Origin of the sequence: Yersinia sp. FDAARGOS_228 (genome assembly GCF_002073315.2) — a bacterium.
GTDB classification, from domain to species: domain Bacteria; phylum Pseudomonadota; class Gammaproteobacteria; order Enterobacterales; family Enterobacteriaceae; genus Yersinia; species Yersinia intermedia.
The window spans coordinates 3,921,661-3,979,331 of the sequence record NZ_CP020409.2 but is presented as its reverse complement, the minus strand read 5'-3'; the positions used below and the strand labels follow the sequence as shown (position 1 = coordinate 3,979,331).

Sequence of the window (57,671 nt, the reverse complement as noted above, 5' to 3'; positions counted from 1 at the left end):
TTGCAAAATCTCTTCTGGTGTATTGCCTAAGTTAATCCCTAAATGATTTATTAACTGTAACTTACCTTGATCATCAATCTGTGCGTATAGTGCCATCTCGGTGTAGGCTGGCCCTCTTTGAACCAATGACCCCCCTGAGTTATTACAAATACCACCCACCACCGATGCACCGATACACGAGGACCCAATGACGGAATGAGGTTCACGGCCATAGGGTTTCAGACGTTTCTCCAACTGATTCAGGGTACTACCGGGAAAACCAATAACCTGCTGCCCATCATTTAATAGTTGGATTTGATTGAGGCGCAAAGTATTTAATATAACAATTGGCCGATCATAATCATTACCACTGGGGGTTGAGCCTTCTGTCAGTCCAGTGTTCGCAGCCTGCATGATAACAATGGTATCGGCGGCTACACAGGCTTGTAGCAACTGCCATTGCTGTAATAACGTGGAGGGGAATACCACCGCAAGAGCAGACCCCGCACCAGAGCGAAACCCTGTGCGATAGCGCTCCGTTTGCCGCTCGCCGGTTAACAAGTAGCGCACACCCACGATCAACCGTAACTGGTTCAGCAAGGCTTGCATTTTTTCATCATTGGATTGATTCATTGGTGCCGCTCCCTGTAATGGCATTGATTTTTATTAGTGCTCACCCGCATTAGGTTAATATGAACGTGTTCTGCGGATGCCATGAAGTAAACATGAGGGAGGGAAGGGTTTCCTGATAAATCGCACACTTTGTGAGCTGCATCTCGTTATTAGCGCTTAAATTGTCTTCAACCTTCACCATTTTAGTCGTTTAAACATTACTAACATTAATGATTAATCAGGCGGTTATTCAGCGTATTGAGGTTAGGTTGGCCCATCGGGATACTGATAAATATTTTGATCGTTACATGATGAGGTATAGGATCGGGTTTAATAATTACACTGATTAGTAAGGTATTTATGAGTGAGCATTTTGTTGGTAAATATGAAGTTGAGTTAAAGTTCCATGTATCGAACATCAGTCATTTACATGAAAAACTAGCATTACATCAAGCATTGCCATTTACCCTCAATAATCATGAAAAAGATATCTATCTGGAAGCCAACGGTGGTGATTTAGCGGCTAAACAGATCAGTATGGTGCTACGTGAGATGAACCCGTCAGGTATCCGTTTATGGATAGTAAAAGGGCCGGGAACTGAACGCTGTGAGGCCAGCAATATTGAGGATATAGCGAAGGTGCAAAGCATGCTGGTGACGTTAGGCTATCAGCCCGCATTTGTTCTTGAGAAAATCCGCAGTATCTATTTTATCGGGAAGTTTCATGTCACGGTTGATAGCTTGGCGGGTCTTGGCGACTTTGCTGAAATAGCCATCATGACCGATGATGCTACGGCTCTGGATAGCCTTAAAGTAGAATGCCAGCAGTTAGCCGATAAATTAGGGTTACTGCCACAACAACAAGAAACTCAATCTTACCGGCAGCTATTAGGTTTTTAGTCCGGTTGCGATGTCATGTCGGCCGTGTCGCATACGCATACCACGGCCACACAGCGTTATTTCTTCATCAAAGACTTAAGGTTGGCGAATGGATTATGGGTAGCAACCCCCTGATCATTCTGGGCGTCATCCCCGGCAATTACTGTAGAGCCATATTGGTCTGCTTCGGTGTATTTAGAATGCTCATGATCATGGCAAAAAAGGCATAACATCTCCCAATTACTGCCATCTTCTGGATTATTGCTGTGATCATGATCAATATGGTGAACTGTCAGTTCTCGCAAATTGGAATAAACAAACTCCCGTGAACATTTACCGCAAACCCACGGGAAAATTTTCAGTGCTTTTTCCCGATAACCACTTTCCAAACGGGTGTAATTCTTCGGTATATATGCCATGTGAACCTTCAATTCAACAAGAGATAATGGCTTTATTTTAGCGTGAATTCAGGCAGTAGACTATCAACAATTTGGTTATAGTTATTCAGTTGGCCGTCTATAATCACGTTGGCGCACAATGGAAACATATTGAATCGATTATAAAAAATAGGATTCAAATAATAATCGTTTTCGGCGTATTTTTGAGACTTTTGCTGATGATTTAAAGGAATAAGACGCTTTACACTATGTCATGTTCTACACCGTGGCATGTTTTACATTATCAGCATTAAAGTTATTAGCATGAGATTATCCGTATCCCGCTAATAGGCTTATTTTACGGCAGGCAATACAGTGTGTTTCGCCTGACCCCCTTTGCCGACACAGTTGAGGCGATATGAAAGAATCTGAGGTGCTGGCCGAAGTCAGTAATGAAAACCAGACATTGGTTGCCGTGGTGCAACAGGATAATCGGGTAGTCTACTTCTATATTTATCCGCAGGAAGCATTTGAGGAGCGTTTCCCCGTGCGTGCCTGCTGGGTGAGAAATCTGGTTGCTGCGCCACAATCGGCGGATAATTCCGCTCTTGAGCAAGGATTGGCCCCACGATTAGCCGCAGAATTTTGCCGTAATGTGGCGGGTGAGGCGGAATTGGATGCGCAGTTTATTACCATAGTCTGGTCTGAAAGTGACGACGGTGCAGCATTGTGGTATCAGGGGCAATTGCTGGCGATTATTCCTGGCTGGAGCCTCTATATTGATCACTCCATTAGCTATTCCGCCAGTTGTATTAAAGATAATCCACTGACATTACCCCTCGGATCAGCGTCGACTAATACGCAATATGCCAGTGCGCAAAATACCCGTCAATTTTGGCGGATCTGGCAACAGGAAGAAGGGAATCCGTGGCCTGCCTTGCAAGCTGACTATATGCAGCGTTATGAACAGCACTTTGGCCCATCGGTGAAATATTATGCTATCGATCAGGGAACATGGCCGCCAATGGCTATCTCCCAGCATGAGAAAGAAGGAATATATTATTTTCTGACATTAGGTGTCAGTATTCGTCCTCAACCGTGGGTTGAAATATTATTCAATGATGATGCGACCCAATACCGGCGTCTGGAAATGGCGATTGCAATTGATAGCCAATATATTAATGAGGACAACGCTATCAACATGGCCAGCGCACTGGCGGGATTCGCTCATGTTCCCTGGAGTAAAATAACTTGGCTTGGCGAAGGGCATACACTTGAATCGGCTGTCGCCCCTCAGGGTTACGAAGGTTATATTTTATCATCAGCATTATATGCAGATGCAGATAATCTGACGCTCCCTTACCAACAAGGTGATCCGGTTAATATGTATTGGGTCAGCCCTGTCTTTACGAGTGAACGAGAGTTTGCCCACAGTGGGCCGAATGGTGGATATGATTTGTTGAAAAAACTGAAACAACAAGGGGTTAATCATATATTTTCGCCGCGACAGCCAGTTATTTGATCTGCGTTGAACTTAGCTGGTCTGATTTGCAGATTTTGTTAATCGGGTCTTAACTTAATGATGTTAGCTGCTTTAAGACTGTCAGGTTAAGCTCGTTATGTTTACCTGAGACCTGTGTTTAAGATTGAACGCAAAGCTGAAAGGCGGAGCAAAACAGTGGGTAGTCAAACCAGTTAGCAGCAAATATTAATTTCATGGAGGTGTTTATGGGCATACTATCTTGGATTATTTTTGGTCTTATCGCCGGTATTTTGGCTAAATGGATTATGCCCGGAGAGGATGGCGGTGGCTTTATTATGACCGTTATTCTCGGTGTAGTCGGTGCCCTGGTGGGGGGGTATATTAGCACCTTCTTTGGTATGGGGAGAGTTGATGGGTTTAATTTTGGTAGCTTTGTCGTGGCGGTTGTCGGTTCACTGGTCGTGCTATTTGTCTACCGTAAATTAAGAAGTTAGATACTCATCAATATCCTGTAATTGAGTAAAATATAAGAAAGGTGGCTATTTTTTGTCACCTTTCTCTCATAAAACTTTCATCAAGATGCAATAGAACTATCCGTTAATAGCTCATGACGACAGGCAATCTGAGAGACATGTTATGGGCCAGGCATTACGTAAATTCACTGTGGCTGACTATCCGGCTGCGGTGCAAGAACCGCGTAAGAAGGTACTTGCCGTTAAAGGATTAGTTAAAGCTTACAAATCGCAACACCGCGTTTTGGATGATATAAATTTTGAGCTTCATGCTGGTGAATTTGTCGCAATTATTGGCCGCTCAGGTGCCGGTAAATCAACATTATTACATGTTTTAAATGGCACAATTCCCAGCAGTGCCGGTGAAATCATAAATTATCATGATAATGGTGATACGCAAAATATTACGGCATTAACAACCAAGCAGATGCGTAAATGGCGCGCAAAATGCGGCATGATTTTTCAAGATTTCTGTTTGGTACCCCGTCTTGATGTGATAACTAATGTTTTATTAGGCCGCCTAAGTTATACCTCCACGTTTAAATCATTTTTCAAAATATTTGCTGATGAAGACCGGGCCAGGGCAATTGAGCTATTACAATGGCTTAATATGTTACCTCATGCGTTGCAGCGTGCCGAGAATCTCTCTGGTGGTCAAATGCAACGGGTGGCCATCTGCCGCGCCATGATGCAAAACCCCAAAATACTATTAGCTGATGAACCCGTCGCATCTTTGGATCCGAAAAATACCACTCGCATTATGAATACATTACAGAAAATAAGTGAAAACGATATTGCGGTAGTCGTGAACTTACATTCTGTCGATTTAGTGAAAGACTATTGTACCCGAGTGATTGGCATTGCCCATGGGCGGATTATCTTTGATGGTCATCCCTCAATGCTGAATGATTCTATTATTCAAAATATTTACAGTGACGAGTCCACCGAGCTTTTGCATTAATCCCCACTTATCCCTTTATCCGAATAGGTTATTTTAATGAAAAAAGTATTTTGTCTTACCTCATTAGTGGCAAGTTTGATAGTTTTTAATGCTACAGCAGCGGATGCACCAAAAGAAATTAATCTGGGTATTCTTGGCGGGCAGAATGCGACACAACAAATTGGCGATAATATGTGTGTCAAAGAATTTTTAGATAAAGAGTTAAATGTAAAAACAAACCTACATAATGCCTCCGATTATTCTGGCGTAATACAAGGTTTATTGGGTGGGAAGATTGATTTGGTATTAAGTATGTCGCCTTCTTCTTTTGCCTCTGTTTATATCAAAGATCCTAAAGCCGTTGATATTGTAGGTATTGCTATCGATGATACTGACAAATCACGCGGTTATCACTCTGTTGTTGTTGTAAAAGCTGATAGCCCTTATCAGAAAATTGAAGATTTGAAAGGTAAAGCATTTGGTTTTGCTGACCCAGATTCCACCTCCGGTTTCCTGATCCCTAATCAAAGCTTTAAACAGAAACTTGGTGGGACACCAGATAACAAATATAACAACTTCTTCTCTAGCGTGACATTCTCTGGTGGTCATGAGCAAGATATTCTGGGCGTTATTAATGGGCAATTTGCCGGTGCAGTCACCTGGGCTTCAATGATAGGTGACTATAACACCGGTTACACCAGTGGTGCATTTACGCGCATGATTCGCATGGATCACCCGGATTTAATGAAACAGATCCGTATCATCTGGCAGTCGCCATTGATCCCCAATGGCCCGATTCTCGTCCGCAGCGCATTACCGCCTGAGTTTAAAGCGCAATTAGTGGCTGCGGTTAAAAAGCTGGATAAAGAAGATCACGGTTGCTTTATTAAAGCAATGGGTGGCAAACAGCATATTGGCGAAACATCCCTCAGTGAGTATCAAACGATCATTGATATGAAGCGTGAATTAACTAAAGGTGATCGTTAATTCGGTCCGGCGGATAAAACAAAATAGCTCTGGCTTGCCGGAGCTATTGCTTTTAGGTGGTAGCTTATTTTGAATACTGATTTTAACCACTACTATCAGCAAATTCGTAGTAAACAGAAACGTGAGACGTTGATTTGGTCATTAACGCTGGCAATTATTTATCTTGGTGCTGGAAGTATTGCTGAGTTTAATTTGCATACTGTTTTTATTTCTATTCCGCATTTCTTTGATTATCTAGCTGAAACGATACCCGTACTCCATTGGCACAATTTATTCGCAGATGGTCACACGGAGGGCTCTCTGGCTTATTGGGGTTATCGGTTACCTATTCAGTTGCCGCTGATTTGGGAAACGCTGCAATTAGCAGTGGCATCTACTATTTTATCCGTGGTGGTTGCGGTTATCTTGGCCTTTCTGGCTGCAAATAATACTCAAAGCCCGCCTTGGTTACGGTTATCTATTCGAACTTTCGTGGCATTTTTACGCACCATGCCGGAATTGGCATGGGCAGTGATGTTTGTTATGGCCTTTGGTATCGGGGCAATCCCCGGTTTTCTGGCGCTGGCATTACATACTATTGGCAGCCTGACTAAGTTGTTCTATGAATCACTTGAAACAGCATCTGATAAACCGGTCCGTGGGCTGGCCGCTTGTGGTGCGGGTAAATTACAACGAATGCGTTTTGCGCTGTGGCCGCAGGTAAAACCGATATTTCTCTCCTATAGCTTTATGCGCCTGGAGATAAATTTCCGCCAATCGACCATTTTAGGGCTGGTTGGCGCTGGCGGGATTGGGCAGGAGTTGATGACGTCAATAAAGTTGGACCGCTATGATCAGGTGAGCATGACATTGCTGCTGATTATTATTGTGGTATCGCTGTTGGATTACGCCTCGGGTAAATTACGTCAGCGTGTTGTGGAAGGAGCTTCATAATGTTAACTCATCATTTAACACCGACACAGATATTGGCTCTAAAACAGCAACATCCGCAGTTTTTCTTACAGCAAAAACGATATATCAGGTTAGTTACCGCTATTACTATCGGTATTTTTTTATACTATCTGTTTTTCTTCAAAGTTTTTGGTATCCCTTGGCTGACATTTGCTAATGGCAGCCAGCAAATAAGTCGCTATTTTTTGCGTATGTTTGTTTGGCATGATTTTATCAATTGGCCCTTTAAATACTATTTCAGTCAGATATTTATTACCTTGGCAATTGTATTTGCAGGAACCTTAACCGCGACGGTACTGGCGTTACCGTTATCGTTCCTGGCCGCACGCAACGTCATGTCGACACCGGGATTACGTATTGTTTCCTTTATGATTCGGCGCTTTTTAGATATTTTTCGTGGTATCGATATGGCCATTTGGGGGTTGATTTTTGTTCGTGCCGTTGGGATGGGGCCACTTGCGGGGGTGTTAGCTATTATCATGCAAGATATGGGGTTGCTGGGTAAACTCTATGCCGAAGGACATGAGGCTGTTGATAAATCACCTAATCAAGGTCTGGCTGCCATGGGCGCAAATGCACTACAAAAACACCGCTTTGGCATTTTCACGCAGTCTTTTCCAACACTGTTGGCGTTAAGTCTTTATCAAATCGAGTCCAATACGCGTTCCGCTGCAGTATTAGGTTTTGTCGGGGCCGGAGGGATTGGTTTGGTTTATGCCGAGAATATGCGCTTATGGAACTGGGATGTCGTGATGTTTATTACCTTAATTATGGTTGTGATTGTTATGATTATGGATAATATATCAGCCATATTACGCAGAAAATACATTATTGGTGAGGATATTGCTCTTTATCAATCCCCCAATAATAGTAAGATGAATAGCTGATATTTAGTTGCATGGAAAGATGAAGAAAATATTTAATTTATCGTGGTCTTCCAAGTTGCCTTATTATTGGTTTTTGTTTATTTTATCGGAATTCATACTTTTCGCATTAATCAGATTTGCATTGAGAAAATCAACGTAAATCTATACAATACTGCCCGCTAGACGTGAAAGAAGCCTTTTGTTTTTCTTGCGATATTCGCGCACGTCTACTCTAAATAATAGGAATAGGGCAGTAATATGATGAACAACGATGTGCTCCGTAGTGTTCGCTACATGCTTAACGTAAACGATACCAAGATAGCAGAAATCATTAAGCTGGCTGATTTTGAAGTGAACAATGCGGATGTCGTTAATTTTCTTAAAAAAGAAGATGAGGCCGGTTATCAGGATTGCCCTGATCTGGTAATGGCACATTTCCTTAATGGTTTGATCTTCTTTAGACGTGGTAAAGATGACAAGTTCCCGGCCCCAGCGGTAGAGCCAGTCATTACCAACAATATTGTATTGAAAAAACTACGTGTGGCATTTGAGTTGAAAGATACCGATATGCACGATGTCTTTAATGCGGTTGAATTCCCAGTATCCAAACCTGAGCTAAATGCACTGTTCCGCAAAGAGGGCAGCAAAAACTTCCGCCCATGTGGTGATCAGGTTTTGCGTTATTTCCTGAAAGGTTTGACGCTACGTATCCGTGGTCCTAAAAAGTAAAATTGATCATATCGATATAAGTATCTGATATAGATTATTAATAACAAAACAGGAGTGGCAATTTGGCACTCCTGTTCCTCGTTAAAATTAAGCTCTACTCTTCTCGCCAATCTCTGAATTAACACATTCTGTTTTTTAATTACCTAATCACATACGTCCTCTTATTGTTGCACTATCTGTGCCCGTGCATTGCGCATTATTGGTGCAGACAATTAGGCCGTTTATCTGCTTATTTGGCCACGTTATCTATAATCTTCAATTAAATTATTAAGATATAAAACTGGCATGGCGATTGCGCAGAGTAATCCGATCTTGTGTGTTTTACTCAACGACCAGAGGTTAACGCTATGCAACATCGTAACTTGATTAAGGTTTTTGCTCTTTCAGCTTCGGTTATCAGTATGGGTGTGGCTTTTGGCACGCTGGCTGCCGACACCATCAAAGTAGGTATTTTGCACTCGTTGTCCGGTACGATGGCCATCTCTGAAACGCCATTGAAAGATATGGCTTTGATGAGTATTGATGATATCAATGCTCATGGTGGTGTATTGGGTAAACAACTGGAACCCGTTATTGTCGACCCGGCATCTAACTGGCCACTCTTTGCCGAGAAAGCGCGGCAATTATTAACACAAGATAAAGTCGCTGTTGTATTTGGTGCCTGGACGTCGGTTTCGCGTAAATCTGTATTACCGGTATTTGAAGAGTTAAATGGCCTACTGTTCTACCCAGTACAGTATGAGGGGGAGGAAATGTCGCCCAACGTGTTCTATACCGGCGCGGCACCAAACCAGCAGGCTATCCCCGCAGTGGAATACTTATTAAGTGAAGATGGGGGCGGCGCCAAACGTTTTATTCTGTTAGGGACTGATTATGTTTACCCGCGCACTACCAATAAAATCCTACGTGCTTTCCTGCATACCAAAGGTATTCAGGATAAAGATATCGAAGAGATTTATACCCCGTTTGGTTATAGCGATTACCAAACTATTGTGGGCAATATTAAGAAATTCTCTGCCGATGGTAAAACAGCCGTTATTTCCACCATCAACGGCGATTCAAATGTTCCCTTCTACAAAGAGTTAGCTAACCAAGGTATCAAAGCGACTGATGTACCTGTCATTGCATTCTCTGTGGGGGAAGAGGAACTGCGTGGCATTGATACCAAACCACTGGTGGGGAATCTGGCCACCTGGAACTACTTCCAATCGGTGGATAATCCAACTAACAAGACATTTGTTGAACAATGGAAAGCCTATGCCAAAGCGCATAAGTTGCCGAATGCAGATACTGCTGTCACCAATGACCCGATGGAAGCTACCTGGGTAGGTATGCACATGTGGGCCCAGGCAGTAGAAAAAGCCAAATCAACCGATGTGGATAAGGTTCGTGCTGCGATGGCTGGACAAACCTATCCAGCACCATCAGGATTTACGCTGACAATGGATAAGACGAATCACCATCTACACAAACCGGTGATGATTGGCGAAATTGAGGCTAACGGGCAGTTCAACGTGGTATGGCAAACTGATACGCCAATTCGTGCTCAGCCATGGAGCCCGTTCATCGCCGGAAATGACAAGAAACCGGATCATCCAGTGAAAAGCACTCAGTAACGATGACTCTCCAGGGCCAGGTTTTGTTGGTTCTGGATCTTTTTTGCCACATATCAGTGATGAGTGGGCCTATGAAATCGTTAATTCCTGTTTGGAGTAGAGCAGTCAATTTTTTGCTCAGGCCGCTGATAGGCCTGTTACTGAGTTTTTCAACCTTGGCAACAGCGGGGCCAGCCCATGATTTTGCTGTGGCTAATCGTTCACAGCAAGCCACTATGTTGCAGCAATGGGCGACCGAACCGGATGCTAGCCGATTACCCTTACTGCAAGCACTGAAACAGGAAACCTTGGTGGTTGATAGCACAGGGCAGGCCTTCGTCCAGCATAATCAGAGTTTCACCCCGCTGGAAGGGCAGTTACAACCTGTCGGTACACCAAAGAAAATCTGGCTCAATAACCGCTTACGTATTCTTATTGCTAATGCACTGACGGCTCAACGGCTGGCAAGTGAAGATGAATCAGTGCGCTTGCAAGCGGCACTGGAGTTACAGCAGCAAGCGCAAAGTGATCAATTACCGTTACTTAATCAGCGCCTTAAATTGGAAACGGACAGCAAAGTCAAAGAGGCGCTAAGTATTGCCTTAGCTAATTTACAACTGACCGATAGCAACCCTTTAGTACGCCTGAAGGCCGTGCAATTGCTCGGACAATCAGGTTCGCCACAGACCCAATCTCGTTTGCAAAGTTTAACCGATGCTAAAACCGAGCCTGATGTACAAGTACGTGCGGCGGCAGTCAGTAGCCTGAAACAGGTACAAAATCGATTGATGGTTGGGGATATCATTGGGCAGGTCTTCAGCGGGTTATCACTAGGTTCTATCTTGTTGTTAGCGGCTCTTGGGTTAGCCATCACTTATGGTCTATTGGGTGTTATCAATATGGCCCATGGTGAAATGCTGATGTTAGGGGCCTATTCAGCTTACTTGGTGCAATCTTTGTTTCAGCAGTTAGCTCCCCATTGGTTGGCTCTCTATCCATTGGTCGCCTTGCCAGTCGCGTTCTTTATTACGGCTGGAATCGGCATGGCTTTAGAGCGAACGGTAATTCGGCACCTTTATGGCCGCCCGCTGGAAACCCTGTTGGCAACCTGGGGAATCAGCCTAATGCTGATTCAGAGTGTGCGTATGATTTTTGGCGCGCAAAACTTGGAAGTTGCAAACCCTGCGTGGCTATCTGGCGGGGTACAGATTTTGCCGAATCTGGTTTTGCCATGGAATCGCATCGCCGTTATCGCATTTGTGATCATTGTTCTGTTACTCACCTGGTTGTTGCTAAATAAAACCCGCCTCGGCCTACAGGTACGGGCAGTGACGCAGAATCGAGCCATGGCTGCTTGCTGTGGGGTGGCAACCGGCAGGGTTGATATGCTGGCTTTTGGTCTTGGTTCGGGTATTGCCGGGTTAGGCGGTGTTGCCCTGTCACAACTGGGAAATGTTGGCCCGGAATTAGGGCAGGGCTACATCATCGATTCCTTCTTGGTTGTTGTGCTCGGTGGTGTCGGGCAACTGGCGGGGAGTGTTGTTGCGGCACTCGGGTTAGGCATGCTGAATAAAATTTTGGAACCGCAGATTGGCGCAGTGTTAGGTAAAATTTTGATTTTAGTGCTGATCATCTTGTTTATTCAAAAGCGGCCGCAGGGTCTGTTTGCCCTCAAGGGCAGGGTGAGTGATTAATGAATCAACCTTTAGCGATAACCTTGACGCAAAAAGCACCTGTCATCAGTTTGTCACTAGGTGCTGTGGCTGTTACTGTGCTGATTATTCTGCCTTTTTTAGCACTGCTGCCAGCGGATAATCCACTCGCAATATCAACCTATACCTTAACGCTTATCGGTAAGATCCTATGCTATGCAGTAGTGGCTATCGCACTTGATCTGGTATGGGGATATGCCGGATTACTGTCCCTTGGTCATGGCCTATTTTTCGCACTGGGTGGTTATGCCATGGGCATGTATCTGATGCGTCAGGCGGCAGGTGATGGTTTGCCTGCATTCATGTCTTTTCTATCCTGGTCTGAGTTGCCGTGGTTTTGGAGTGGCAGCCAATATTTTATTTGGGCATTGTGCCTGATCGTCTTGGTTCCCGGTTTACTGGCTTTTATTTTTGGATATTTCGCCTTTCGTTCCAAAATAAAGGGTGTCTATTTTTCTATCATGACGCAGGCGCTGACTTACGCGGGGATGTTACTGTTTTTCCGTAATGAAACGGGCTTTGGCGGTAACAATGGTTTCACTGGGTTTACCACCATGCTGGGCTTCCCGGTATCGGCAACCTCTACCCGTATTGCCCTGTTTCTGGCCACACTCACTTTGTTAATCGCCAGTTTGGTTATGGGTTTTGCGTTGGCCCGCACCAAATTTGGGCGAGTGCTGACCGCCGTGCGTGATGCTGAAAATCGTCTGACATTTTGTGGCTATGATCCGAAAGGTTTTAAACTGTTTGTCTGGACATTATCAGCGGTACTCTGTGCTCTGGCGGGGGCATTGTATGTGCCTCAGGTTGGTATCATCAATCCAAGTGAAATGTCGCCAACCAACTCTATTGAAGCCGCAATCTGGGTTGCTCTTGGTGGGCGCGGGACATTAATAGGCCCGGTATTAGGGGCTGGAGTTGTCAATGGCGCAAAAAGCTGGTTCACCATGGCAATGCCAGAATATTGGCAATTCTTCCTCGGATTGATATTTATCTTGGTTACGTTGTTCTTACCCAAGGGGGTTATCGGGTTACTGCGGCGGGGGAAAGACAAATGAGCCGGTTTCAAATTACGGAACAACTGATTTATCCCGAGATAATTGCTCAAGAACCCGGTGCGTTAGAGCATGCGGCAGACAAATATCGCCAGCAAAGAGACCCGGTATTAACCCTCGAAAATATCAATGTCAGTTTTGATGGTTTTCATGCCTTGCGTGATCTCTCATTGCAAATAGGTGTTGGCGAGCTGCGTTGCATTATTGGCCCGAATGGTGCAGGTAAAACCACGCTGATGGATGTGATAACCGGTAAAACGCGTCCCCAGACCGGTAAGATGACCTATGACCAACATCATGATCTCTCAATGATGAATACGATAGAGATTGCTCAAGCAGGGATCGGCCGAAAATTCCAGAAACCGACTGTATTTGAAGCGCTTAGTGTCTTTGAAAACCTTGAATTGGCGCAAAAAAGCACCAAGACAGTTTGGGCCAGCCTGCGCGCCAAGTTGAACAGTGAGCAACGGGATCAAATTGATGAAACGCTTACTATGTTACGCCTTAGTGAGATGCGACAGCGGCAGGCTGGCATGTTATCTCATGGTCAAAAGCAGTTTCTTGAAATTGGGATGTTATTGGTACAAGACCCCCATTTACTACTGTTAGACGAGCCAGCCGCCGGGATGACCGATGCTGAGACCGCCTATACCGCCGAGTTGTTTAATCAATTAGCCGGGAAGCATTCACTGATGGTCGTGGAGCACGATATGGGGTTCGTCGAGACTATTGCTGATCATGTCACGGTGTTGCATCAGGGCCAGGTGTTGGCCGAGGGGTCATTGGCAGAGGTGCAGGCCAACGAGCAAGTGATCGAGGTATATTTGGGGCGCTGAGCCGCTCTGACTCGGTGTTGCTTCCCCCCTCATTTGGGTTGACCAAACTTCGGGGGATTGCGCCTTGATTCATAGCGGCTGCGCCACTGTGACTCGGTGTTGCTTCCCCCCTTATTTGGGTTGACCAAACTTCGGGGGATTGTGCCTTGATTCATAGCGGCTGCGCCACTGTGACTCGGTGTTGTTTCTCTCCTCATTTGGGTTGACCAAACTTCGGGGGATTGTGCCTTGATTCATAGCGGCTGCGCCACTGTGACTCGGTGTTGTTTCTCTCCTCATTTGGGTTGACCAAGCTTCGGAGGATTGCGCCTTGATTCATAGCGGCTGCCCCACTGTGACTCGGTGTTGCTTCTCCTTCTATATCACGTGATTGGGTTTTGGTGACTAACAGTTAACTGGCTATTTGGGGGCAATATATGCTGCAAGTGAATGAACTTGATCAATATTATGGTGGCAGCCATATCTTGCGTGGCTTGTCATTCGAGGCTGCAATAGGTGAGGTTACATGCTTATTGGGCCGTAATGGCGTGGGTAAAACGACGTTACTCAAATGCTTGATGGGACTTGTGCCGGTCAAAAACGGTAGCATTACATGGGAAGGTAAAAACATTAGCCATCAGTCACCACACCAACGGGTGAAAGGAGGCATTGCTTATGTACCACAAGGCAGGGAAATCTTCCCCAGATTAACGGTTGAAGAGAACATTCTATTGGGGCTTTCGCGTTTTCCTGGCGCTCAGAGCAAGGTGGTACCCGAGAGTATTTATCAGCTATTCCCAGTGTTACACGACATGAGACATCGCCGTGGCGGGGATCTATCTGGCGGGCAGCAGCAGCAGTTGGCGATTGGGCGTGCTTTGGCTTGCCAGCCTCGTTTACTCATTTTGGATGAGCCAACTGAGGGAATTCAACCCTCTGTTATCAAAGAGATAGGTGTAGTTATCAAAAAACTGGCTGCTCAAGGGGATATGGCTATCTTATTGGTTGAGCAGTTTTATGATTTTGCCGCAGAGTTGGCAGATAACTATTTAGTGATGTCCCGCGGCAAAATTATCCAGCGTGGCCACGGTACTGATATGGAGCTAGACGGTGTCCGTGGCTTGGTTGCTATCTGATGGACTCTTATGGGAGGCGTGTCTCTTCGATGGGCAGTGAATCGGATGCTCCCCATTGTGCCCAAGAACCATCATAGAGTGATATCGATGGTGCATTTACTGCCGCCAGCCCCAGAGCCACCACTGCGGCTGTTACGCCAGAACCACAACTGGTAATAATGGGCTTGGTTAAATCCACGCCTTGAGCGGCAAAAATACTTGCCAGTGCTTGTGGCGATTTCAGATTACCATTTTCTACCATGCTCCCCCACGGGACATTAATACTGCCGGGGATACGGCCAAGGCGCAGACCAGGCCGAGGCTCTGGTTCTTGGGCTTTAAATCTGCTGGCTGGCCGGGCATCTATAATTTGTACTTCACTATTTCCCAGTACGGCGACAACCTCATCAACGCTTTTGACCGCAGCACTATTAAAGGCCACCTTGAACACTTGCGGGGTTGGTTTTGCCTGGCCGCTTTCTAATGCATAGCCCGCTTGCCGCCATCCGTTGATACCACCGGCCAATATACGCACGTTTTTGGCGCCAAAAGTACGGAACGTCCACCAAACGCGTGGTGCGGAAAACAGGTTACCATCGTCATAAATCACGAGAACATGCTGTTCACTGATCCCTAATTGACCAACCCTCTCACTGAATTCCTGTGGCGATGGCAGCATATGCGGCAATTCAGTGCTGTTGTCTGCAATTTCATCAATATCAAAGTAAACGGCTCCTGGGATATGCCCTTGCTCGAACTCAGCCTGAATGTCTCTTTTAGGTATCAATCCCGGCGGTGACATTCTGGCATCCAGAATAACGATATCGGTATCATTAGTGTGTTCTGCCAGCCATTGTGGTGTAACCAGAAAAGATGAGTTCATAGCAAGTTACCTGTCAACATTATAAAGGAGCGATGGGATTTATCGCTTCATCTTGGTACCCACTATATAACGAAATTACGCTATTGAAACCCCAACTTGCTAATCATGCGTAACGCCTCGCATTTATTGAAATTTATTATTCAAAAAATTACATAGTAAAAATTTATAATCAATTATTGAGTTTGGAGTGCTATCTGTGAGCTGGGTGCTGATATAAGTATCCTGCTTATGTACGCTTTCATTAACTTTACTGTTTTCTTCGTGGCGCCTCGCAAAAAATAACTTTTAATTTCATTTTATCTTGATGGTGAAATTTTAATTTCGTATAACCATTGCCAAATAAGGCTGCTTTCTCGGGGCTTTAATTTATAAACAGGTAAGGGGAATAAAATGAGAAAAGTTCGAATTGGCCTTATTGGTACTGGTTATATCGGCCGTTGTCATGCCATTGCTTACGCGCAGGTCGCGACTGTTTTTCCACTCAAGGGGCAGCCAGTATTAGAGATGTTGGCCGAAGTCACCCCTGAATTGGCTCAACAACGCGCCGCAGAATTTGGTTTTTCCCGATCTACCGCTGATTGGCGCAAACTGGTTGCCGATCCTGATATTGATGTGGTGGATATTTGTGCACCAAATTTCTTGCATAAGGAGATGGCTCTGGCGGCAATTAGCCATGGCAAACATGTTTATTCAGAAAAGCCGCTGGCGCTTAGTGCTGCCGATGCTAAAGAAATGGTCGATGCAGCACGGGCAAAAGGAGTGAAAACGTTGGTGGGTTTCAATTATATGAAAAACCCAACGAGTCAGTTAGCACGAGAGATTATTGCAAACGGCGAGATTGGTGAGGTTGTGCATTTTTACGGTACTCATAATGAAGATTATCTGGCTGACCCACTTACACCTTTGGACTGGCATTGTACCAAGGCACAGGCGGGTCTGGGGGCTTTGGGGGATTTAGCCGCACACATTGTTAATATGGCTCATTATCTGGTTGGCGATATCGCGAGTGTTAGTGGTGATATGCAAACGGTCATCAGACGACGACCCGACCCGAAAGATCCGTCATCGCTTTTGGCAGTGGAGAATGAGGATCAGGCCAGTGCACTGGTGCGTTTTACCAATGGTGCAATGGGGACCATAGAAACGTCGCGGATTGCTTGTGGCCGCAAAATGGGGCTGACATATGTGGTCACCGGCACTAAAGGTGCGATCAGTTATTCTCAAGAACGGATGGCGGAATTACAACTCTACCGCCATGATGAGCCACAGGCCAGACAAGGGTTTAAAACATTACTTACAGGGCCACAGCATCCAGACTATGCGGCTTTTTGTGTCAGTGCAGGACATGGCATTGGCTTCAACGATCAAAAGACGGTCGAGATCCGCGATTTGATTAACGGTATTGCTGCCGGGGATCGTATGTGGCCAGATTTTGAAGAAGGATGGAAAGTATCGAAAGTATTGGATGCTATTGCCGTCTCTGCCGAGGAACGATGCTGGGTAAATGTCTTAACAGATTGACCATTCTACTATGGCTAACATTTTTAATTCCTAGCATGTCAATGTGAAGAGAGATTATCTAATTCTCAGATTTGCATAGCATCTTAAGTTAGTTAGTAGTGGGCATCATTTAGCTGATACTGGCCCGAATTAGGCTATGTGTGAGTTTTAAATATGCCCACTGCTGGCACTAAACGTAATAATCACGCGACAAGTACTGCTCACTACCTTAGTGACCAGCAACGGGCAAGGATAAAGCAGTTGTCCCGCTCTTGGTTATGGCGGCTGGAACTCCCCACTTGGGTACTGATCGGTGTAATTTACACCGGGTGGTTTGCTGGTGTTATTTATTGGCAGCAATTGGGGCCAGTGTTGGGGAGCGTTCTGCTGATCTTGCTGAGTGCGTGGTATATGTCTCTGCAGCATGAGTTGATTCATGGCCATCCAACCCGTTGGCGGTGGATAAATCAGCTATTTGGAACGTTACCATTTGCGGTGTGGTACCCCTATGGACTCTATCGTGATTCTCATATTCAACATCACCGCGATGAGGATCTGACGCACCCGGAAAAAGATCCAGAGTGTTATTACTACACGGCAACGCAATGGCAATATTTCCATATATTACTCAAAGGTGTTATTCGTTTAAGTAATACCTTTGTGGGGCGGCTAACTATCGGGCCATTACTGGACATCATTAATACCCTCCGCAGCGCAGGCCGGGCTTTTATGTCCGGTGATCGCCCAGCCATATTCATGTGGTTGATTCATTTGGGGCTACTTTACGGGTTACTTCACTGGATGGCAGGCTATGGTATTTCTGCTGTTTTCTACCTACTGGTGATTAGCTATCCGGCACTTAGTCTCACCAAAGTAAGATCTTTTTTTGAACATCGCGCAGCACAAGAGAGTTCCGCGCGCTCAGTCTTGAATGAAGCTGCATGGCCATGGCGCCTGCTATTTCTAAACCTCAATTACCACCTGGTGCATCATGATTTGCCAGCCTTACCTTGGTATGGATTACGCCAAATTTATCTGGAAAACCGTGTTCAATATCAGCAGCGCAGCGGGCAATTTGTCGTGAACGGCTATACTCAATGGTTTGATGCATTCGCTTTTACGGCGTTGGAAATAGAAGTTCACCCATTTTACGATTGCGAGAATAAAACTGTCGCGGCAGAAGAGCGGTCTGGTGTGACTAAAAGCAGTCACCACCGTTCGGCATCAACCTAAATAAATCCGCAGAGGTTAATGCGGATGTGAATTCAGGCGGAAAAATTCTTTGCGGTCTCTCCTATTATTTGAAATTTGCTGTTGTTATATACAGTATTTTATGTAATCTTAACCGAAAGTCTTACTGTTACAACTCGGCTTAAACACTTAACTATCAAATGGTTATGTATCATAGATACCAGTCTGCAAGCCTAATGTAACGCTAATAATATATTTAATATCAATTGGTTATTTGGCTTGTTTGGGACTAAATCTAATATGGTTACTGATTGGTTAAAGGGGTTCTGACCGCGCACCCTGTAAACATTCAGCGACTACATGTATGTAAGAATGAACGTTAACTCACCTTTGAGCACATGAGAGGCAAGTATGGCAATGACCCTAACCCGTGGACGGATTTTTGCATTGGCCGCAATGGTGCTAACGGCATCAACCGGTATATCACAGGCCGCAGATACTGTCCGAGTTGGCTCAAAAATTGATACTGAAGGCTCATTACTGGGCAATATTATTGTGCAGGTACTGGATGCTAACGGGATAAAAACCACCAATAAATCACAGTTGGGCACCACCAAAGTAGTGCGCGGTGCTATCACTGCGGGTGAAATTGATATCTACCCTGAATATACCGGTAACGGGGCTTTTTTCTTCTCGGATGAAAAAGATCCTGCCTGGAAAAATGCGAAAGCAGGCTATGAAAAAGTCAAAGCGTTAGATTACGAGAAGAACAAACTGGTGTGGCTCTCACCGGCTCCTGCAAACAATACATGGACCATTGCGGTACGTCAGGATTTAGCCCAAGCGAATAACTTGAAAACGCTGGAGGATTTGGGCAAATGGATTAATGCCGGTGGGAAATTCAAATTAGCGGCCTCCGCCGAATTTATTGAACGGCCAGATGCGTTGCCCGCTTTCCAGCAAGCCTATGGCTTTAAATTGAATCAAGACCAATTGTTATCATTAGCCGGTGGCGACACTGCGGTGACAATTAAAGCTGCGGCAGAACAGACATCTGGTGTTAATGCTGCGATGGCGTATGGCACTGATGGCCCGGTTGCCGCATTAGGCTTACAAACACTGGAAGACACTAAGGGTGTGCAACCTATTTATGCGCCGACACCGATTATTCGTGAAGCTACACTGAAAGCACATCCAACGATACCTGCTTTGCTTAATCCTGTATTTGCCACCCTTGATGGGCCGACGTTACAACAACTGAATGCCCGTATTGCGGTTGAAGGCCAGGATGCGAAGAAAGTAGCTGCTAATTATCTGAAAGAGAAAGGGTTTATCAAAGGATAACTTCGAGTGTCAGGGATGGCGCTGTAGTTACCTGATTTATAACGTGATTAAATAAACAGGTCAGCCGCTATTACGGTAAAAGTTACCTGTCATGGAGATGGATTTTTATGGCTGTAAAGAACCGGGTCCTGCTAGTACTGGCTATTTTATTGGTCTTATCCGGTATCGGTTTGTCTTTTGTGAGCCATGCACCTAACCGATTGATTTCCGGGCAGGGGATCTCGTTGCTATCGCTAATCAGCGGATCAGGCTGGTGGTGGTTAATTCCTATCTTGATCCTGCTTACCTTTGCATTTTTGAAACAAAATATTCTGCTGTATTGGCTAACGGTGTTACTTGCCGAGTTGCTGTTATTGGGGTTGTTGTTGTTGGCTGGCAAGACCGCCGTACAGCTTGCCGGCGGTGGCGAGAGTCTGGCTCGCACCTCTCTGGGCGGCGGGTTCTGGCTGATGAGTGGGATGAGTCTATTGATTGCCATCGATAGCTTATCTCGTGCCATTGTTAACCCTGTGTGGCGTAGTGCGGCTAATGTTTTACTGCTTCTGCCTGTGGTGATATTGCTCACGATGGGGCAATTGGATCAACTGTCTCTAATGAAGGAGTATGTTAATCGGCAAGATGTGTTTAACGATGCGCTGTGGCAACATCTTCATATTTTACTCGCAACATTGATACCCGCTATTCTGCTGGGTATCCCTCTCGGCTTATTTTGTTTTCGATCTCATCATTTTCAAAGCACTATCTTTTCGACATTGAATATTATCCAAACCATCCCATCTATAGCCTTGTTCGGTCTGCTAATAGCGCCTTTAGCGGGGCTGGCTGCGGCTATCCCCTGGTTGGCAGAGCATGGTGTTAGTGGGATTGGTCTGGCTCCGGCTATTGTGGCACTGGTGCTTTATGCATTGTTGCCATTGGTGCGCAATGTGGTGGCTGGGCTAGAGTCAGTACCTGACAGTGTTGTCGAGTCGGCTCGAGGTATGGGGATGACCCGCAGCCAGTTGTTCTTTCGGGTGCAAATACCCATTGCAATGCCCCTTATTTTATCCGGTATCCGCATTGTTGCGGTGCAAACCGTGGGGCTGGCTGTTGTGGCTGCATTGATTGGCGCAGGCGGGTTGGGGGCGATTGTGTTCCAAGGTTTGCTTAGCAGTGCACTGGACCTCGTGCTGCTTGGTGTTATCCCCGTGATAGTGATGGCGGTCGTGGTTGATTCACTGTTTAAATTTATGGTTATTTTTATGGATACTTCACGTCGATGATTCATTTCCATCAGGTAAGTAAATATTTTGCCGGTAAACGGGCGGTAGATAATCTGACGTTGCAGATAGCCAAGGGGGAGTTTACCGTACTCATTGGTACCTCTGGTTCCGGTAAGTCGACCACTCTAAAAATGATTAACCGCCTTATTGAACATGATGAGGGGGAGATCCATTTTGCCGGTGAAGAAATTCGTAATTATAAACCTGAAGATATCCGGCGGCGGATGGGGTATGCCATCCAATCAATAGGTTTATTTCCGCACTGGACGGTGGAGCGCAATATTGCCACTGTGCCACAGTTGTTGAAATGGCCCCAGGACCGTATTCGCCAACGCGTCATCGAACTACTCGAGCTACTGCATCTGGAACCAGAACAATTTCTCCACCGCTATCCTCATCAATTGTCTGGTGGGCAGCAACAACGTGTCGGTGTGGCTCGTGCCTTGGCGGCTGATCCTGAAGTCTTGCTGATGGATGAGCCCTTTGGGGCATTAGACCCGGTGACGCGCTCGGCACTCCAGTTTGAAATTACCCGTATTCATCAATTATCGGGCCGGACTATCGTGCTGGTGACTCATGATATTGATGAAGCGTTGAGTTTGGCTGATCGCATAGTCCTGATGGATGAAGGCCGAGTCATTCAGCAGGGAACGCCTCTTGAAATGCTAACTCAACCCGCCAATGATTTTGTCCGTGATTTCTTTGGTCGCAGTGATCTCGGCATTAAGCTGTTATCTCTGGGATGGGCTGAGCAACGAATCAGGCGTGGTGAAACGTTAATAGGGCAACCGATTCTCGGTACCACCAGCCTGCGCGAGGCGCTTTCCCTGTTCGTTTCCCGCCAGACCGATAAACTGCCGGTGGCTGATGAAAATGGGCAATCACTGGGTGTACTTTATTTTGCTGATTTGGTGGCAGAGAAGGGGAGCGTGTGAAACCTAATACGGCTCATACCCGCGACACAACACCAACTCGTGATAAAACAGCTATAACGTTTTCATGGGCAGTAGCCTACGTATCACGTTGGCTAAGAAATCCTCTTTGTTGGGCGCTGCTGTTATTGACTGGATTAGTCTTTGGTATGACGTCTTTGCACGGTTTCTTTGCTGCGTTATTTCCTGATCTCGATCGGCCTGTCTACCTGCAAGATACATTCTGGTCACTGGTAGTGGCTCATGTCTTATTGGTGCTGGTTTCCAGTATTATCGCTGTTTTGATAGGTGTGAGTGCAGGTATTGCTGTGACACGCCCCAAAGGGAAAGAGTTTCGCTCAGTCGTGGAAACCGTTGTTGCTATGGGGCAGACTTTTCCACCTGTAGCTGTGCTGGCTATTGCCGTACCGGTGATGGGGTTTAGTGAGAAACCCGCGATTATCGCTTTGGTGCTTTATGGTTTATTGCCGATTTTACAAGGAACTATCACTGGTATCGAGTCTGTCTCCCGTGGCATTCATGAGGTGGCAGAAGGGGTGGGAATGAGTGCCAGACAGATTTTGTGGCAGGTTGAATTGCCTCTGGCAGCACCTGTTATCGTTGCGGGTATACGAACTTCGGTCATTATCAATATAGGTACTGCCGCTATAGCATCAACCGTTGGGACGAAAACCTTGGGTTCTCCAATCATTATTGGGCTTAGCGGTTTTAATACGGCTTATGTTATTCAGGGGGCGGTAGTGGTCGCACTATTGGCTATTATTACAGATATGATTTTTGCTCGTTGGGCCAGGCGGCTGTCACGTTGGCGGGAATTACAATCTCTACCAATAGCCAGGCACGATTAATATTTTGGCTGTTTAGTGCTCTGATTAGTAACAGGTGCCTATGTTAATTTCGCTGCCTATGTATGGTGTCGATCCGCAGGATGTTTTGCCTTTTTGGCAGTTATTATCGCAACAACTGCGCCGGTATGGTGCTATAGGGATAGATGACGTTATAGGAATAGGTGGTGTTGCAGGGATAAGTGATCAACTCGTCTGGCCTACTGATTTACTGCAACATTGGCGTGATCCTGATTTGCTGTTGAGCCAAACCTGCGGTTTTCCTCTGATGACGTTATTGCAACAGCAGGTGCAACTGATTGGCGTATTTAGCTATCAATCACCTTATTGCTCGGGGGAATATTACCGTAGTTTGGTTGTGGTCCGTGCTGATGAAAAGGGCCAACAACTGGCAGATTTTCGCCATAGAGTAGTTGCCTACAACAGTACGGATTCTCAGTCTGGATACAATGCACTACGTGCTTTAATTACCCCACTGGCGATCAATGGGCGTTTTTTTTCCCACAGTTTGGCCTCTGGCGGGCATTACCATTCGATCTCGATGATCCAACAGCGACAGGCCGATATTGCCGCAATAGATTGTGTCAGTTTTGCGCTATTACAACGAGCCAATCCCTCAGCCGTTGCCGGTTTAAAAATAATAGCGCAAACCGACGCGGCTCCTGGTCTGCCCCTTATCACGTCATTATCAACGTCGGCACAACAACTTACCCAGATCCGCCAGGCTATTACGGCTACCGTTAATTCTCCTGAAGCCGCGTCTGCCAAAGATAGGTTATTGATAAAATCATTTAGTGTTTTACCGATTTCGGCTTATGACGTAATTAAAAAGATGCAAGAAAAAGCGTTCTCCGCAGGAGTAATAACACTTTGATAAGAAGTGTTATTGGTGTGAGTAAACAAGCCAATCTCCTGCTGAAGCAATCGCTGAGATAAATACTTTACTGTTTAGCACACGAGGCAGTCATTGCCCCGTGTATGGCTCAATAGAAAAACTAAGCGATATCAATTACAACAAGCCGCCACCTTCAACATCAATCACGCTACCGGTCATAAAACTGTTTTCCAGTAATAGTACAAAGGCACTGGCAATATCGACCGGTTGGCCAACTCGGCCGACAGGTAGTGAGGCGGCCATTTTTGTAAACATAGCCTGTCGCTGCTCATTACTCATACTATTATAAGCTTCAGTCGCGGTTACACCGGGGCTGACTACATTGACACGGCGTGGAGCCAGCTCTTTGGCTAACTGCTTCCCGACTGCTTCCAATGCAGCATTAATAGTTGTTTTGATGAACTGGCCGCTGACGAACTTACGTGATAACAACCCTGACGTCAGGGTTATCGACCCCTGTTCGTGCAGATAAGGTAACGCAGATTGTATCGCTCGCAGTGCTCCCCACAGTTTTACATCAAAATTTGCCTGAGCCTCGCGTAACGAGGTGTCAGCCAAAGCGTGTGCTTGCACCACTGGCCCGGCGGTAATAACCAAGTGATCAAAGGCTCCGACCTGTGCAAACAGTCGCTTGAGTGATTCCTCATCAGTCATATCAGCCGATAAGCGCAACATAGCACTATCGTGATCGACCGATTGCGAGCCTGCCGAACGGCGCGAAACCAAGACCACTTTGGCACCCCGACTGATGGCAGCATAAGCCACGGCTGCGCCAATACCACTGTTGCCCCCAAGAATAACCAACTTTTGCTGATTGAGTGGAGAACTGAATTGATGCTGAGATAACATTGTGATGTCCATAATGAGTCCTGTACTTGAATAAGGGTTTCATTCTTCATCTATAGTCATCTATTGAAAGTTGGCGAACAATCGACTAAAAAGACAATCACCTGTAAAGGAAATTTACTAATGATCTCATTTAGCGATTTGGATGTATTTGTTCGAACTGTTGACTGCGGTAGTTTGTCTGAGGCTGCCCGTCGGCTCAATATCACGCCCGCAGCAGCCAGTATTGCGGTTAAACGCCTGGAGTCGCAATTGGGCGTGCGGTTGTTGGCCCGATCAACCCGCAGTTTGCGCCTAACGGAAGAAGGGGCCAGCTATCTCGACAGTGCACGCATTGCATTAGGGGCATTGATTGAAGGAGAGCAGGCCATTCAACGAAAAATAACGGGCTTATCCGGGGTATTACAGCTTTCCGCCCCTTCAGATTTTGGTCGCAATTTATTAGTTGATTGGCTAAATGATTTCAAACGACAACATCCGCATATTCAATTGCATTTGTTACTCAACGATCGCCATGCCGATCTCTTTCGCGAACCGGTAGATATTGCTTTACGTTTCGGCGTGCCTACCGATTCCAGCCTGGTGGCATTGCCCGTTCTAACGCAACATCGGCGTATGTTATGTGCCAGTCCCGCCTATCTTGCTCGCTATGGTGTACCGCAAACACCAGCTCAATTGGCCGCCCATCATTCGGTGTTATATCAGCGCAATGGTCGCCTTTATAACCAATGGCGGCTAATGCGGCAGGGAGAAGAACAAGAGGTGACGATGTCTGGTGAATATGTCAGTGATGACGGTGAGATAGCGCGACGTTGGGCGCTGGCAGGGCTGGGTATTGCCAATAAGGCTGCTATCGATGTAGTCGATGATATCCGAGCAGGGCGTTTGGTTCAGGTATTACCAGGCTGGCTGGGAGAAGCCTTACCCTTAAATCTATTGTGCCCCCACCGCTCGCAGGTGTCAGAGCGGGTCAGGGGTTTACAGACTTTTTTGCAACAACGATGCCGCGATTGGATGGGCGCTTACGGTGATTCCTGACCATTGTTGGATAAGCCCGCAGGGCCAATATCAGACAGTGGGGAGGATTCGCTCGTTTCAGTTTCATGTGGGGTGGTTGAACGGGTATAGATGTTCAACCCGGCGAGAAAAACGCCGCCTAATGAACTCAGTGCCATTATCGCAATCAGGATAATGAGTGCTTTTCTTAGCATAATTTTTTCACTTTTCATCGAAACAGAGGGAATTATAATCTGTTCACTGAATGAAACAACCATGTTACATGGTTGATGCATTTATATTCTGAATAAAATAAACACGTCGGTCGTTGGAGCTTAACGCGGCTTAAACAGAAATTTCCCCAGTGTGACCAATATCACCGCAGAAACAATCACGGCTAATGCACACCATTCCGTCGTTGATAAGCTTTCACCTGCAAAACCAATGCCGAGCAACACCGCGACAACTGGGTTCACATAGGCATAACTGGTGGCTACCGCTGGGCGCACATTCTTTAGCAAGAACATATAAGCGCTAATGGCGAGCATTGAGCCGAAAACAATCAGGTAAAGTAACGAGAGAATGCCACCCATGGTTGGCATTTGTTCCAGTTCCTCACCACTTAGCGTACTGGCAAGTAACAGCACTACACCGGCAACCAGCATCTGTGCGGCACCAGACATGGCCCCACTGGGTAGTGCCAGCCGTGAAGCCCAGACCGAGCCAAATGCCCAACTGGCTGAGGCTAATAATATCAACATTGCCCCCACCGGATTACCTAATAAGTTGCTGCCAGTATTGAGCAAGATGATACCTACCAACCCGAGAGCAATCCCCGACCATTCCAGTTTTGTGTTACGCATCCCCCATAACATACTGAAACACAAAGTGAATAATGGAACAGTCGCCACCATGACGGCGGCAATCCCTGAAGGAACATGTTGGTGTTCGGCGATGGTAACCAGCCCATTACCGATAGCCAGTAATAAGATACCTATCGCACTGGCACCCATCCATTGGCGTAATGTCGGTAGGGCATGACCACGAATGGCTAGAAAGCTGAACAGCAATACGCCAGCAATCAGGTAACGTAAGCCAGCCATCATCAATGGGGGCCAGCTCTCTACCCCGATACGGATGACCAGGTAAGTCGAACCCCAAACGAAGTATAAAGTGAAAAGTGAACCAACCAACAACCACAGATTACGGCTATTTTGCTTAAGCATAATTATTCAATAAAAAAGGGAGCGGTAAAACATCAAGGTATCAGTAAACATGAGAATGGCTGCCGTTAGCAAAGGTTTTTATCATTTTTTTACGTTTTAATTTTTCGTCTGAAATTTACGCAAAAACAGTGAGTTATTCTTGAATATAATAACTGACGAGTTAATAAACAACGGATAGTTTCAGTGTTCTCCATGAAAGCTAAGGTAGCTTCAGGCATGATGCATAAAATCCGATACTCGTGTTGCTGGTTATCTGACAAGGTGAACTATTTATGACATCACAGGCTTTGCCTACCACTAAACTGTTTGATTTTCGAATACTTAATCTGTCGCAGGCATACCTCGGGTTGGTGCTGCTGTTTACTTTGCTCATAATCCCGTTTGCCGATGCCGCTCAGGGGAATACAGTCAGAGGCGACTATGCCTTTTTATCAGCCAGTGAATTGCAGCATAACCAGCAGAGTATTGCGCAAAACCAGGCATCAAAGGAGACCATACGGGCTTATCAGCAGTTGTTACAGCAGGCGGATAAAGCACTGCAACGGCCAGATCAAAGTGTTACTGACAAGAGTATTGTGCCGCCCAGTGGTTCGAAACATGATTATCTCAGTCTTAGTGCCTACTGGTGGCCTGATAGCCAAAAAAATGATGGATTACCTTGGGTGCGCAAAGATGGGCAGATAAATCCAGCCAGTAAAAATGCGGATAGCGATGGCGTGCGATTGGCTGATTTTACCGCTCAGGTACAGGCGTTGACCTTGGCTTGGTATTTTTCTGGCCAGCAAAAATATGCCGATAAAGCGATTAGTATGATTCGAACCTGGTTTATCAACCTACAAACGCGCATGAACCCGAACCTCGATTATGCTCAAGGCGTGCCGGGTATTGCTGCGGGACGTGGAACCGGTGTTTTGGATGGGCGCTACTTTGCAACCCGTATTGTCGATTCACTGATTATGTTGCGGCAAAATACACGCTGGACGGCACAAGATGAAAAGCAGATGCAACAATGGATGACGGAATACTTACACTGGTTGCAACACAGCCCGGCAGGTAAAAAAGAGGCGGCGGCGCAGAATAACCACGGTAATTGGTACACAGTTCAGGTAGCGGGTATTGCTTGGTATTTGCAACAACCACAACGGGTTGCCGAGATGGCTGACTTATTGAAAACTAAACTGGATACTCAGCTCGCTGCGGAAGGCTCGCAACCACTGGAATTGGCACGGACCCGTTCTTTCCATTACAGTTATTTCAGTTTGCAGGCTGCGACGTTGATGGCGCAGTTGGCAGATAAAGTGCAAATCGACCTGTGGCGTTATCAAACACCTAATGGCAGTAGTTTGATTAAAGCGCTTGATTTTATGGCCCCTTATTCTGATGAGCAGACAACGTGGCCCTATCGCAGTCTTGATCACATGGGTGTGCGGTTGGTTCCACTGATGGTTCAGGCAGATAAAGCGTTAGGCGAGAATCGCTACCAGCGGTGGATCAAACAGGCCGACTTTACTGTTATTGCAGGTAAAGAGGGAGCGAAGCGCAAAGGGGCGGTAGCTGAAGCGCTGCGAGATACCTGGTTATTGGCAGTAACCCCTCAGCAAAATAAATAGTGAGTTAAGGTATAAATAAGAAAAAAAGCCGGGAGTTATCCCGGCGTAATAACAGGTAATAAATTCACAATGAAGCATTCAAACAGTAAATCAATGAGGGTCATACCAATGCAAGAAGCTTAGAACTGATAAACTAAACCTAGCGCAACAACGTTGTCAGTATTCAACTTAAGTTTATTATTGTCACTCAGTTGGTTAATTTTATAATCTACATAGGTGGACATGTTTTTATTGAAGTAATAAGATGCACCGATGTCAACATATTTAACCAGGTCAGTATCGCCGATCCCTTCGATATCCTTCCCTTTAGATTGAACATAAGCCAGGGATGGTTTCAACCCGAAATCAAATAAATATTGTGCCACTAACTCTACGTTTTGAGTTTTATTAGCAAAACCACTTACACTTGTTGACGCATTATTAATGGTCGCAGTGCCTGAAATAGGGGTCATATTACGGGTTTCAGCATAGGTTGCGGCTAAATAGACACCGTTGTCATCATATTTCAAACCGGTAGTCCAGGCATCAGCTTTATCGCCTTTACCAAAGTTACCGTTCTTCTGCGCCGTAGTACGGTTAGAAGAGGCATAAGCAGCAGCAACGCTCACGCCAGCACCAATTTCATAACTAGAAGACATGCCGAAGCCGTCGCCATTTTGTTTGGTGGCATCTGCACGGCCGTTATTGCTATCGGTTTCGCTGCCGTTCTTACCCTGATATTGCAGAGAGAATTTCAGCCCATCAACCAGACCGAAGAAATCAGTGTTGCGATAAGTAGCCACCCCAGTAGTACGGCCAGTCATGAAGTTATCGGTTCTGGTGTAGCTGTCGTTACCGAACTCAGGCAACATATCGGTCCAGGCGGCCACATCATATAACACACCGTAGTTACGACCATAATCGATTGAACCTAATTTCCCGTAACGTAAACCCGCAAAAGCTAAACGTGTTTTATTGTCTTTTGTTTCCTGGCTTTCTGCGTAGTTAGCAGCAATGTTATATTCCCACTGGCCGTAACCGGACAGTTGGTCAGTAATTTGGGTGGCACCTTTAAAACCAAAGCGCACGTAAGATTTATCACCGTCACTTTTATTATTATCAGAAAAATAATGCAGTGCTTTGACTTTTCCGTATAAATCCAGTTTATTACCGTCTTTGTTATAAATTTCTGCTGCGTGTGACGTAGTGGCAACTAATAACGCCGGTACCAGGATTGCCAGAAGATTACGTTTCATATTTTTGCCCTGTTTCTCTTATTTAAAAAGACGCGAGTAGTAGATTTTTTTTGCTGTATTCAATATCTGTCTGAATTCGGCCAGCGCAGAATTTTTACCGCATCTGTGTGATATATTTATGACAAATCATAAATAATTGCGACATTGCGTAAATTTCATCCCATTGTCATGGGGGGCGTATCAACTATCACGGCGATGCTTTCGGGCTGACGTGAGCGTTGCGGTGTGGGACAATAGGGCAACACTCAGTTTAGATAAGATATGCATGGCGTTGTCCCCGGCAGTAAAAGAACAAATCAGTCAGTGGTATAAGGCTCTCCAGCAGCAGATCCCGGATTTCATCTCTCGGGCACCGCAGCGCCAGATGATCGCCGAAGTGGCGAAAACGCTGGCCGGTGACGCTGGCCGTCATTTGGCTATTGAGGCCCCGACCGGTGTTGGCAAAACCCTGTCTTATCTGATTCCTGGCATTGCAGTCGGCCGAGCAGAAAGCAAGCCATTGGTGGTCAGTACCGCTAACGTGGCATTACAGGATCAGATTTACAGTAAAGATTTGCCGCTGTTGAAGAAAATCATTCCCGACCTTAAATTCACCGGTGCATTTGGGCGCGGGCGGTATGTGTGTCCGCGTAATCTGGCGGCTATGTGTACCGATGTTTCTGGGCAGGGGGATTTATCCCTGTTTCTCGGCGATGAATTGGCTCCCGCCAATGGTGAGGAACAAGCAACCTGTCTGGCACTGTCTAAGTTACTGAGCAGCCATGTCTGGGACGGGCTGCGCGACCATCATCAGTTGGCGCTCAGTGACAGCCTGTGGACTAAATTGAGTACTGATAAGGCGAATTGCCTTGGGCGTAACTGCCATTATTTTCGTGAGTGTCCGTTCTTTATCGCACGCAAAGAAATAGAAAGTGCTGATGTTGTGGTCGCCAACCACGCATTAGTGATGGCTGCATTGGAAACTGAATCGGTGCTACCCAATCCGAAAGAGTTACTGCTAGTGTTGGATGAAGGCCACCATTTGCCCGATGTGGCGCGCGATGCACTGGAAATTGAAGGTGAGATCACCGCGTTCTTTGCCAATATGCAGTTGGATATGATTGTGCGGCTGGTGGATCAATGCATGGTGCAATACCGGCCTAAAAATCCACCGGGTTTAGCGAATCCAGAACGTCTGAAAGACCATTGCGAGCAGTTGCGCGAGCTGATGTTGAGTGTGGAGCAACAAGTCAGTCAACTGCTTCCTACTGATGGTAATCCGGCAGTATACCGTTTTGAAATGGGTGAGTTACCGGGGAGTTTGACGGAAGATTGTGCCAAATTATTCAAGCTGACAGATGCCCTGCGCGGCTTGGCCGAATTTGTACTCAATGATTTGAGTGAGCAAACCGGTAAGCACGATATTGTGCGTCTGCATCGCGCCATCCTGCAAATGAGCCGTACATTGGGTTATCTGGAGGCCATGAGCAAACTTTGGCGGTTAGCAGCGATGGAAAAAGCCTCGAATGCGCCGATATCCAAATGGGTAACCCGTGATTACCGCGAGAATCAAACACATCTCTATTTCCACTGTGTCGGGATACGTGTCAGTGACCAACTTGATAAAATGTTATGGCGTAAAGTCCCCCATGTGATTGTGACTTCAGCGACATTGCGTTCACTCAACAGCTTTGCCCGCTTGCAAGAGCTTAGTGGCCTGAGTGAGAAGGCCGGCGACCGGTTTGAAACACTGTCATCACCGTTTAATCATATTGAACAGGGGAAGTTGATCATCCCCAAAATGCGTTTCGAGCCGACTATGGCCCATGAGGCTGAACATCTGGCGGAAATGGCGCAATTTTTCCGTGCGCAGCAGGCCAGCGGGCGGCATAAAGGCATGTTGATTTTGTTCAGTAGCCATAGGGCGATGCAAACCTTTCTCAGCCATGTGACGGATCTGCGCTTGATGCTGCTGGTGCAGGGAGATCAACCCCGTTATCGGCTGGTGGAAGAGCATCGTAAGCGGGTTAATAACGGTACCGCCAGTGTATTGATTGGCCTGCAATCATTTGCAGAAGGGTTGGATTTGAAAGGTGAGTTGTTGACCCAGGTTCATATTCACAAAATCTCATTCCCGCCTATCGATAGCCCGGTGATCCTCACGGAAGGGGAGTGGTTGAAGTCGTTAAAACGTTATCCGTTTGAAGTACAAAGTTTGCCAAGTGCTTCGTTTAACCTAATCCAACAGGTTGGGCGTTTGATTCGTAGTAATCAATGCCATGGTGAAATTGTTATTTATGACCGGCGTTTATTAACTAAAGGCTATGGTTCGCGGTTGTTGGCAGCGCTACCTGTTTTCCCGATTGAGCAACCGGAGATGCCTGAAGGGGGGCCGGTATCCGTTGTCAACGTAGTGGCTAAGCCTGCGGCAAAACGAGCAAAACGGAAACGGGGAGTAAAGTAATATTTCCTCTTTTTAATTTATTATTAATACAAATTACTATTTCATCTGAAATCTTTCCCTATGTGTATAAATCCAGTGACTAAGATTATATAAGCCGCTGGTGAGCTGACTCGAACAAGTCAAGCCTGGCAGTACCTCCGGTGTAAATGGCGGATTATTGGTTAGCGGCAACGTTAACTGTTATCGACATGTTTAGCGGGCAGGGGTAAAGCAGAATGAAACAGCTAATGGCAGAGTTTATTGGCACTTTCTGGCTGGTGTTAGGCGGGTGTGGTAGCGCAGTCTTGGCTGCAATGTTCCCAGTGGCGGGTATCGGATTTTTGGGGGTGGCACTAGCCTTCGGGCTGACAGTTGTCACGATGGCATACGCACTGGGGCATATCTCTGGTGCGCATTTTAACCCAGCAGTGTCACTCGGTTTATGGGTAGGAGGGCGTTTCTCTGGCGCACAATTGGTACCCTATATTGTGGCGCAAGTACTGGGGGGGCTGGCGGGGGCGGCTGTTTTGTATTTAATCGCCAGTGGTAAAGTTGGTTTTGATGTCAGTGCCGGATTCGCCAGTAATGGTTTTGGTGTTCGTTCGCCGGGGGGCTATAGCTTACAAGCCGTGCTGGTGGCGGAAGTGGTTCTCACTATGGGGTTTGTGATGGTGATTATGGGGGTGACTGATAAGCCTTCTCCCACCGTTGCAGCGCCGCTGGCTATTGGGTTATGTCTTACGTTGATCCATTTAATCAGTATTCCAGTGGATAATACCTCGGTAAATCCTGCTCGTAGCACTGCTGTGGCAATTTTTGCCGGTGGAATTGCATTGCAACAGTTATGGGTATTCTGGCTAGCCCCATTGGTAGGCGGAGCCTTAGGTGGCGCTATTTACCGGGTACTGTTTAGTCCACCGGAAGAGTTGAACAAGCCACTGTGATTTACCTGTCACTGCTGCAAGTTGTTCCGGCAGTGGCGGGTTTCACCCGCTAGCTAACTACCATGCAGTGCCCCCTCTCTCTTGGCTGCGCAACACGAATTATTTCGGGTATCAATATCACTATTAGTGATAAAGTTTCAGCAATAAGTTACCTGATTTATGTTTAACCGTGATGGACAGGGGAAATACCGCACCATGGATTACAGCAACATTATTAAAGAAATTGGGCGCGGTAAAAATCATGCCCGCGATCTGGAAAAGCCTACCGCCTATGCGTTGTATAAAGCCATGCTGGCTGGGCATGTTCCCGATCTGGAATTGGGGGGCATCCTGATAGCCTTTCGTATCAAAGGGGAGTCTGAGCAGGAAATCCTGGGGTTTTATCAGGCGATGCAAGAGCAGGTCATGTCACTGCGCGCGCCTACGGACTACCCGTTACCGGTAGTGATCCCAAGTTACAATGGCGCGCGTAAACAAGCGAATTTAACACCGTTACTGGCATTACTCCTGTCACGTATGGGGCTGCCCGTGGTGGTACACGGCGTGACCGAGGACAGCAGTCGGGTAACCAGTGCCGAGATCTTCCAACAACTGAATATCCCGTGGTCACTTAACGCCGCCGACGCCCAGCAGCGGCTTGATAGTGGGTTACCGGTATTTATCCCTGTATCAGCATTATCGGCCCAATTAGACCAGCAATTGCAGTTACGCTGGCGAATGGGGGTTAGAAACAGCAGTCACACACTGGCAAAATTGGCAACCCCGTTTATTCACGATAATGCATTGCGCCTTGCCAGTGTTTCTCACCCAGAATATATGCAAAAGGTTGGCGGTTTTTTTCAGGCGATCGGCTCACCGGCACTGCTACAGCAAGGGACTGAAGGGGAGGTTTATGCTAACCCCTCACGCTGCCCACCGATTCATTACATTAACGGGGGAGTGCAGCAAATTTTACTGGAACGTCAGCCAGAACCGGGCGAACTGGTGTTACCCCAGTCGAAAGATGCCGCCATAACGGCACGCTGGATTGAAGGTTGTCTGGCTGGAGAGTGGCCTATTCCTGATGCTATTCAGAAGCAACTAGCATGTTGTCTGGTCGCGGTCGGGCGAGCGGATACTCCCGATCATGCGTTGCAACAGATTAAGACTATGTGAGTTTTTTGCGCGCGCGGCCGCGTAAAGTAGCATCAGATAGCGGCACCAAACTAAGCCAATTTGTTCTGAGCGAGTTGTGGTTATGACATCAGATGAAGTATCCAACCGATAGGATTCACTTTTACTTTGATGGCAATACCCACCACCCGCTCTGCGGCGATTTATGCTATCTTACGCGCCAGAAAATGCCGATCAGAGAGCCAGACGATGGAAAACAAAAAAATATTCCCCAAAGAAAAAAGCGGATTACATCCCCGAAATCGTCATCGCTCACGCTATGATTTTGATTCTCTTTCAGTAAGTTGCCCTGAGTTAGTTCCTTTTCTGGCACCTACTGCCTATGGTGATATTTCTATCGATTTTGCCGATCCTCTGGCGGTCAAAATGCTCAACCGGGCATTGCTGAAACATTTCTACGGCATTGAATATTGGGATATTCCGGCTGATTTCTTATGCCCCCCCATCCCTGGTCGTGCTGACTATGTGCATCATTTGGCCGATTTATTGGCCAGTTGCAATGAAGGGGTTATCCCGCAGGGTAGAAATATTGCGCTGTTGGATATTGGTGTCGGTGCGAACTGCATTTATCCGATTATTGGTCAGCGGGAATACGGCTGGCGTTTTACCGGGACTGATATTGATCCACAAGCCCTCAGTGCTGCAAAAATGGTGGTGTCGATGAACCCGACGCTGAAAAACACCTTGCGCCTTAAACAGCAAAAAGATCCCCAGGCCATTTTCGACGGTATTCTGGCGGTGAATGAACGTTACGATGCCACACTGTGTAATCCGCCGTTCCATGCCTCCGCTGAGGAGGCCGCAGCAACCACGCGTCGCAAGTTACATAAACTGGGTAAAAGTGAAGTTGCCGCTAAACCGGTACAAAACTTTGGCGGGAAAAATAGCGAATTATGGTGTGAAGGTGGCGAAGAAGGGTTTGTTAGCCGTATGGTAGCGGAGAGCGCAACTAAGGCGCAAAACTGCTTTTGGTTCACCTCATTAATCTCTAAAAAGACCACCTTACCGGCAATCTATCATGCCCTGCGCTATGCCAACGCCGTAGAGGTCCGCACCATTGATATGGCACAAGGGCAAAAAGTCAGCCGGTTTGTGGCATGGACGTTCCTGACGCCGGAGCAGCAGGTGGCGTGGAAAGCTGAACGTTGGTAATACCCTTCGTCCTTGACGCCGCAGGGGTGTTGGCTGCGCGCACTTACCCGAATCACTGACTTGAGTCAGCTCATCGGGATGCGTTTGCTGGCCGCCTACCTGCAACGCCAATGACTTTGGGTATTCTTTTCTTCGTCCTTGAGGCGCAAGGTGTTGGCTGCGCGCACTTACCCGAATCACTGACTTGAGTCAGCTCATCGGGATGCGTTTGCTGGCCGCCTACCTGCAACGCCAATGACTTTGGGTATTCTTTTCTTCATCCTTGAGGCCGCAGGGGTGTTGGCTGCGCGCACTTACCCGAATCACTGACTTGAGTCAGCTCATCGGGATGCGTTTGCTGGCCGCCTACCTGCAACGCCAATGACTTTGGGTATTCTTTTCTTCGTCCTTGAGGCGCAAGGTGTTGGCTGCGCGCACTTACCCGAATCACTGACTTGAGTCAGCTCATCGGGATGCATTTGCTGGCCGCCTACCTGCAACGCCAATGACTTTGGGTATTCTTTTCTTCGTCCTTGAGGCCGCAGGGGTGTTGGCTGCGTGCACTTACCCGAATCACTGACTTGAGTCAGCTCATCGGGATGCGTTTACTGGCCGCCTACCTGCAACGCCAATGACTTTGGGTATTCTCTGCTTCGTCCTTGAGGCCGCAGGTATGATCGGCTTATCAACTCAACACAAAAAAATCTGGCGGGGATCATCAAGATGCCCGCCAGCGGTATGCTAGGGTAATGTCAGCCCATCATCAGGAAACGTGTTGCAGGAATTCCCGTAAACGTTCACTTGGTGGATTTGAGATCAGGCTATCCGGGTTGCCATCTTCAGCGACTCGGCCTTTATCAATGAAGATAAGGCGCGATGCCACTTTCTGGGCAAAACCCACTTCGTGAGTCACGATAACCATGGTCATACCTTCTTCGGCCAAATCCTTCATTACCGTCAATACTTCGTGACGCAATTCCGGGTCCAGCGCAGAGGTTGGCTCATCAAACAGCATCAACTTGGGTTTTACCGCCAGCGCACGGGCAATAGCCACACGCTGCTGTTGGCCACCCGATAGCTCTGCCGGATAATGATGGGCACGTTCTTCCAAGCCAACCTTGGTTAACAACGCCATAGCAAGTTTGTTAGCTGCCTCTTTAGACGCACCACGAACGCGAATCGGACCAAAAGCGACGTTTTCCAAGGCTGTCAGATGTGGGAACAGATAAAACTGTTGAAACACCATGCCAGCTTCCTGACGAATCAGGCGCTCATCGACTTTGGGATCATTGACATTCAGACCATCGACAATCAACTCACCACTGGTGATGACTTCCAGCTTATTGATACAACGCAGCAGGGTGGACTTACCCGAGCCGGAAGGGCCAATAATCACCACCACTTCACCTTTGGTGATATTCAGATTGATATCGTGAAGCACCTGGGTTTTACCAAAGTGTTTAGAGACGTTTTTGAATTCAATCATATTATTTTCAGCTTTCTTTCTAACCGGCGCAGAACGAAGCTCAGAGCCAAGGTGATAATCAGGTAGATCACCGCCACCGCACTCCATATCTCCATGGCGCGGAAGTTGCCGGCAATAATTTCCTGACCCTGACGAGTCAGTTCTGCAACGCCAATCACGATAAACAGTGAGGTGTCTTTAATACTGACAATCCACTGGTTACCGAGTGGCGGCAGCATACGGCGCAGGGCCAAAGGGGCAATTACGTAACGCAAGGTATCGCGTTTGGATAAGCCGAGAGCCAGACCCGCCTCGCGGAACCCATTGTGGATTGACAGCACCGCACCACGGGTAATTTCTGCGATGTAAGCCCCTGAGTTAATAATAATGGTAACAACGGCGGCTGAGAAAGGATCGATGCGCACCGGCATCATCATCGGCAATGCAAAGTAGATAAACATCACCTGCACCACAATCGGCGTGCCACGGATCAGTTCAATAAAAACTAATGCGATATTTCTGCTCAGCCAACCGCCATAGGCGCGGGCAAACCCTGCTATAACCCCAATAATCAGGCCGCCAAGCAACCCCAGGACCGAGATCCATAGGGTTAACTTGGCGCCTTCAAGCAGGATTGGGATGGCGGGCCAAATAGCGCTCCATTCAAACTGCATGGATATTCTCCTGGTCTAAAAACGGCAAAATGAATTACTTAGGTTCTACGCCGAACCATTTTTTATAGATTGCAGCGTAAGTGCCGTCTTCTTTCAGAGATTTCAGAGCAACGTTAACTTTGTCACGCAGGTCGCTGCCTTGTGGGAATGCAACACCATACTGTTGAGCTTTGATAGATTCGCCCACTGCTTTGAACTGGCCATTGCCAGCAGTTTTGATGAAGTAAAGGATGTTTGGCGTGTCATGCAAAACGGCATCAGCACGGCCAGTACCTAACTCCAGATAGGCGTTATCGATATTCGGGAATTGGCGCAGGTCTTTGGTTTTGATGTTGGCTTTAGCATAATCCACAGAACCGGTGCCGCTTTTCACTGCCAACACTTTGCCTTTAAGATCAGCTTCGCCTTTGATGTCTTGGTTGTCAGCTTTTACCATCACCAGCAGACCGCTGTTGTAGTAACCATCTGAGAAATCAACGGCTTTTTTACGTTCATCAGTGATAGTGATACCGGCTAGTGCCAGATCCACATTTTTGGTTTGCAGTGCTGGAATGATACCGCTGAAATCCATAGGTTTCAGGGTGTATTTTAAATCCAGTTTCTTGGCGATGGCATCCCATAAGTCGATATCAAAACCGACATATTTATCCCCTTGTTTGAACTCAAAAGGAACGAACGCGGTGTCAGTAGCAACGATCAATTCTTTTTCTGCGGCGTGAGAACTAACAGCAAAGGCCAGCGTAAGTGCGACCAATGAAACTTTGACAAGTGACTTCATAAGTGGGAGTTCCTTTGTACTTTTGTGGATGGAGACCCGTTTTTTATATTTCAGATAGCAATATGAAAAGATCGTGCCAGAAATGCAAGTTATTTAAAAATAACGAAATTATTCTAAGTGATTAGCACGCAATTACTTAGCTGGCACTGTTTGCACCATCATGACTCACCAAAATAGTGCGTTAATATCATTTTGGTGCAACTAATCCATTATTTACTTATTATTAACTCCTTAGTTAATAATATACAATCGATAATCAACATCAATGTAACAATATTGTTAACTATCTCCGATTTTTGTTCGGTAATGGTGCAATAAGGCGGGGATGAGGGAGGGATTGCTATCTGAGTTGGCTGTCTTTACTGCCACGGCGGTTATATCCGGCATGGCTAGCTTGGTGTTTGTCTAATTCATTCTGGCAACTCAGGCAATATTTTACCCCAGCCAGAACATTACGCCGTGCTTCTGGAATAGCTTGGCCACATTCAAGGCAATATAACTCACTCTCACCACTGCCAAGTGCCTGTCTGGCGCGTTGCACCGCATCTTCAATGGTGGAGTCAATTTGATCTTGTACTGCGCCGTCGCCGGCCCATCCACTTGCCATATGACCTCCGTGCGTAGGGCCGGATGACCGGCCCTGTGCCCATAACCGTTAAAATTGCAGGTGCGTTGGCTATTCCCATTACCCGGCCTGTCTTCCTGCATTTTACGATCTATTGGGTATCAAACTGAGTATTACTCAATATTTGACTCGATAAACCACAGGAATTTATCCAGATCACGAGATGCGGCAGTAAACATATCAGCACTGTCTTCATCTTCTACGACTGAAATTGCTTTACGTATATCATTAGCCACTACTGCATAGCGGTCTGCCAGCGCTTTAAGATGTTCTTGCACGCTATGGATATTGGTTGGATAACTTTTCAGCGGTGTTTTGTCATTAATGACTTGTGTGGTTCCGAGCGCGACACCACCGAGTTGTACGGCTCGTTCTGCGAAGGTATCCAGGTGATCAGTGAGGGCGGTGCGGAAGCCATCCAGCATTTCATGCACCGCGATAAAGTTGGCACCGCGCATATTCCAGTGAGCCTGTTTGGTCATCAGCGACAGATCAATAAACTGAATAACCATATGGTTTAATACTTTCACTGTGTCAACTTTGACATGTTCTTCAACATCGTTGCGGGTATAGAGCAGTTCGGAAGATTTTGTTTTTACCAGTTTTGCTGTGCTCATAATAGGTATCCCTTTATTGAGTTGATTACCAATTTCTTCACCGGATTAAGTATAACAAAGATATTTAAATTTGTAGGGTAGATTCGGCCTATCAATTAAATAGTTGATAGTGGTGTTTATTTGTAAATGTAATTTATTGTTTCTTTTTAATAATATTATCATCGCGGTTTTTATGGCTAATTGAAAATAACTATTGCTGTGATTTGTATGGTTTTTATGAGGCCAATATCCATTTGGATGCTTTCAATAATATTTAATGCCACGGATGAGGCGAAGGTGTTATTAATTAATAGCTTGGCGAACATGAGTAATATATATAATGCGATGAATAGTTCCGTACCGGAACGAATCAGCAGGTATGCCAGTCAATAAATTCAACCAGCATACCCGGTATGACTACTGAGCGTGGGCAACAATAAACAAGCGGGGGAATGCCAACAAACGGCGACCATCGGCCTGTTGCGGATAAGCCACATCAATGATTGCCAGATAGTCTTGCAAAAAATCCAATCGCATTGCTTCAGATAGCGGTTCAAGAAAAGGCCGCAAACCTGTGGCACGTAACCAATCGACGATGGCTTGCGCGGAAGGCATCGGGTGGTAATAGGTGGTGCGCCAAATATCTACCCGCTCTGCATTGGGGGCCAGTAAGTCATAATATTGATTGGCGGACAGAACCTTCGCCCGTATTGCCCCTGCCTCCAGTAGTGTTTGCTGCCATGGGGCGTTTTCTGCAACTTCACGCATAGCTCGATGGCTGGGTTCATCCTGATTATCCGGCATTTGGACGGCAAGTATGCCGTGGGTAGCCAGCTTGGAGAGCAATGAGGGGAAAAGCTGCAGGTGGTCGGTTAACCACTGTAACGATGCGTTAGCGTAAATAAGATCTTGTGGTTCAGAAGGTTGCCACTGGCGAATATCCGCTTCAAGAAATGCACATTCTGGCAGGCGCTGTTGCGCACTGGCCAGCATAGCCACCGAGTTATCAATCCCAACCAGTTGCGCCAAAGGAAAACGCTGGTGCAGCAATTGGGTGGAGTTGCCTGGCCCACAGCCTAAGTCGCTGATGTGCTGTGGTTGGGCGGTGCTGATACGGGCGAGCAGATCACTTGCAGGGCGGGTACGCTCGGCTTCAAATTGGCGGTATAACTCAGGATCCCAGTCTTGCATGCATAACCTCCGATAGAAAAAGATCAGTATGCGGCTCTAAGTGAAAGCCGCTAACGCTGCTGCATATCTGTCTATTATAGATCCTGCAATGGCCCGCTAAACAATACCGTACCGGTTGGCTGGTCAGTAGAGGGCCGCTGTGAGGTTCCAGTCTGATGAAACACGGTGATTTCACACCGCCTTTCAGGCAATTTGATCAAGTTGTGGCTTGGGTTTGATAGTCAGAGTAGCCCCGATAGAGGCACTGATTATCGATGCAAGAGCCAACCATTGAACCCATGTCAGATGCTCATTTAAGAATACCAATCCTGAAATGGCCGCCAGCGCGGGTTCCAGACTCATTAACGTGCCAAATGTGCGCGTAGGGAGCCGAGTCAGTGCGACCATTTCCAGTGAGTAAGGTAATGCCGTCGATAAAATGGCGACAGCCAGCGCAACGGGCAGGATTGCGGGATCAAACAGGGCAAGGCCGTTATAAGCCACCCCAATCGGGCAAAATACCAGCGCGGCAATCAGAGAACCCACCGCGACAGTCCCCGGACCGTGGTCACCGCCTGCTTTCTGCCCTGAAATAATATAGAGCGCCCAACAGGCCCCAGCACCTAAGGCACAAGCCGCACCAAATAAATCAATGGTACCAATGTTATGCCCCAGTGGTAATAAGAACCATAGCCCCAGAACGGCCAACCCTACCCAGATAAAATCCACCGGGCGGCGAGAAGAGAACATGGCAACCGCCAATGGGCCGGTGAACTCCAGTGCGACCGCAATACCCAATGGCACCGTTTTTAGTGACAGGTAAAACAAAAAGTTCATTCCGCCTAACGCTATGCCATAAATAAGCAGCGGTAAACGGCTGCCCGCAGCGAATCGCATCCGCCATGGCTTAAAGATGACGAATAAAATAAGTGTGCCAATACCCAGTCGCAGCGAGGTTATTCCTTGCGCGCCAACCAGTGGAAACAAACTTTTCGCCAGCGATGCACCACTCTGGATGGAGATCATAGCAATCACCAGCAACAGAATAGGGACTAAGGGGAGTGAATGTTTGGATGAAGGAGACAAAGACATCCTTTTGAGCCTCAAAGAAAATTGTTAGGTAACCGTCTTTGCCAGTGTAAATGAAATGTCAGCCAAGTGTTTGAAAATCACCAACGGAGTGAAAAAAGAAACGGAAAGCAGTGAAGGAAATAATAAATTTTTAGGATTGCGGTTTTTTAACGCTATTTTTGGTGGTTATTTAAGCGCTAAAACTAAGAATAATCTGGAATGGCTTTTGGTGATGGGAGTCACAAAAAGGTGTAGTATATGGGAAATTCGTAAGCGTATTAACAAGATGGAAGATTCTTGAAACTCTTTGTTACACCAAATAAATGGTTAGACAATCATATGTAGGCAGAGTTTCCTACTATTTATTGTTATAATTTCATGGTGTTTTTGTTTCATCTAAAAATTTGCGTCTTTCGAGGTGGTTATGAATAAAATTGCATGTCTTTCAGCCGTAGCAGCTTGTGTATTAGCAGTGACCGCAGGTTCAGCCTTTGCTGGTCAAAGTACCGTTTCTGGTGGTTATGCCCAGAGCGATTACCAAGGTGTTGCAAACAAATCTTCAGGCTTCAACCTGAAATACCGTTACGAGTGGAGTGATTCCCAACTGGGCTACATCACCTCTTTCACTCATACTGAAAAAAGCAGCTTCGGTGACAGCGCGTCTGTATACAATAAAGCACAATACAACGCTATCACCGGTGGCCCAGCTTACCGCATCAACGATTGGGCTAGCGTTTATGGCCTGGTAGGTGTGGGTTACGGCCGTTTCAGCCAGAACTACCCAACTTCTGCTAGCGACAAAAACAGCACCAGCGATTACGGTTTCACTTACGGCGCAGGTATGCAGTTCAACCCAATGCAAAATGTTGCCCTGGACGTTTCTTACGAACAGAGCCGTATCCGCAGTGTTGACGTTGGTACTTGGGTTGCTGGCGTAGGTTACACTTTCTAAGCGATTGCTTGAGAGTCTGCTTTCACGGTGTCATGCTGTGTCTGATAAAAATCCGCTTTCGGGCGGATTTTTTTCGCCTGTCGTATGGTGCAGGCGCGGTATTTATTCGCGGGTGATAATCATCTAATAACCGCACTTGCGGCATCTGCAATCAGCGCAATTATTTGCTGTGGATGAGAAAGTATTGAGGCGTGGCTGGAGGGCAACTCAATCACTTTTTGGGCTTGGATTCGTGCGGCAAAATCGCGTTGTGTTTCGACCGGTAGCATTCTGTCTTGTGTTGAAATCTGGTACCAACAGGGTTTTACTCGCCAGGCAGGCTGAGCAGACTTGTCAGTAAAAGCACGTGCTGCTAAGGGTTTTTGCACCATAGACATCACCAGTGCTTCATTCTCATCAATGTCATGACACATATTTTCGTGGAACTGGTTAGTGTCAATCCATAGGAATCCATTATCATCCGGGCGAATATAAGCGGCACCAACAGGAGGCTGACGCAATGCAAAAGTACTGGATAAGCTCTCTCCTGCATCCGGGGCAAAAGCGGCGAGATAGACCATACCAACCACATTTTGTAGATGCCCGACTTGCGTGATGACCATGCCGCCATAAGAGTGGCCCACTAATAGCGTAGGGCCATATAATGCACTGGTCAGCTTCATTGTGCGCTCCACATCATCAGCTAATGATGTCAGCGGATTTTGTATCGCAATAACTCGGTGCCCCATGGTGTGCAGCGCTGGGATAATATAGCGCCACTGCGAGCCGTCAGCCCATGCACCATGTACCAAGACAATATTCAGTTTTGTCGCCATATCTCCCCCATAATGGGCATTAGCCTAAATCATGCATAATATCTTTATGCCGAAATAGCCTTCTTGATGAATAACAATTTCTGCTCATTTACCCGTGTTAATTAAAAATCTTGTTTATAGCCAGATGTTATTAAAGTTAAATAAACCTGTTATTAGATTTAAAGTATAAAGCTCTGGACGCTAATGGCTTTAAGATAAGGATGAAAATGACGTGCTGAATTAATCTATTGGCGATATGCCATCCCTAATAGCAAAGGATACAATATTTTAAATTAACAAAAACAAGAGATTAACTAAAACTTATGTTTTGGCAGTACAGCGTAATTTACTGGTAAAAATGCGATTATATGACACACTATTATTAGCACAGTCTTATTTTTAGTTTCTAGTATGGTTTTAGTATTACGTTAAATAAAGATATATTGTATTTAATCAATGGGTTGTAATAAAAGTAGATTATAATAATGCATAGGTAGTAATAACTAATGGGTTTAAATCATGACGATACTCAGTGAACAAGCGCCACCTTTGCTACATGACACTAAGCTTGAACAGCAGATTTTAAGGCGTTCAATTTTTTGCACTTTATTTATCGCCATTATGGGGATTGTTTTTGGTATCGTATGCGGTTCGATGTCGATTATTTTCGATGGTATGTTCTCTGCTTTAGATGCCGGAATGTGCAGTTTATCGCTATTGGTTTCCCGGTTACTCGGTCAACCCCATAGTCGGCGCTTTCAATACGGTTTCTGGCATGTTGAACCACTGGTTCTGGCTTTCAATGGCAGCTTGCTGGCTTTTCTATGTCTTTACGCATTCGTCAATGCCATCAAGGGAATTGTCGATGGCGGCAGAGAGCTGGAACTGGGGTGGGCGATCGTCTATGCATTAGTGGTCAGTATCTTCTGTTTTACTCTCTTTTTAAAACAGAGCCGTTTAAATAAGCGTGTCAAGTCTGAGCTAATCGCACTGGATACCAAAAGTTGGCTAATGTCGGCATGCATCAGTTCCGCGTTATTAGTGGCCTTTTTGCTTTCATGGTGTATGGAAGGCACCCGCTATGAGCACTTGATAGTTTATACCGACCCCACTGTATTAGCATTGTTAACCTTAATCTTGATACCTGTGCCAATAAAAACGGTCATTTCGGCCGTCCGTGAAGTATTACAGATGACGCCGGACACACTGGATAGCGCCATTGAGAGCTTGATGGATAAATTAATGGCGAAATACAAATTTATTGATTATTCCCATTATGCCACTCGCATGGGGCGGGGGTTATTTATTGAGATTCATGTGGTTATTCCGCCAGAGATGGAGACAAGCGGTGTCAGTCATTTTGACAAATTACGCGATGAAATAGCCAAAGAAATTGGCGAGTCCGGCCCTCATCGTTGGCTAACGATCTCCTTTACCCGCGATGCAAAGTGGTTATAGCGTCACATTAATAGCGGGTCTGGAGATGTGTAAATAAATTAACCAGGGTAATGATTTTTATGAATAAGATGATTATTAATCGCCAGGCAAAACTTAACGCTATTGATACACCACCAAGATTTGATGCTGTTACCAAGGTAGCCATTAACGATGAAACCATCGAATATCGCCAAGCTAAAGTTATTCGTAATATGCGCCGTGCCGATATCGATTATTTATTGGTGTATGCGGACAAAGAGCATGGCGGGAACTTTGAATATCTGGCGGGGTTTATTCCCCGTTTTGAAGAAGCGGCTATGGTGTTACATGTGTCAGGTGAGGTCTATTTATTATTAGGTAACGAGAATTTAAAGCTATCTCACCATGCCAGAGTGAAAAATACCGCAATTCATGTTCCCTATTTTTCATTGCCAAATCAACCGATGGGCAACAATAAAACGCTTACTGAATTATTGGCAGCAACCAGGATTCAGCAGGCTAAAAAGATTGGGGTTGTGGGATGGAAACTGTTTACCAGCAAGTTGGATGATAACAGCCAATTATTTGATATTCCGCATTTTATTTTTGATGCGATTAAGCAGTCTGCTTCACCCGTAGCAACGATTATCAACGCTACCAGTCTATTTATTGGCAGTGATATTGCTGCCAGAGTGACTAATAATGCTAATGAATTGGCACACTATGAATATGGCGCTAATTTGGCGTCTAATTGTATTCTTAACGCATTAGCAGCGGTTGATATCGGCATAACAGAAAAGCAACTTGGCAGTTATCTGGCAGATGAAGGCCAACCGAATAGTGTTGTGATGATTGCAGCGACCGGCACCAGATTTGAACAGGCTAACTTATATCCCAGTGATAAAGCGGTACAACTTGGCGATAAAATATCATTGACCACCGGCTTTAAAGGCGGTTTGAGCAGTAGAACCGGCTATGCGGTGCATCAGGCAGGTGAACTGCCGTACGCGGAAAGAGACTATCTTGCTAAGGTCGCGCTACCTTATTACACCACTGTGGTCGCTTGGCTGGAAAATATTCGTATTGGTATGCCAGGTAAAGAGATGTACGCATTAGTGGATACGGTTTTCCCTAAATCACAATATCATTGGTCGCTCAACCCCGGCCATTTAGTTGCTGATGAAGAATGGTTGTGCTCTCCCATTTATAGCGATTCTGAAGAGAGAATTCGCAGTGGGATGATATTCCAAATCGATATCATTCCTTCGGTAAAAGGTTATGCCGGAGTGAGTGCTGAGGAGTGTATTGCACTGGCTGATCAGCATTTACGTAATGCGCTGGCTGCACAGTATCCTGATGTTTGGCAAAGAATACAAAAACGGCGTAGTTATCTCAGCGATATCCTGAATATCCATCTCAGTAAAGAGGTGCTACCGATGTCTAACACGGTTGGCTATCTGCGACCGTTCCTGCTGGATAAATACAGCGCATTGCAATGTTTTGATGAGTAACAGCACGAATAAGCCAGGGTTTAGGTTATTTATTTAAGGGGCTAATAGCCCCTTTTAGGGGCATCAAGTTTTTACTGCCATAGCCACTTAGCGCCAGATTTAAGCGCTTGCTGAGATTTCGTGCAAAACTGGAGGCGATACTCTTGCCATCTTGTGGCATAATGCGCGCCGAATCACATTTTCTATAATTCTTGAATATCCCTATTCAGTAATCCAATCGAGAGCGAGCTCTGTGCTAAGTACTAACAATATCACCATGCAATTCGGCAGCAAGCCGCTGTTTGAAAACATTTCAGTAAAATTCGGTGGCGGTAATCGCTATGGTCTGATCGGCGCTAATGGCTGTGGTAAATCCACCTTCATGAAAATCCTTGGCGGTGATTTAGTGCCGAGCGGCGGTAACGTATTCCTTGACCCGAATGAGCGTCTGGGTAAGTTACGTCAGGACCAATTCGCCTTTGAAAACAACACAGTGCTGGACACCGTTATTATGGGACACGGCGAACTGTGGGAAGTAAAAGAAGAGCGCGATCGCATCTACGCTATGGCTGAAATGAGCGAAGCAGACGGCTATAAAGTGGCTGATCTGGAAGTTGCCTACGGTGAAATGGATGGTTACAGCGCAGAAGCACGTGCCGGTGAATTACTGCTTGGTGTCGGTATTCCGGTTGAACAACATTATGGGTTGATGAGCGAAATCGCTCCTGGCTTTAAATTGCGTGTATTGCTGGCGCAAGCCCTGTTCTCAGACCCGGAAATTTTATTACTCGACGAACCGACCAACAACTTGGATATCGATACTATCCGCTGGTTGGAGCAAGTGCTGAACGAACGTAGTAGCACCATGATCATTATTTCCCATGACCGTCACTTCCTGAACATGGTGTGTACCCACATGGCGGATCTGGATTATGGCGAACTGCGTGTTTATCCGGGTAACTATGACGAATACATGACGGCGGCGACACAAGCTCGCGATCGTCTGCTGTCAGATAACGCCAAGAAAAAGGCCCAGATTTCTGAGCTGCAATCTTTCGTTAGCCGCTTTAGTGCCAACGCCTCTAAATCCAAACAGGCGACGTCTCGTGCTCGTCAGATTGATAAAATTCAACTTGATGAAGTGAAAGCGTCTAGCCGCCAGAACCCGTTTATCCGCTTTGATCAGGATAAAAAGCTGTTCCGTAATGCGCTGGAAGTTGAACTGTTGACCAAAGGTTTTGATGACGGTCCGCTGTTTAAAAAACTGGATTTGCGCCTGGAAGTGGGTGAAAAAGTGGCTATCCTTGGGCCAAACGGTATCGGTAAATCTACTTTGCTGAAAACCTTGGTTGGGGATTATGAGCCGGATTCTGGTACCGTGAAATGGTCTGAAAACAGTAAGATCGGTTACTATGCGCAGGATCACGCCAGCGACTTTGAAATCGATTTGACGGTATTTGACTGGATGAGTCAGTGGAAACAGGAAAAAGACGACGAGCAGGCTGTGCGCAGTGTGCTGGGCCGTTTGCTGTTTAGCCAGGACGATATCAAGAAGAAAGTACAGGTCTTGTCTGGTGGTGAGAAAGGGCGGATGTTGTTTGGTAAGCTGATGATGCAGCGCCCTAACATCATGGTAATGGATGAGCCAACCAACCATTTGGATATGGAATCGATTGAAGCGCTGAACATGGCATTGGAAATGTACGAAGGCACGCTAATCTTCGTTTCCCATGACCGTGAGTTCGTCAGTTCTTTGGCAACCCGAGTGATTGAAATGACACCAGGCAAGCTGATCGACTTTACCGGTAACTACGAAGACTATCTGCGTAGCCAGGGTATTCAGTCCTGATTAGTTGATTGTGTGTTGATAAGAGAGCTGATGCATTGCATCAGCTTTTTTTTGCGCTAAATAGGCGGCTAATCTTTGCCACAGACTTCACAATGGACATCTTTGGCTAGCTTCATGGTCCGAAACTCTGCCGTTGCGGCGTCATACATCAATATGCGCCCAGATATCACCTGACCATAATCAGCCAACAGTTTTATGGCTTCCATCGCTTGTAAATTACCAATAATACCCACCAAGGGTGACATTACCCCAGCTTCAACACAGGTCAGTGCATTGTCACCGAATAACCGACTGAGGCAGCGATAGCAGGGTTGGTTTGGCTGATAAGTGAAGACACTTATTTGCCCCTCCATGCGAATTGCTGCACCTGAAACCAGTGGTTTATGTTGTGCATGACACAGGCGATTGAGTTGCTCGCGGCTGGTGACATTATCGGTACAATCCAACACCAACTGATGTTCAGCAATGGTTGCCGCGAGTTGTTGGTCATCTAACTGACCATCAATGGATTTCAGTGCCAAATGGGGGTTCATTTCAGACAGCGTCAGTGCCGCAGAGGCCACTTTTGACATTCCGATACGATTATCGCGATGCAAAACCTGCCGTTGCAGGTTAGAAAGCGAAACCGTATCAAAATCCAGCAGGGTAAGGTGGCCCACTCCTGCTGCTGCCAGATATTGTGCGGCTGCGCACCCCAGCCCCCCCAATCCAACGATTAACACCTTAGCGGCATTCAGTTTTTCCTGACCGTCAAAATCAAAACCGCGCAGGACGATTTGCCGGTTATAACGCAGGGCCTGGGCATCGGTCAGTTCTGGCAACATGTCAGCCTCTCCACCATATACAATTTATTGCCCCAATAGCCCGTTAAACAGTTCGATTTCAACTGTTTCACCGACCGAGACTGAGCCGCGCTCGCGTTCCAGCACAATAAAGCAGTTACCTTGGCTGAATGAACTGAATACGTGAGACCCCTGATGGCCGGTAGTACGTACTTCCAATTCACCGTTAGCATTGGTGGAGAAAATACCGCGTTGAAAATCTAAACGGCCAGGGGATTTCTTCAATTTTGTCGCCGCGACCGCGTTGAGGCGCAGTGGTGGACGCCACCCCGCATGGCCGGAGAGTTTAGCAATAAGGGGTTGTACCAACTGATAGAATGTTAGCGCAGCCGAGACCGGATTACCCGGTAAGCCGCAGAACCAGGCGTTATCCAATTTGCCGAAAGCAAACGGTTTGCCGGGTTTTATCGCCAACTTCCAGAAACCGATATCGCCTAACTCTTCCAGCATCTGTTTGGTGTAATCCGCTTCACCCACCGAGACACCCCCACTGCTGATAACAAGGTCAGCGGCGGCATCGGCTTGTTCAAATGCTTTGCGCAATGCGAGTTGATCGTCACGGATCACGCCAAGGTCAACTATCTGGCAGCCTAACTGTTGCAGCATCAACCGTACCGCGAAGCGGTTGGTATCGTAAATCTGTCCTTCGCCTAAGGGCTGCCCGACTGGTTGCAATTCATCGCCGGTAGAGAAAATAGCCACTTTCAGTGTGCGAAACACGGCAATCTCTGCAATGCCTAATGAGGCGAGTAGCGGCAATTGCGCCGCGCCTAATTTTACCCCTGCGGGGAAAACGGCAGCACCTTGTTGGATATCTTCACCCGGCAAGCGGATATTTTGCCCAACCTGCACATGGTTATTGAATATGACACCTTGTTCGCCAGCCACGGCCTGTTCTTGCATGATGACGGCATCGGCTCCCTCAGGAATAGGGGCTCCGGTCATGATTCGCACGCAAGTATTGGCTGGCCACTCACCTTTAAACGGTGCACCGGCAAAAGCCTTACCGGCCACCGGCAGCGGTAATGTGCTGCTAAGCTCATTACAACGCACGGCATATCCGTCCATCGCGGAGTTGGCGAAAGGGGGGACAGCAATCGGTGATGTAATTGCACTGGCGGTGATTCGGCCCGCCGCTTCGGTTAATGCGACGGTTTCTGTTGCTTGCAATGGTGTAACCTGCGACAGCATTTTAGTCAGAGCTTGTTCGAGAGAGAGTAAATCCGAGGTATTACTGTGATCCATGCTGGACTCCGTGGTCAGTGTGCACCGTTAGCTAGAGGTAATTATGGGTGCTGAGCTACCATCAAATAATGGAACCATTATGGCAGAGATTGTCAGGTGGGTGAATGGATGGCGGCGCAAAGAGACGATAGACTGATGCTAGCTTGATCAGTGCTATTATTTTCATGGGTATAAACCTTCGGCAGGCAACACAGGGGTGTGACATGGAGTATCAAAAGATTCTGGAATTCTGGTTTAGTGAGATTGACCCGGCATTGTGGTTCAAAAAGAATGAAGATTTTGATGCTCTGTTACGCAAGCGGTTTGGCCCTGTTTGGCAAGCTGCGTCTAAAGGGGAATTGGCTCACTGGCGGTCTAAAATAGAAGGGCGTTTGGCGGAAATATTGATACTGGATCAGTTCAGCAGAAATCTGTTCCGTGATTTACCCGCGTCATTTTCTTGCGATGGTATGGCGCTGGTCCTGGCGCAAGAAGCGATCAACAGTGGTCAGACGGAACAACTATCTGATATTCAACGCGGTTTTCTTTATCTTCCTTTTATGCATTCCGAATCGGCGCTTATTCATAAACAAGCATTAGAGCTCTTTACTGCATTGGGTGATGACAATCAGCTTGATTATGAGTTACGCCATAAAGCGATTATCGATCGCTTTGGCCGTTACCCACATCGCAATCATATCCTTGGGCGAGTCTCCAGCGCAGAGGAACAGGCTTTTCTTTTACAGCCAGGCTCTGCTTTCTAGACGACAAGGGGAGGCGAGCACATGGTCAGCGAAATCCTGGTGCTGACCATTGATCGTCACTTTCGTTACCGATTGATCCCATTTGTTTTCTGTAGCTCCGCTCACAAGAAAACCTTTATTAAACAGTCGACTTAACATATTTATGTGCTTGAGATCACAAGAGAATTTGAGGTTTTTCCTAAACTGCTCTCCGCACGATAACTCTCATTGAAACGATAATGTTACCAATATATAACAATCTAACAATATAAAATGAGAGTTCAGTGTCTGTGCTTTCTCAGTTCTGAGCTTATGGTGGCATGGACGTTTAACAATATGGCAGACGCATCAATATGGTTGAAACAAATTCATTAGACACTACTGTGGCAGAGGGGAAGGGGGCATCAGCACGTCTGACAGAGAAGGCGGATACTCGGCAACGAATACGAGCCATCGTCGGGGCCTCTTCCGGGAATTTGGTTGAATGGTTTGATTTCTATATTTATTCTTTCTGCGCGCTCTATTTTGCTCCGCTTTTTTTCCCCAGTGATAATCCAACCACCCAATTAGTGCAGACTGCCGGTGTTTTTGCTGCTGGCTTTTTGATGCGCCCGATTGGTGGCTGGCTGTTCGGTTATATTGCTGACAAACATGGTCGCAAGTTATCCATGTTGATTTCGGTCTATATGATGTGCGCCGGTTCGTTGATGATTGCTTGCCTGCCAACCTATGCGTCAATTGGTAGCCTGGCGCCGGTCTTGCTCTTAGTCGCCCGTTTATTCCAGGGGTTATCTGTTGGTGGCGAATATGGCACCAGTGCCACCTATATGAGTGAAGTCGCAGTGAAAGGGCGCAAAGGGTTTTATGCTTCGTTCCAATATGTCACATTAATTGGTGGCCAATTGTTGGCATTATTGGTACTGGTTTTGTTACAACAAACTCTTTCATCAGAGGTATTGCACAGTTGGGGCTGGCGTATTCCTTTTGTTCTGGGGGCACTGTTGGCAGTGGTCGCTCTTTACTTACGCCGTTCACTGAATGAAACCTCGGATGAAAAGACTCGTAATAAGAAAGATGCGGGGAGTTTGAAAGGGCTCTGGAAGAACCGCCGCGCATTTATTATGGTGCTAGGCTTCACGGCGGGTGGCTCTCTTTCTTTTTATACCTACACCACTTATATGCAAAAGTATTTAGTCAATACCGCCGGAATGGATGTAAAAACCGCCAGTTTAGTAATGACGGCTGCATTATTTATTTTTATGCTAGTGCAGCCCTTATTTGGTGCATTATCCGATCGTATTAGCCGGCGTACATCTATGTTAACGTTTGGCCTATTATCAATGTTATTAACAGTACCTATTCTGCACGCCCTTAAAGGGGTAACCAGTCCATATATTGCGTTTATGCTGATTGTTACCGCCCTGATTATTGTGAGTTTTTATACCTCTATTGGCGGATTACTAAAAGCAGAGATGTTCCCACCGGAAGTGAGGGCACTGGGTGTCGGCCTGTCTTATGCAGTTGCAAATGCCATGTTTGGCGGTAGTGCCGAATATGTGGCGCTATCTCTCAAGTCTTTTGACATGGAAAACAGCTTCTTCTGGTATGTTTCGGCAATGTGTTTCGTCACCTTCTTAGTTTCATTGCGCTTGCACCGCAAAGGGCAAGAGGTTGAGTTATAGTGCGAAACCTACATTAATTGCTGAAGCCATGTGCCAATGTGGCTTCAGCCTGTGGTTGCTAAATAATCCTCAATGGTAGCTAATAATTTCCCGGTACCGCAGCATGTATCATTATATCCCTTGGTATGTCTGCGATTAATAACCCGGTCATGGGGGCAACCGCCATGACAGATAGGAAACCACTTACAGTGGTGCATTTTTTTAGTTGCCTCTATTTCTTCGATTACCGCCTGCTGATTATGTGATGAGTTAGCAAGCAGGTCGGCTAACTCAATATTCAGTATCGAACCATAAATACTATTGGCATCACCTCTATATTTGTCACAGGGAGAGATATCACCATTAGGTTCTAAAGTAATGATTTCTTGTGAGCAATTGCCAGACCAATAACAGGCAGAGAGTTTTTCATCAGGATATTTTAAGGCTTTGATAAAATCCTCGAAAATAGTAATATGTATTTTTTCACGATAATCTTTTATCCAAATAATAAATAGATCTGATAGAAATTTGATGAACTCAGCATAACTGATAAAGTCATTCCCAATATATTCACCCGCAACCAGACGATTGTCTGGAACAATATTAAGGAATTCAATGCCAGTTAAATCTATTGAAATAAAGTAATCCAACATCTCTCTCATGTCTGTTTGATATACTTCCCGGTCGACAACGATAAGTGCACCATATAGTATATTGTAATGCTGTAGTTTTTTTATTCCTATGGCTACCCGTTCAGATGTTCCCTTCCCTCGGTAGTCCACTCGCCGCTTATCATTAACCGCAGGTACACCATCAAGACTGATCCCAACGTTCATTCCTATGCCTTTGATAAACGTTAACCACTCCTCAGAAAGATTCACTATATTTGACTGCATTGTATTGGTGATATATTGCTCAGGGCGTTTAAATTGCTGCTGTAACCAGATAAGTTTTTTGAAAAACAGTGGCTTAAGTAATGTTACTTCTCCACCATGCCATACAAATTCGAATCTATTTACATTCGGAATTGAGAGGATTTTATGTATCGCACGTATTAGTATATCGAATGAAATGCTTTGGTTAGGGCCTTCAGCCCAGGAGTGACAATAGGTACAACGAAGGTTGCATAATCGTGTGGCCTTCAGGACAATCACGAGTTTATCTGCATTTATTGCTTTTACCTCCATATGATGAGTTAACTCTTTATTAAATAGAGTTAACTCATCACCATCCAATAATTGGCTAGCAGGAATCTTCCCGATGAGATAGGCTGATAATGCTTTATATTCACACGAGGTTAATTCCTCCAGTTTTCTAATATTTATGTCTCTAATATTAACGCTATCTATGTTTACGATGGGTATTATATCACGCATGTTGCGCTCCTATTTTTAAGTTAATTTACCATCTCTCATGGTTATTATTCTATTACCATATGTGGCGGCTTCATCTGAGTGTGTAACCATTATTATGGTTGTTCCGGTCTGATTTATTCTGCTTAATTGTTCAAGCACATTTCGGGTGTTTTTACTGTCCAAATTACCGGTTGGTTCATCAGCTAGCAATAATGTTGGATTGGATACCATGGCACGGGCAATAGCGACTCGTTGTTGCTGACCACCCGATAATTGCATTGGTTTATGATCTCTACGATTCTCGATAGCAAAAAGGTTTAAAATCCGATTAACGCGTTCAATACGTTCTTTTTTTGCAACATGGCGATACTTCAGTGGTAACTCAATATTATCGAATGTTGATAAATGTGGAATAAGATTAAATGATTGAAAAATATAACCTATCAACTCACGCCTTACTATAATTCGTTGTGAGTAACTTAGGGATACGACATCCTTCCCTGCTAAGGTAAGTGAGCCACTATCAAGTGAGTCAAACATGCCTATAATGTTGAGCAGAGTCGATTTCCCCGATCCTGATGGACCCATAATTGATACGAATTCACCTTGTTCCACAGCGAGGTTCAGGTGATGAAATACCCGGGTTTTAATTGTTTTTGTTATGAAACACTTTTCTGCATTTTGTATGTTTAGCATATTATTTAAACTCAATTATATTATATTCGTTACTGTTTGAATATGAAGGGATGATAATGCGTTGACCTGAATTTAGTCCTGCTGTTATTTCTGTCTTTTCTGCATTACGGCGTTTAATTTCTACTTTAGTTTTAATTGCATGATCATGTTTTTGTTGGTAGATATAGAGGTAGTTACCCCCATATTTATCTGAAGTAATACTTTCATTGGGTACTAATAATATCTTCTCTTTTTCATCTTGCAATGAGATTTCTATTTCAATAGATTGGCCTCTTTTTAGCGGGAATTTGTTTAATTGAGTCGGTGTCAGCTTTGCCTTAAACCTGCCATTATCAATAACTGTGGAGACCGATTCAATAAGCAGTACAATATCTTGGCCATTTATTTTTGCAATAACACGAGTTTGTGGTTTTATCTTATCTAAGTAATATTCACTCAAAAAGACATTGAAATAATATGAATTGAAATTATCTACGACTGCTATTTTTTCACCAGGTTTTATTTGCTGGCCTAACTCAATGTCCAAAACAGATAAAGAGCCGTCAATAGGCGCAGTTATAACTAATTGATCGATGCCCGTTTCAATCATTCCCATCATTCGTTCAAGTAATAAAATAGAGTCATTAATATTATTTAATTGCTTAGGAAGTGACTTTTGGTTTTTGTTATTATGTTCTAGTAATATCTCACGCTTAGTTTCCCAATTTTTTAGTATATCTTTTTGGTTTTCTAACTCTGATTTTGCAATCATCGATTTTGTATCGAGGACTTGATGCCTGACAAGGTTTTTGCTAACAACCTCGATCTGGTGTTGAGCTTCTTGTAGGCTGAGTTTGGTATCTCGATTATCTTGTTCCAATTGCATTTTCATATTACGCAGATTATTTATTTGTTCGGTGATATCTGCCATTCTGGAGGTTGTTTCTAACATGAAATCATAATTGGATAAACGAACGATTACATCACCTTTGTTAACCGCTTCAAAGGCTTTTTTGGCAATTTCAATGACTTTTCCCCCACGTTCACTTGATATAATCGTGCTTTCCTTCGGTACCGTAATGGCACGTGTAATTAATACGTCCTGAAATTCCTCAGGCTTAACCGTAATGAAAATAGTGTTTTCCCGCGCAACTAATAACGTATTTTGGCTTGTGAATAAAGAGTAAATGTAAAAACAACAGACAATCAGTATAAGTGATACACCTATAATAATTAACTTTATGCGTGAGTTTGTATACGCATTTTTTTCAATTTTTATATCCATGTGTTTATTATTTCTTTTGGGTATTTATGTTGTCATTATTAAAGATCAGCGTAATAGTCATAATGACAACTATGCTAATTATGAAAATAAAAAGTGTAGCAGTGGCATTGACGTATGAAAGATTATCCACAGCATGGTATTGAACCAACCATCGATGCAATAAAAAGAAACCCATCGAGAATGCTATTATAGCAGCAAAAATAATGGGGGCGATATTTTGCTGTATAAAGAAAACGATATGGGTATAAATAGAACCACCAATAGACTCCATTATTCTTAATGTCTTACTGATTCGTTTGGTTTCGGATATACTGATGATTACGGTGCTTATTAATATTAACGAAAGTGAAAGTATGGCAACAAAATTGGCTGTTTTTTGCATAAGTCTATTCGTATTGAAATATGCTTGATGTAAATGTTCCACTGTTTGTATTTGCGTGGGGTTAACACGATATCGCTCAAGTGTTTTTTTTACTTCCCCAAGATCCTGTATATATTGCAATTTTAATGCGCCATATCGTTGGGGCTTGTTTTCAATAAATATCAATAGCGGTGTGGTGCTTTTATTGACATCTGCAAGATAAAAATCATTTATTATTCTAAGAATTCTTATTTTATGCTCAGAGTCATTATCATTAATGTAAAATATGCTATTCAATGTTTCATCATAGGAATGTTGCCCCATTAAAGTCATAAAGGATTGAGTCGCTACCGCATGGACAACATTATCATCATCACTCGGTATTAGTACATTATCATACCCTGCTAATACCTTAACTCCCCTGGTATCAAGGAAGTGTTTATTGGCATTAAGTGTATTTACTGTTACTAACTTGTCTTTCTCTTGCTGATTAAGATGAAATATTGAAGTGTTTGTCCTCGACATGTCAAAGGGTTGCCAGCTACTAAGTGCAATAGACTCTATATTTACAGTATTCTTCAATTCATTTTGTAAACTATTTATTGCTGCTTGAGAGATTAATTCATCACTTAAAGTAAATGTCACTATATCGTCTTTTTTATAACCAAAATCATAATGCTGCATGAAATTATTCTGTGTCAATATTCCTGCCCATAAATAGACCATTATGCCAGCTATTGTTATTTGTATGCATAATGCTCCTTGATGGATGTAGCGTGATATTGGCTGTTGATTATAAATATTATAATGGACGGATTGATTGGGAAAAACGCTAACATATAGATATGTTATATGAGAAATTAAAATTGCTGTATAAACTGAAATCAATGTAAAAAAGAAGGCGGCTAGTAATGTTTTAGTTCCTTGAATAAGAATTAATTCTTTAATTCCTATAGATAACTGTATTAAAACAATCAGAAAGAGTATTGCTAATAGGAGTACAAAAATGGCTTGAAGCAGTGCGATGGAAAGAGATTCAGTCAATAGTTGATAACGTGAGGCTCCGAGCGATTTCTTTATCTGGAAACTATTTTTTTTATTGGTATTTATTACATTGTTAACATTAAAAAAGTTCATGGTGGTTGTTATAAATATAAAAATACCGGCTGCATATAAGCTGTATAAATAGGATTTTGCAATAACTGTGCTGATCTCATCAGGTAACCCATTATCGTAATGGATATCGGTAATATTACGTGCAGACAATTGAATGAACTCTTCGGGGCTAAATGGTGCTCCAGGGAGTTGGGGAGCGTAACGGGTAACGAGTGTATTCAATTGTTCAGAATTGGGTTTTCCTCCTGCGTCCATTGTAATGAAGGCATAGGCGTGCATATCGTACCAATCATGCCTTTTATCATGATAGCCATCTATGAGTTCGGGAGAAAATGCAATCACGGCGTTGGTTTTAAAACGGCTATCCTTATGCAAACTAACCATATCTTTAATGACGAATTGGCCTTTGTTCCCTAAGGTGATAACGTGCCCGACCGGATTATCCAGATGAAGATATTGACGATTAAATTCTGGCGTAATAATAATT

The 57,671-nt window shown here is 45.5% G+C and carries 54 protein-coding genes (2 of these 54 only partly in view); 33 read left to right on the top strand and 21 right to left on the bottom strand.

Features of this window, described 5'->3' with window-relative positions; translation table 11 throughout:
- A protein-coding gene (gene dld / locus A6J67_RS18465; protein WP_050288802.1) for a D-lactate dehydrogenase crosses the window boundary here: on the bottom strand, positions 1 to 612 show its 5' end (the start). The gene continues 1,101 nt to the left of window position 1, outside the view; the window shows 612 of its 1,713 coding nt (coding positions 1-612); it begins with the start codon at positions 610 to 612; its stop codon lies off the left edge, out of view.
- Positions 613 to 951: 339 nt separating this feature from the next.
- Here dld and A6J67_RS18460 point away from each other — a divergent pair, with 339 nt between their 5' ends.
- On the top strand, positions 952 to 1,491 hold the full coding sequence (locus A6J67_RS18460; RefSeq protein ID WP_042569427.1) for a class IV adenylate cyclase: 540 nt from the start codon (positions 952 to 954) through the stop codon (positions 1,489 to 1,491).
- A gap of 56 nt (positions 1,492 to 1,547) precedes the next feature.
- Here A6J67_RS18460 and yajD read toward each other — a convergent pair whose 3' ends face one another.
- Complete coding sequence (gene yajD, locus A6J67_RS18455) at positions 1,548 to 1,889, bottom strand: HNH nuclease YajD (protein WP_005189583.1); 342 nt, start codon at positions 1,887 to 1,889, stop codon at positions 1,548 to 1,550.
- A 376-nt stretch (positions 1,890 to 2,265) separates the two neighbouring features.
- On the opposite strand from yajD, the gene A6J67_RS18450 reads away from it, so the two are divergent.
- The 12 genes from A6J67_RS18450 (at position 2,266) to urtE (ending at position 14,628) form a co-directional block, all read left to right on the top strand.
- Positions 2,266 to 3,369: a suppressor of fused domain protein gene (locus tag A6J67_RS18450; protein ID WP_005189585.1), complete on the top strand. Its 1,104-nt coding sequence runs from the start codon at positions 2,266 to 2,268 to the stop codon at positions 3,367 to 3,369.
- A 206-nt stretch (positions 3,370 to 3,575) separates the two neighbouring features.
- Complete coding sequence (locus A6J67_RS18445; RefSeq protein WP_005189587.1) at positions 3,576 to 3,824, top strand: GlsB/YeaQ/YmgE family stress response membrane protein; 249 nt, start codon at positions 3,576 to 3,578, stop codon at positions 3,822 to 3,824.
- Positions 3,825 to 3,966: 142 nt separating this feature from the next.
- A complete protein-coding gene (phnC, locus tag A6J67_RS18440; protein WP_005189589.1) occupies positions 3,967 to 4,803 on the top strand; it encodes a phosphonate ABC transporter ATP-binding protein in 837 nt (278 codons plus the stop codon).
- A 36-nt stretch (positions 4,804 to 4,839) separates the two neighbouring features.
- Positions 4,840 to 5,769, top strand: coding sequence for a phosphonate ABC transporter substrate-binding protein (gene phnD, locus A6J67_RS18435; protein WP_005189592.1), 930 nt, complete (start codon positions 4,840 to 4,842; stop codon positions 5,767 to 5,769).
- 69 nt (positions 5,770 to 5,838) lie between these two features.
- Positions 5,839 to 6,702, top strand: a complete 864-nt coding sequence (gene phnE, locus A6J67_RS18430) for a phosphonate ABC transporter, permease protein PhnE (RefSeq protein WP_032907202.1) — start codon at positions 5,839 to 5,841, stop codon at positions 6,700 to 6,702.
- Positions 6,702 to 7,607, top strand: coding sequence for a phosphonate ABC transporter, permease protein PhnE (gene phnE, locus A6J67_RS18425; protein WP_005189595.1), 906 nt, complete (start codon positions 6,702 to 6,704; stop codon positions 7,605 to 7,607). The genes phnE (A6J67_RS18430) and phnE (A6J67_RS18425) overlap by 1 nt, the downstream gene beginning before the upstream one ends.
- Before the next feature lie 237 nt (positions 7,608 to 7,844).
- Positions 7,845 to 8,315: a DUF1456 family protein gene (locus A6J67_RS18420; RefSeq protein WP_032907205.1), complete on the top strand. Its 471-nt coding sequence runs from the start codon at positions 7,845 to 7,847 to the stop codon at positions 8,313 to 8,315.
- Between the two features lie 347 nt (positions 8,316 to 8,662).
- Complete coding sequence (urtA, locus tag A6J67_RS18415) at positions 8,663 to 9,931, top strand: urea ABC transporter substrate-binding protein (RefSeq protein WP_080608315.1); 1,269 nt, start codon at positions 8,663 to 8,665, stop codon at positions 9,929 to 9,931.
- Positions 9,932 to 10,002: 71 nt separating this feature from the next.
- Positions 10,003 to 11,604 (top strand): urea ABC transporter permease subunit UrtB, encoded by a 1,602-nt coding sequence (gene urtB / locus A6J67_RS18410; protein ID WP_050288827.1) that lies wholly within the window; start codon positions 10,003 to 10,005, stop codon positions 11,602 to 11,604.
- Positions 11,604 to 12,680 (top strand): urea ABC transporter permease subunit UrtC, encoded by a 1,077-nt coding sequence (gene urtC / locus A6J67_RS18405; protein ID WP_032907207.1) that lies wholly within the window; start codon positions 11,604 to 11,606, stop codon positions 12,678 to 12,680. The genes urtB and urtC overlap by 1 nt, the downstream gene beginning before the upstream one ends.
- Positions 12,677 to 13,513: an urea ABC transporter ATP-binding protein UrtD gene (urtD, locus tag A6J67_RS18400; protein ID WP_071843531.1), complete on the top strand. Its 837-nt coding sequence runs from the start codon at positions 12,677 to 12,679 to the stop codon at positions 13,511 to 13,513. The genes urtC and urtD overlap by 4 nt, the downstream gene beginning before the upstream one ends.
- A 416-nt stretch (positions 13,514 to 13,929) precedes the next feature.
- Positions 13,930 to 14,628: an urea ABC transporter ATP-binding subunit UrtE gene (gene urtE, locus A6J67_RS18395; RefSeq protein ID WP_005189607.1), complete on the top strand. Its 699-nt coding sequence runs from the start codon at positions 13,930 to 13,932 to the stop codon at positions 14,626 to 14,628.
- A 7-nt stretch (positions 14,629 to 14,635) separates the two neighbouring features.
- Here urtE and sseA read toward each other — a convergent pair whose 3' ends face one another.
- On the bottom strand, positions 14,636 to 15,490 hold the full coding sequence (gene sseA / locus A6J67_RS18390) for a 3-mercaptopyruvate sulfurtransferase (RefSeq protein WP_042569428.1): 855 nt from the start codon (positions 15,488 to 15,490) through the stop codon (positions 14,636 to 14,638).
- A gap of 390 nt (positions 15,491 to 15,880) precedes the next feature.
- Here sseA and A6J67_RS18385 point away from each other — a divergent pair, with 390 nt between their 5' ends.
- From A6J67_RS18385 to A6J67_RS18355, 7 genes are all read left to right on the top strand, one after another.
- Complete coding sequence (locus tag A6J67_RS18385) at positions 15,881 to 17,011, top strand: Gfo/Idh/MocA family protein (protein WP_050288800.1); 1,131 nt, start codon at positions 15,881 to 15,883, stop codon at positions 17,009 to 17,011.
- Between the two features lie 153 nt (positions 17,012 to 17,164).
- On the top strand, positions 17,165 to 18,223 hold the full coding sequence (locus A6J67_RS18380) for a fatty acid desaturase (RefSeq protein WP_042569430.1): 1,059 nt from the start codon (positions 17,165 to 17,167) through the stop codon (positions 18,221 to 18,223).
- Positions 18,224 to 18,592: 369 nt separating this feature from the next.
- Complete coding sequence (locus A6J67_RS18375; RefSeq protein WP_005189613.1) at positions 18,593 to 19,525, top strand: ABC transporter substrate-binding protein; 933 nt, start codon at positions 18,593 to 18,595, stop codon at positions 19,523 to 19,525.
- 107 nt (positions 19,526 to 19,632) lie between these two features.
- Positions 19,633 to 20,787 carry an ABC transporter permease gene (locus A6J67_RS18370; protein ID WP_050288798.1) on the top strand — a complete coding sequence of 385 codons (1,155 nt, stop codon included), beginning with the start codon at positions 19,633 to 19,635 and terminating at the stop codon, positions 20,785 to 20,787.
- A complete protein-coding gene (locus A6J67_RS18365; protein WP_050288797.1) occupies positions 20,784 to 21,722 on the top strand; it encodes an ABC transporter ATP-binding protein in 939 nt (312 codons plus the stop codon). Before A6J67_RS18370 ends, A6J67_RS18365 begins: the two co-directional genes overlap by 4 nt.
- Positions 21,723 to 21,868: 146 nt before the next feature.
- The gene (locus tag A6J67_RS18360) at positions 21,869 to 22,567 is read left to right on the top strand and encodes an ABC transporter permease (RefSeq protein WP_032907221.1); all 699 of its coding nucleotides are present in this window, start codon (positions 21,869 to 21,871) and stop codon (positions 22,565 to 22,567) included.
- A 40-nt stretch (positions 22,568 to 22,607) separates the two neighbouring features.
- Positions 22,608 to 23,438: a phosphate/phosphite/phosphonate ABC transporter substrate-binding protein gene (locus A6J67_RS18355; RefSeq protein ID WP_371113034.1), complete on the top strand. Its 831-nt coding sequence runs from the start codon at positions 22,608 to 22,610 to the stop codon at positions 23,436 to 23,438.
- 135 nt (positions 23,439 to 23,573) lie between these two features.
- Here the strand turns inward: A6J67_RS18355 and A6J67_RS18350 are convergent, their stop codons facing one another.
- Complete coding sequence (locus A6J67_RS18350) at positions 23,574 to 24,320, bottom strand: SDR family oxidoreductase (protein WP_032907212.1); 747 nt, start codon at positions 24,318 to 24,320, stop codon at positions 23,574 to 23,576.
- Positions 24,321 to 24,428: 108 nt separating this feature from the next.
- Here A6J67_RS18350 and A6J67_RS18345 point away from each other — a divergent pair, with 108 nt between their 5' ends.
- A complete protein-coding gene (locus A6J67_RS18345) occupies positions 24,429 to 25,343 on the top strand; it encodes a LysR family transcriptional regulator (protein WP_050072867.1) in 915 nt (304 codons plus the stop codon).
- On the opposite strand, the gene A6J67_RS18340 is transcribed toward A6J67_RS18345, so the two are convergent.
- Together A6J67_RS18340 and yedA are read right to left on the bottom strand one after the other, a co-directional pair.
- Positions 25,328 to 25,516, bottom strand: coding sequence for a hypothetical protein (locus A6J67_RS18340; RefSeq protein ID WP_032907223.1), 189 nt, complete (start codon positions 25,514 to 25,516; stop codon positions 25,328 to 25,330). The genes A6J67_RS18345 and A6J67_RS18340 overlap by 16 nt on opposite strands.
- Before the next feature lie 120 nt (positions 25,517 to 25,636).
- Positions 25,637 to 26,527 carry a drug/metabolite exporter YedA gene (yedA, locus tag A6J67_RS18335; RefSeq protein WP_005189633.1) on the bottom strand — a complete coding sequence of 297 codons (891 nt, stop codon included), beginning with the start codon at positions 26,525 to 26,527 and terminating at the stop codon, positions 25,637 to 25,639.
- 272 nt (positions 26,528 to 26,799) lie between these two features.
- On the opposite strand from yedA, the gene A6J67_RS18330 reads away from it, so the two are divergent.
- Positions 26,800 to 28,137, top strand: a complete 1,338-nt coding sequence (locus A6J67_RS18330) for an alginate lyase family protein (RefSeq protein WP_050297709.1) — start codon at positions 26,800 to 26,802, stop codon at positions 28,135 to 28,137.
- Between the two features lie 119 nt (positions 28,138 to 28,256).
- Here A6J67_RS18330 and ompF2 read toward each other — a convergent pair whose 3' ends face one another.
- Positions 28,257 to 29,372, bottom strand: a complete 1,116-nt coding sequence (ompF2, locus tag A6J67_RS18325; RefSeq protein ID WP_005189637.1) for a porin OmpF2 — start codon at positions 29,370 to 29,372, stop codon at positions 28,257 to 28,259.
- Positions 29,373 to 29,637: 265 nt separating this feature from the next.
- Between ompF2 and dinG the strand changes: the two genes are divergently transcribed.
- The 4 genes from dinG to rlmF all read left to right on the top strand — a co-directional run bounded on the left by dinG (position 29,638) and on the right by rlmF (position 35,063).
- Positions 29,638 to 31,815: an ATP-dependent DNA helicase DinG gene (dinG, locus tag A6J67_RS18320; RefSeq protein WP_050297710.1), complete on the top strand. Its 2,178-nt coding sequence runs from the start codon at positions 29,638 to 29,640 to the stop codon at positions 31,813 to 31,815.
- 215 nt (positions 31,816 to 32,030) lie between these two features.
- The gene (gene aqpZ, locus A6J67_RS18315; RefSeq protein ID WP_005189641.1) at positions 32,031 to 32,738 is read left to right on the top strand and encodes an aquaporin Z; all 708 of its coding nucleotides are present in this window, start codon (positions 32,031 to 32,033) and stop codon (positions 32,736 to 32,738) included.
- 195 nt (positions 32,739 to 32,933) lie between these two features.
- A complete protein-coding gene (gene ybiB / locus A6J67_RS18310; protein ID WP_050072870.1) occupies positions 32,934 to 33,893 on the top strand; it encodes a DNA-binding protein YbiB in 960 nt (319 codons plus the stop codon).
- A gap of 207 nt (positions 33,894 to 34,100) precedes the next feature.
- Positions 34,101 to 35,063, top strand: coding sequence for a 23S rRNA (adenine(1618)-N(6))-methyltransferase RlmF (rlmF, locus tag A6J67_RS18305; RefSeq protein WP_032907226.1), 963 nt, complete (start codon positions 34,101 to 34,103; stop codon positions 35,061 to 35,063).
- Between the two features lie 742 nt (positions 35,064 to 35,805).
- Here rlmF and glnQ read toward each other — a convergent pair.
- From glnQ to rhtA, 7 genes are all read right to left on the bottom strand, one after another.
- Positions 35,806 to 36,528, bottom strand: coding sequence for a glutamine ABC transporter ATP-binding protein GlnQ (gene glnQ / locus A6J67_RS18300; RefSeq protein ID WP_032906831.1), 723 nt, complete (start codon positions 36,526 to 36,528; stop codon positions 35,806 to 35,808).
- Positions 36,525 to 37,181, bottom strand: a complete 657-nt coding sequence (glnP, locus tag A6J67_RS18295; RefSeq protein ID WP_004709093.1) for a glutamine ABC transporter permease GlnP — start codon at positions 37,179 to 37,181, stop codon at positions 36,525 to 36,527. The genes glnQ and glnP overlap by 4 nt, the downstream gene beginning before the upstream one ends.
- A 34-nt stretch (positions 37,182 to 37,215) precedes the next feature.
- On the bottom strand, positions 37,216 to 37,959 hold the full coding sequence (gene glnH / locus A6J67_RS18290) for a glutamine ABC transporter substrate-binding protein GlnH (protein WP_005187518.1): 744 nt from the start codon (positions 37,957 to 37,959) through the stop codon (positions 37,216 to 37,218).
- 340 nt (positions 37,960 to 38,299) lie between these two features.
- Positions 38,300 to 38,566, bottom strand: a complete 267-nt coding sequence (locus A6J67_RS18285; RefSeq protein ID WP_005187523.1) for a DksA/TraR family C4-type zinc finger protein — start codon at positions 38,564 to 38,566, stop codon at positions 38,300 to 38,302.
- A 131-nt stretch (positions 38,567 to 38,697) separates the two neighbouring features.
- Positions 38,698 to 39,201 carry a DNA starvation/stationary phase protection protein Dps gene (gene dps, locus A6J67_RS18280; RefSeq protein ID WP_005187524.1) on the bottom strand — a complete coding sequence of 168 codons (504 nt, stop codon included), beginning with the start codon at positions 39,199 to 39,201 and terminating at the stop codon, positions 38,698 to 38,700.
- Positions 39,202 to 39,597: 396 nt separating this feature from the next.
- Positions 39,598 to 40,371, bottom strand: a complete 774-nt coding sequence (gene tam / locus A6J67_RS18275; RefSeq protein ID WP_080608314.1) for a trans-aconitate 2-methyltransferase — start codon at positions 40,369 to 40,371, stop codon at positions 39,598 to 39,600.
- Positions 40,372 to 40,554: 183 nt separating this feature from the next.
- Positions 40,555 to 41,442 (bottom strand): threonine/homoserine exporter RhtA, encoded by an 888-nt coding sequence (gene rhtA, locus A6J67_RS18270; RefSeq protein ID WP_050088194.1) that lies wholly within the window; start codon positions 41,440 to 41,442, stop codon positions 40,555 to 40,557.
- Between the two features lie 88 nt (positions 41,443 to 41,530).
- Here rhtA and A6J67_RS18265 point away from each other — a divergent pair, with 88 nt between their 5' ends.
- Entirely contained in the window at positions 41,531 to 41,722 is a 192-nt protein-coding gene (locus A6J67_RS18265) for a hypothetical protein (RefSeq protein ID WP_162484274.1), read from the top strand.
- A gap of 123 nt (positions 41,723 to 41,845) precedes the next feature.
- The gene (ompX, locus tag A6J67_RS18260) at positions 41,846 to 42,373 is read left to right on the top strand and encodes an outer membrane protein OmpX (protein ID WP_005187535.1); all 528 of its coding nucleotides are present in this window, start codon (positions 41,846 to 41,848) and stop codon (positions 42,371 to 42,373) included.
- Positions 42,374 to 42,492: 119 nt separating this feature from the next.
- Here the strand turns inward: ompX and A6J67_RS18255 are convergent, their stop codons facing one another.
- Entirely contained in the window at positions 42,493 to 43,188 is a 696-nt protein-coding gene (locus A6J67_RS18255) for an alpha/beta fold hydrolase (RefSeq protein WP_050288047.1), read from the bottom strand.
- Between the two features lie 498 nt (positions 43,189 to 43,686).
- On the opposite strand from A6J67_RS18255, the gene A6J67_RS18250 reads away from it, so the two are divergent.
- The 3 genes from A6J67_RS18250 (at position 43,687) to A6J67_RS18240 (ending at position 47,922) form a co-directional block, all read left to right on the top strand.
- Positions 43,687 to 44,625, top strand: a complete 939-nt coding sequence (locus tag A6J67_RS18250; RefSeq protein WP_050088193.1) for a cation diffusion facilitator family transporter — start codon at positions 43,687 to 43,689, stop codon at positions 44,623 to 44,625.
- Between the two features lie 59 nt (positions 44,626 to 44,684).
- Entirely contained in the window at positions 44,685 to 46,094 is a 1,410-nt protein-coding gene (locus tag A6J67_RS18245) for a M24 family metallopeptidase (protein WP_192945338.1), read from the top strand.
- A 232-nt stretch (positions 46,095 to 46,326) separates the two neighbouring features.
- The gene (locus A6J67_RS18240; protein ID WP_071843536.1) at positions 46,327 to 47,922 is read left to right on the top strand and encodes an ABC-F family ATPase; all 1,596 of its coding nucleotides are present in this window, start codon (positions 46,327 to 46,329) and stop codon (positions 47,920 to 47,922) included.
- A 68-nt stretch (positions 47,923 to 47,990) separates the two neighbouring features.
- Here A6J67_RS18240 and moeB read toward each other — a convergent pair whose 3' ends face one another.
- Together moeB and moeA are read right to left on the bottom strand one after the other, a co-directional pair.
- Entirely contained in the window at positions 47,991 to 48,746 is a 756-nt protein-coding gene (gene moeB / locus A6J67_RS18235) for a molybdopterin-synthase adenylyltransferase MoeB (RefSeq protein ID WP_050288046.1), read from the bottom strand.
- Positions 48,747 to 48,770: 24 nt separating this feature from the next.
- Positions 48,771 to 50,009: a molybdopterin molybdotransferase MoeA gene (gene moeA / locus A6J67_RS18230; RefSeq protein WP_050288044.1), complete on the bottom strand. Its 1,239-nt coding sequence runs from the start codon at positions 50,007 to 50,009 to the stop codon at positions 48,771 to 48,773.
- A gap of 203 nt (positions 50,010 to 50,212) precedes the next feature.
- Here moeA and A6J67_RS18225 point away from each other — a divergent pair, with 203 nt between their 5' ends.
- Together A6J67_RS18225 and A6J67_RS18220 are read left to right on the top strand one after the other, a co-directional pair.
- Positions 50,213 to 50,752, top strand: a complete 540-nt coding sequence (locus A6J67_RS18225) for a DUF924 family protein (protein WP_050288043.1) — start codon at positions 50,213 to 50,215, stop codon at positions 50,750 to 50,752.
- A 332-nt stretch (positions 50,753 to 51,084) separates the two neighbouring features.
- Positions 51,085 to 52,413: an MFS family transporter gene (locus tag A6J67_RS18220; RefSeq protein WP_005187556.1), complete on the top strand. Its 1,329-nt coding sequence runs from the start codon at positions 51,085 to 51,087 to the stop codon at positions 52,411 to 52,413.
- A gap of 44 nt (positions 52,414 to 52,457) precedes the next feature.
- On the opposite strand, the gene darE is transcribed toward A6J67_RS18220, so the two are convergent.
- The 4 genes in view from darE to darB are tightly spaced (at most 15 nt apart) and all read right to left on the bottom strand, a layout consistent with a single transcriptional unit that may run on beyond the window.
- On the bottom strand, positions 52,458 to 53,768 hold the full coding sequence (darE, locus tag A6J67_RS18215; protein WP_042569445.1) for a darobactin maturation radical SAM/SPASM protein DarE: 1,311 nt from the start codon (positions 53,766 to 53,768) through the stop codon (positions 52,458 to 52,460).
- Positions 53,769 to 53,783: 15 nt separating this feature from the next.
- Positions 53,784 to 54,443 (bottom strand): darobactin export ABC transporter ATP-binding protein, encoded by a 660-nt coding sequence (darD, locus tag A6J67_RS18210; RefSeq protein WP_050288042.1) that lies wholly within the window; start codon positions 54,441 to 54,443, stop codon positions 53,784 to 53,786.
- A gap of 1 nt (position 54,444) precedes the next feature.
- A complete protein-coding gene (gene darC, locus A6J67_RS18205) occupies positions 54,445 to 55,707 on the bottom strand; it encodes a darobactin export ABC transporter periplasmic adaptor subunit (RefSeq protein WP_080608313.1) in 1,263 nt (420 codons plus the stop codon).
- A 7-nt stretch (positions 55,708 to 55,714) separates the two neighbouring features.
- A protein-coding gene (darB, locus tag A6J67_RS18200; protein WP_080608312.1) for a darobactin export ABC transporter permease subunit crosses the window boundary here: on the bottom strand, positions 55,715 to 57,671 show its 3' portion. 455 nt of this gene lie beyond the right edge of the window; the window shows 1,957 of its 2,412 coding nt (coding positions 456-2,412); its start codon lies beyond the right edge, outside the window — the gene reads right to left on this strand; it ends in the stop codon at positions 55,715 to 55,717.

Bases quoted from the DNA above. Each gene is read 5' to 3' on its own strand.
- A6J67_RS18460 (WP_042569427.1), top strand. From the start codon at position 952: ATGAGTGAGCATTTTGTTGGTAAATATGAAGTTGAGTTAAAGTTCCAT.
- yajD (WP_005189583.1), bottom strand. From the start codon at position 1,889: ATGGCATATATACCGAAGAATTACACCCGTTTGGAAAGTGGTTATCGG.
- A6J67_RS18450 (WP_005189585.1), top strand. From the start codon at position 2,266: ATGAAAGAATCTGAGGTGCTGGCCGAAGTCAGTAATGAAAACCAGACA.
- A6J67_RS18445 (WP_005189587.1), top strand. From the start codon at position 3,576: ATGGGCATACTATCTTGGATTATTTTTGGTCTTATCGCCGGTATTTTG.
- phnC (WP_005189589.1), top strand. From the start codon at position 3,967: ATGGGCCAGGCATTACGTAAATTCACTGTGGCTGACTATCCGGCTGCG.
- phnD (WP_005189592.1), top strand. From the start codon at position 4,840: ATGAAAAAAGTATTTTGTCTTACCTCATTAGTGGCAAGTTTGATAGTT.
- phnE (WP_005189595.1), top strand. From the start codon at position 6,702: ATGTTAACTCATCATTTAACACCGACACAGATATTGGCTCTAAAACAG.
- A6J67_RS18420 (WP_032907205.1), top strand. From the start codon at position 7,845: ATGATGAACAACGATGTGCTCCGTAGTGTTCGCTACATGCTTAACGTA.
- urtA (WP_080608315.1), top strand. From the start codon at position 8,663: ATGCAACATCGTAACTTGATTAAGGTTTTTGCTCTTTCAGCTTCGGTT.
- urtB (WP_050288827.1), top strand. From the start codon at position 10,003: ATGAAATCGTTAATTCCTGTTTGGAGTAGAGCAGTCAATTTTTTGCTC.
- urtC (WP_032907207.1), top strand. From the start codon at position 11,604: ATGAATCAACCTTTAGCGATAACCTTGACGCAAAAAGCACCTGTCATC.
- urtD (WP_071843531.1), top strand. From the start codon at position 12,677: ATGAGCCGGTTTCAAATTACGGAACAACTGATTTATCCCGAGATAATT.
- urtE (WP_005189607.1), top strand. From the start codon at position 13,930: ATGCTGCAAGTGAATGAACTTGATCAATATTATGGTGGCAGCCATATC.
- sseA (WP_042569428.1), bottom strand. From the start codon at position 15,490: ATGAACTCATCTTTTCTGGTTACACCACAATGGCTGGCAGAACACACT.
- A6J67_RS18385 (WP_050288800.1), top strand. From the start codon at position 15,881: ATGAGAAAAGTTCGAATTGGCCTTATTGGTACTGGTTATATCGGCCGT.
- A6J67_RS18380 (WP_042569430.1), top strand. From the start codon at position 17,165: ATGCCCACTGCTGGCACTAAACGTAATAATCACGCGACAAGTACTGCT.
- A6J67_RS18375 (WP_005189613.1), top strand. From the start codon at position 18,593: ATGGCAATGACCCTAACCCGTGGACGGATTTTTGCATTGGCCGCAATG.
- A6J67_RS18370 (WP_050288798.1), top strand. From the start codon at position 19,633: ATGGCTGTAAAGAACCGGGTCCTGCTAGTACTGGCTATTTTATTGGTC.
- A6J67_RS18365 (WP_050288797.1), top strand. From the start codon at position 20,784: ATGATTCATTTCCATCAGGTAAGTAAATATTTTGCCGGTAAACGGGCG.
- A6J67_RS18360 (WP_032907221.1), top strand. From the start codon at position 21,869: ATGACGTCTTTGCACGGTTTCTTTGCTGCGTTATTTCCTGATCTCGAT.
- A6J67_RS18355 (WP_371113034.1), top strand. From the start codon at position 22,608: ATGTTAATTTCGCTGCCTATGTATGGTGTCGATCCGCAGGATGTTTTG.
- A6J67_RS18350 (WP_032907212.1), bottom strand. From the start codon at position 24,320: ATGGACATCACAATGTTATCTCAGCATCAATTCAGTTCTCCACTCAAT.
- A6J67_RS18345 (WP_050072867.1), top strand. From the start codon at position 24,429: ATGATCTCATTTAGCGATTTGGATGTATTTGTTCGAACTGTTGACTGC.
- A6J67_RS18340 (WP_032907223.1), bottom strand. From the start codon at position 25,516: ATGCTAAGAAAAGCACTCATTATCCTGATTGCGATAATGGCACTGAGT.
- yedA (WP_005189633.1), bottom strand. From the start codon at position 26,527: ATGCTTAAGCAAAATAGCCGTAATCTGTGGTTGTTGGTTGGTTCACTT.
- A6J67_RS18330 (WP_050297709.1), top strand. From the start codon at position 26,800: ATGACATCACAGGCTTTGCCTACCACTAAACTGTTTGATTTTCGAATA.
- ompF2 (WP_005189637.1), bottom strand. From the start codon at position 29,372: ATGAAACGTAATCTTCTGGCAATCCTGGTACCGGCGTTATTAGTTGCC.
- dinG (WP_050297710.1), top strand. From the start codon at position 29,638: ATGGCGTTGTCCCCGGCAGTAAAAGAACAAATCAGTCAGTGGTATAAG.
- aqpZ (WP_005189641.1), top strand. From the start codon at position 32,031: ATGAAACAGCTAATGGCAGAGTTTATTGGCACTTTCTGGCTGGTGTTA.
- ybiB (WP_050072870.1), top strand. From the start codon at position 32,934: ATGGATTACAGCAACATTATTAAAGAAATTGGGCGCGGTAAAAATCAT.
- rlmF (WP_032907226.1), top strand. From the start codon at position 34,101: ATGGAAAACAAAAAAATATTCCCCAAAGAAAAAAGCGGATTACATCCC.
- glnQ (WP_032906831.1), bottom strand. From the start codon at position 36,528: ATGATTGAATTCAAAAACGTCTCTAAACACTTTGGTAAAACCCAGGTG.
- glnP (WP_004709093.1), bottom strand. From the start codon at position 37,181: ATGCAGTTTGAATGGAGCGCTATTTGGCCCGCCATCCCAATCCTGCTT.
- glnH (WP_005187518.1), bottom strand. From the start codon at position 37,959: ATGAAGTCACTTGTCAAAGTTTCATTGGTCGCACTTACGCTGGCCTTT.
- A6J67_RS18285 (WP_005187523.1), bottom strand. From the start codon at position 38,566: ATGGCAAGTGGATGGGCCGGCGACGGCGCAGTACAAGATCAAATTGAC.
- dps (WP_005187524.1), bottom strand. From the start codon at position 39,201: ATGAGCACAGCAAAACTGGTAAAAACAAAATCTTCCGAACTGCTCTAT.
- tam (WP_080608314.1), bottom strand. From the start codon at position 40,371: ATGCAAGACTGGGATCCTGAGTTATACCGCCAATTTGAAGCCGAGCGT.
- rhtA (WP_050088194.1), bottom strand. From the start codon at position 41,442: ATGTCTTTGTCTCCTTCATCCAAACATTCACTCCCCTTAGTCCCTATT.
- ompX (WP_005187535.1), top strand. From the start codon at position 41,846: ATGAATAAAATTGCATGTCTTTCAGCCGTAGCAGCTTGTGTATTAGCA.
- A6J67_RS18255 (WP_050288047.1), bottom strand. From the start codon at position 43,188: ATGGCGACAAAACTGAATATTGTCTTGGTACATGGTGCATGGGCTGAC.
- A6J67_RS18250 (WP_050088193.1), top strand. From the start codon at position 43,687: ATGACGATACTCAGTGAACAAGCGCCACCTTTGCTACATGACACTAAG.
- A6J67_RS18245 (WP_192945338.1), top strand. From the start codon at position 44,685: ATGAATAAGATGATTATTAATCGCCAGGCAAAACTTAACGCTATTGAT.
- moeB (WP_050288046.1), bottom strand. From the start codon at position 48,746: ATGTTGCCAGAACTGACCGATGCCCAGGCCCTGCGTTATAACCGGCAA.
- moeA (WP_050288044.1), bottom strand. From the start codon at position 50,009: ATGGATCACAGTAATACCTCGGATTTACTCTCTCTCGAACAAGCTCTG.
- A6J67_RS18225 (WP_050288043.1), top strand. From the start codon at position 50,213: ATGGAGTATCAAAAGATTCTGGAATTCTGGTTTAGTGAGATTGACCCG.
- A6J67_RS18220 (WP_005187556.1), top strand. From the start codon at position 51,085: ATGGTTGAAACAAATTCATTAGACACTACTGTGGCAGAGGGGAAGGGG.
- darE (WP_042569445.1), bottom strand. From the start codon at position 53,768: ATGCGTGATATAATACCCATCGTAAACATAGATAGCGTTAATATTAGA.
- darD (WP_050288042.1), bottom strand. From the start codon at position 54,443: ATGCTAAACATACAAAATGCAGAAAAGTGTTTCATAACAAAAACAATT.
- darC (WP_080608313.1), bottom strand. From the start codon at position 55,707: ATGGATATAAAAATTGAAAAAAATGCGTATACAAACTCACGCATAAAG.